Raw genomic sequence first — 57,671 nt, 5'->3', positions numbered from 1 at the left:
TGCCGGTTGACCGTGGCGGCACCGTGGAGGGCGCACTCGAGAGCACGAAGCGAGCGAGTGCGGTGCTGGGCAAGGGAATTCACATCACGACGTTTGTCGAGGGTACACGATCGCGCGACGGGCGGATGCTGCCGTTCAAGAAAGGTCCGTTTTATCTGGCGATGGAGACAGGTGCGCCCTGCGTTCCCATCTCCATTTCAGGCACGGAGTCGATGATGCGGAAAGGGAGCATGCGCATTGAGCCGGGGCTGGTGCGGGTCATCTTTCACCCGCCGATTTACCCCGCAAGCGTGGCCGACCGGGATGCTCTGATGCTCGCCGTGCGGGAGTCGATCGCTTCCGGGCTGCCGGAACGTATGCGCGGATGAGCAACGTTGGACGTAGGATTTTCTAGATAGAGTGCCGGATTTTTAACGTACAACGCCGGAGCATCAACATAAATCGTCGGACGGCCAACGATAAAGCTCAGTTGATCCGTTTTTCCTACTTCAGGATTGCGTTATAGCCGTCCCCGAGAAGCTTCTGGCGCATGGCAATGGCGTCGGCGCGATTTGAGAATGGGCCGACCTGGACTCGGATGAGCGAATCCCCCGGGACGCGGCGCGAGGTGACGGAGTAGCCGCGCTTCTGCAACGCGCTGACCAGCACAGCGGCGTCCGCCGGGTTCGAGATCGCGGCAATCTGGACCATGATTGCGGCCGCAGGCGCAGCGGCCTGCGTCGCCGCGGGCGCTTGCTGCGGAGCCGCGGCAGCCAGAGCGGGAGCAGGTTGTGCTGTGGCAGGCGGCGAAGATTGCAACTTGACTGGCTGCAAAGCGGGCTTCACACTCATTTCCGAAGTTGATGGTCCGGGCTGGCCGTCCGATGGAGTGACGGCGGGTGCTGTGCTTTCCGATGCGTCGGGGGGAGCCGCGTCGACCGGAGCCGGCGTTGGATCAACCGCAGGCTGCGATGCCGCGGAGGGCTTGGGCTGATTCTCGGATGGCTGCAAGGAGCCGGATGCGCTACTCGGCGCTGCGTCGGATGGAAGCTGGCTGGCCTCTGAGGGGGTGCGGCGGCCCAGCGAGTAGCCGAGGCCAAAGAAGAGTCCGCAAACCAGAACAAGGCCAAAAAAGATGGCAAGCAGCGTCGTCGAACTGATCGTAAGCTCCCTATCCTGTTGAGGATCGGGCTCAGCGATCTCTTCCTCCTCTTCAAATACGGTTCTCATCGTTGTTTCCTGAATATTTCCTGAAATTCGATATCGTTCGCGTTATGGTTCATCCGGAAGCTACTTGCTTTCCAACGGCGCCGGGGGTGTTATCGCGGGCCGTAACCCATCCCGCAGCCCGTCTCGCAATAATGACAGGATATCGATTGGGAGGGGGAAGACGATAGTGGTGTTCTTCTCGACGCCGATCTCGGTCAGCGTCTGCAGATAGCGGAGCTGCATGGTGAGGGGTTCTGTGGCCAGCAGGTGAGCTGCTTCGACAAGCTTCTGGGCGGCGTTGAATTCTCCCTCGGCGTGGATGATTTTGGAGCGCGCTTCGCGGGCGGCCTCGGCCTGCTTGGCCATGGCACGCAGCATCTGTTCCGGAAGGTCGACCTGCTTGACTTCGACGGAAAGCACCTTTACGCCGAAGGGTTCGGTGCGCTGGTCGATGATGCCCTGGATGCGCAGGTTGAGCTTGTCGCGATGGCTTAGAAGCTCGTCCAGCTCCACTTCGCCGAGTACCGAGCGCAGGGTGGTTTGCGCGAATTGCGAGGTCTGGTAGGCGTAGTTGGCTACCTGGACAACGGCGAGGGTTGGATTCAGCACGCGCAGGGTGACGACGGCATTGACCTTGATGGTGACGTTGTCGCGGGTGATCACGTCCTGCGGCGGGACTTCCATTACCTCCTGGCGCAGCGAAATCCGGACCATCTGGTCAAGCGGGCGAAAGACCAGAAACAGACCCGGACCTTTGGGCTCAGGCAGCGCGCGGCCAAGGCGGAAGATGACGGCGCGCTCGTATTCGCGGAGGATCTTGATGGAATTCAAGAGGTAGAGAACCAGAATGATGGCAACGATCAGGAACGGAAAACCGACAAAGCCCATAGACCCGCAACCCCCGCACAGGTCGGATTGTACTCCCTGCTAGGCTCAGGAAACGGGCAAAGACGGGGTTTGTATCTCGGGCTGAACCTGAAGAATATCGTCCTCGAAGCCGGTGACGCGGACGGTTTCCTTTTCCGGGATGGGAGCGGTTGCGATGGCCTGCCAGATTTCGCCTTGTACGAGGATTCGGCCGATGGGCAGCGTGTTCCGGGTCCAGATCGGTTCCATGGTGGCGCCGAGTGAGCCGACCAGCGCGGCGGGACCGGTGAGCGCCTTATTGTGGCGGGCCTTCACGGCGAGGCGCAGCAGCACGACGGTGATGATGCCGAAAGCGATGCAGAGTGAGATGGCGATGACCGGCTGAATGGCCATCTCGGGGATGGGCGCGTCCACTAAGGTCAGTGTGCCGAAGGCGAGGCAGACTATTCCGGCAATGGCTAGTATGCCGTGGCTTGCGAATTTCACCTCCAGCAGCAGAAGCACCGCGGCGGAAAGCAGCATCAGGATTGCCGTATGACGGATGGGCAGCAGGTCGAGCGCGAAGATGGCGAGCAGAACCATGACCGTTCCCAGCGCGCCGGGGACTATGGTGCCGGGAACGTTGAATTCGAGGTAGATGAGCAGTGCTCCGCCAACGAGCAGCAGCAGCGCGATGTTGGGGTTGGCGAGGTAGCCGAGCAGTTGCTCGCGAATGGTGGGTTCGATTGGGAGGATGCGGGCATTTTTGAGGTGCAGGGTCTGGGTGGTTGCTTCGCCGTTGTTGATCCGGGTGATAGTGCGGCCATCGAGCGCGGTGAGTAACTGGGTTTCGTTTGGCGCGACGAGGTCGATCAGCTTCTGGCCCGTCTGATTCAAGGCTTCATCGGCGGAGAAGGATTTGGAGGTGCGGATTGCGGTCTCCGCCACCTCGGCGTTGCGACCGCGCCGGGTGACGTAGGAGCGCAGAAAGGCCGCCGCGTCGTTCTCCATCTTCATCTTCATTGTGTCGTCGGGCGTGCCGGACGAGAGGACGGGATGGGCAGCTCCGGTGTTGGTGCCGGGCGCCATTGCGGCTATATCCGCCGCTTCCAGCAGGAAGAAGCCGGCAGAAGCGGCACGCGCTCCGGCTGGAGCGACGTAAATGATGACAGGAACCTTTGCGTTGAGGATGGCACCGACCATCTGGCGCGTGGAGTCGAGCAGTCCTCCGGGCGTGTCGAGTTCGACGAGCAGGGCAGCGGCATGGTTTTGATCCGCAGTGTCAATTGCCCGTTCGAGGCGGCCTGCGCTGATGGGTTGGATGGTGTCGCGGATTTCGATCTTGTAGACGATGGGCTGAGTGGCGGCTGGGTTAGCCCAGGCCGAAAGAGAAACGCAGGCGAAGCACAGGAAGAACAGGGCGATGAATTGCCGGAATATCAAGTTCGCGGGCTTTCGCATTTCGTGCTCCTGTGCCGCCGCCTGATTTGCTTCGACTTTAGTCAGTATGGCTGATTTTATTATCTCCCCGGACTCCGATAGCAAGTGACCGTGCCGCCAGCCCTCAAAATCCCGCCCTTGCTAATATGGTGCGACGCCTATTTCTGCCTTAGGATCTACATGCTCTTCCTGCGATTCCTTGCGCTCATCTCGCCTTTGCTGTCTCTAGCCGCCATCGCACAAACTGCACCTGATTTCGAACTCAACGTGCCCCCGGGCCACATCCGCATCCCAGTCCTCGTCACAGACAAGCAGGGCAGACCTGTATCCGGCCTCCATGCAGATGACTTCAAAATCTTCGATAACGGAAAGCCCGCTCCCATCGCCGCATTCCTTGCCCTCTCCACTGCATCGTCCGCCGCAGCCCACTTCACCGTCTTCTACCTCGACGACCGGCACCTCACCTTGGAGCAGATGAACAGCGCCAAGCAAAATGTCGATGCCGCTCTTCCCGCCGCGCTCGACTCCAACGGGTACGTCGCGATCGTCACAGGAACCGGCTCTGTGAACAGCGGATTCTCCCGCGATCCCGGTCTGCTCCGCCAAACCCTCGCCTCCATCCACGCAACACCCTTTGCCGCTCAGGGAACTAGCGCCCACAACTTCGACCTCATCGGCATCTATGCCTCACTGGCCGATTACGCCTCCCGGATGTCCAAACTTCCCGGTCGCCGGCTGCTCGTTCTCCTCTCGCCCGGCTTCTCCGTCGACTTCCCCGAAATTCGCTCTGCCGCTGCCGTCTCCATAGACCGCATCGTTCAATCCGGTGTTGTCCTCAATGCCTTCAACACCCAGGACTCCACCTCCGTCACTCGCAGCGAGGACGATATAGTACTCGAAGAACTCAGCTCTGCCACTGGCGGCTCATTTTTCCCCGGCCCCTCCCTACCTCCCGCCCTCACCCAGTACCCCGAACTTCTCTATCTTCTCGACATCCCGCTCTCCGCCATCCGCGCCGATGGCTCTTCCCATCAGCTCAAGGTCGTCATCTCCCAGCCAGGTAACCATGCCCGTGCACGCAAGAAATTTGTTGCGCCCAGCTCCGCCAAATAGATTATCTGCAAGGACCATGGTCGCCGGGTGTCTCACGTCTGACCTAAGATTGGAATGTCGAAAGTGGATCGGACGCTGAGGTCCGACGGTGGGTTTTCTCGGATTTCATGTCTCCAAAAGGCGAGACATGTGGCACCCAATCATTTTTGGATATTTAAACACGTGCCACCCGCCCTAATACGGCGAGAGACAGAAGATCCAATATCAATCTGCCTTTGCCTGATTCCACATCTCACGCAGCAAGAGCCATTTGCCATCCCGGCCCTTTCGCAAAACTAGAAGCATCTTGCCACGGCCATCGAAGGGCGGTTTCCCTCCCGGCATGAGGACAATCTGATGTTCGTTGCACCATTCCGATGCGAGGTCGCCGGAGGCTTCGATGGCGAAGCACTCCAGCTCAAACTTCTGCATCTTCGCGCCTTTGATGTCTGAGGTGACCTTGTCCAGGAAGGCGGAAATCGCTGACTTTCCCACGATGGGATCAGTGGAAGGCAGCAGGCTGATACCATCGTCGGCCCACAACGCTACAGTGGCTGCATTGTCCATTTGTCTGGTCGCGTCCTCAAACCGGCGGTTGAACGCTTCGATCTCAGCGCGGGGACTGGGGGTCGCTGTTTGCGCAATCACCGGCAAGGCCACGGCCAAAAGCAGCGCGGGAAATACTGGAAACCTTCGCATAGTCCTCCTTTTGTTCAACGGGCAACAACGCGAATCGGAGCCATCTGTATGCGATTGTTATTTGTTCTGATCGGAAAATCGAACTTTTCCTCCGGATGTTGTTGTGCGCGCAGGTGTCACCTGCCCTGGCGTGACCAGGGCCTGAACGTCGGACACGAGCAGTTGGACCGTCGCTGAAAAGGTGGCGTCGCGATTCTTCTTGAAGAAGGCTGGATTCACCTGCTCAACGAATCCCCACAGGGCCACGTGGGTCTGAGTATCCGAAACGCCCACTCTGATCTGCGGCATGTTCAGGCCGGGGGACTCGACAAACCGGATCGCAAACACCAGATCGGCATCCTTCGGGTCCAACACCAATTCGTACCGGCCCCAAGCCTTCATGCCCGCAAAAAACTCGTTATAAGCTCGTTCCGGACCTCCACTATAGCCTGACGGAAAGGCAGACACGTCCCCGAGTTCGTAGGAGATAAACGCTCGCTTGCCGTTCAGCAGCGGGGTGGGTACTGGAGCTGCGAGAGAGTTGACGCCCTTTGCCGCAGAACTTCTCTGGGCGCCAAGCGGCATCGCGAAGCAGGCACAGAGAGCGCCCATTGCGACAATATTCCTGGGTAATCGAAGCATGATGTCTCCAAATTCTGAATTTGGTCCGCATTTCTGAATGGTGCCTTATCGAGAGCCTTTTCAGTGATTCTTTGTTCCCGGCAGTGGGTTGTGCATCCAAATATTTACGATATTCCGGTGATTTCACCGTGTTCATCTACGTCGATTCCGAGTGCGCGGGAGATTTTGGGCAGTCCTGGCATCAGTATCATTGCGCCCGAGAGGACGACGAGAAATCCTGCGCCTGCGGAAAGTGAAATGTCCGTTACGTGGAGCGTCCATCCTGTCGGCGCGCCCAGGCGCTTGGGATCGTCGCTAAGTGAGTACTGTGTCTTTGCGATGCAGATGGGCAGTTCGCCAAAACCCCAGCGGGTGAAGCGGGCGAGGCTTTCTTTGGCACGCTCGCTCAGCTTAATTGCGTCTGCGCCGTAGACTTTCTGCGCCACCTTGGTGATCTTTTCTATCACCGGGTCGCTCAATTCGTAGGCGGTCGTCAGTTCGATATGCGGATTTGCGTCGATCACTTCGACGACCTTCTGCGCCAGCGCCGCCGCTCCTTCTCCGCCTTTTGCGTACGCCTCAGAGAGTACGAAATTTGCTTTGCGTGTTTCGCAGAACGTGCGCAGCGTGTCAAGCTCAGCCTCGGTATCGTCTGGGAATCGATTGATCGCGACCACCACGGGCAGTCCAAAGCCGCGCACGATGGCAATGTGTTTTTCGAGGTTTGCGGACCCTTGCTTCAGGTCGCCTTCGCCTTGCTGCTTGACGCTTTGAACTGTCGTGACCAGCACTGCGATGGAAGGCTTGATGCCGGACAAGGGGCTGACAAGGTCCATGTACTTTTCTAAACCGAGGTCCGATGCGAAGCCAGTCTCGTTGACCACGTAGTCCGCCATCTGCATCCCCATTTTCTGTGAGAGGACGGAGCTGGTGCCGTGCGCGATGTTTGCGAACGGCCCGCAATGCACCATCGCAGGCGTGCCTTCGGTGGTCTGCGCCAGGTTGGGGAGCAATGCTTCGTGCAGCAGCGCCATCATCGGTCCGGTTGCGTTCAGGTCTGCTGCGCGCACTGGATTACCCTTGCGGTCCTGCCCGATCACGATCCGCGCCAAGCGGGCGCGCAGATCTTCGCGGCTGGTGGCCAGCGCCAGGATGGCCATGATCTCCGAAGCCGCCGTGATGAGGAAGCCGCTGTGACGGTTGCTGCCATCGCGATGCTTCTTATCCGTATCCGTTTTCTTTGGACCCGTCACGTTGACGGTGACGTGACGCAGCGCGCGATCGTTCATGTCCAGCGTGCGCGGCCATGTGATGCCGTCCGGGTCAAGGTCAAGTTCATTGCCATGGAACATGTGCGAATCTACGAGCGCCGCCAGAAGGTTGTGCGCGGAGGTGATGGCATGAAAGTCTCCGTGGAAGTGAAGATTGATCTTCTCGGCAGGCTCCACTTGCGAGCGCCCGCCACCGGCCGCACCGCCCTTCATGCCAAACACCGGTCCCAATGACGGTTCACGCGAAGCAAGGACAGCGCGCTTACCGATCTTCTCCAGACCCTGCACCAGCCCAATCGAGGTAACGGTCTTGCCTTCGCCGGAGACCGTTGGAGTTGTTGCTGTCACCAGAACCAGCTTTCCGCCGCGACGGAATCCAGCGTCTTCCAGCAGGTCGAGACTGAGCTTCGCGGTGACCGGGCTGCGCTTCTCGTAGAGGTCTTCTGTCAGGTTCAGCTTGGCCGCAACCGCTTCAATGGGCAACAAGGATTTCTTCACGCAATGTCCTCAGATGCGTTTCAACGAACGCACCACTACTTCAAGGATATCTGCTGCTTCGGGAGCGCATCCTTCCATTGCCCGGCATGATTCGGTTGTGGAACCGGGTGAATTAAGTTTTTGCAGGCGGTTTAACCGCCGGGATGGAAGACTTTCTGGTGGCTGACGGTGTCGCCGTCTTCGCGTTTCAGACTGAGGAAGACGATGGTCGAAACGATGGTCAGGCCTCCGAGCGCGATGAGAGCCTTATGAATGCCGTGGATCATTTCGGTTGGTCCCGATTGGCTGTTGCTGGGAACGAAAAACGCTGTCGCCAATCCCGCTGCGGCTACGCCGAAGCTGATCGACATCTGTTGCATGGTGCTTGCGATGGAACTGGCGGCGCTTGCCTGCTGGTCTGTGGTGTCGGCATAGACCAGCGTGTTCATGCTTGTGTACTGCAAGGATGTAAACGCTCCGTAGAAAAATGCCTGGAGCACGATGATCCAGACCGGCGTATGAGGGCCAATGGTCGCGAACAGCAGAAGGAGCAGGCCGAGGATGATGGTGTTCGAAGTGAGCACCCAGCGGTAGCCGATGGCTGACAGAATGCGCGGCAAAACCGCCTTCATCGCCAGGGAAGCCAGGGCCTGAGGCATGATGAGAAGTCCAGCCTGCACTGGAGTGAAGCCGAGGCCCACCTGATAGAGCAGCGGCAGGAGGAATGGCACGCCTCCGATGCCTAGCCGGGAAAAGAAGCTGCCGCAGACCGCTGCGCGGAAGGTGCGAATCTTGAACAGGCTCAGTTGCAGCAGGGGGGAGGTAAGCGATTTTGCATGCAGCCAATAGCCCGCGAGCAGGGCAAGCGAAAGCGCCAGCATACCGGAGATTTCGACCGAGCCGAGGGTGTGTTCTCCAAAGACTTCAAGCACGTAGGAAAGCAGGGCGACGCCAGCGCCGAAGAGGATCAGCCCGACTGTATCGAGCGGGTGTGTCTCCTCGCGGTAGTCAGGTAGATGCAGATAGACCATGACCAGCCCGATCAAGCCAATCGGGATGTTGAGGAAGAAGATCATGCGCCAGTGCAGATAGCCGACGATCAGGCCGCCGGCGATGGGTCCGAGCATGGGAGCGACCAGCGACGGGATGGAGACGAAGCTCATGGCGCGGAGGAGATCCGCTTTGGCGAAGGTCCGGACCAGGGTGAGCCGGCCTACGGGCACCATCATTGAGCCGCCTAAGCCTTGCAGGATGCGGCAGGCAACGAGTACTTGGATGTTGCTCGATAAGCCGCATAAGAGCGACCCGAGCGTGAAAATTCCGATGGCGGTGGCGAAGACGCGCCGCGTACCGAATCGGTCCGCTACCCAGCCGCTGATGGGGATGAACACGGCGAGGCTCAACGTATAACTGGCGAGAACCGCTTTCATGCTGAGAGGACCGACATGAAGCGCCTCGGAGATTGCGGGCACGGCGGTATTCAGAATTGTGGTGTCGAGCGACTCCATGAAAAACGCAACCGCGACCAGCCACGGAAGCAACCTTTTGCTGGCGACGGAGTGGCCAGGCGAAGCTGCGAGGCTATCTGAGGGACCGGATAAAGTCATAGATTCAATCTCATAGTTCCATAAAACCACGCCAGCCCATGTCTACCGGATCACATTCGAACTTTCTTGAACTGAATCCCGGTGTTACCACCACGGTGCAATCTGGCTCAGCAGGAGAGGCGGACACATTTCTTGACGCGGAGGCAGTTATCGGGTGTACTCGATGGAGACTGGCCGCGGAAGGCCAATCCTTGAGCTATGGCGTTTGCAGTTGGGCAGAGAATCGGCGATTACGAAGTCGTGGGCCAGCTCGGCGCCGGCGGCCTTGGGGTGGTGTATGAAGTGCAGCACCTGATTTCGCGCCGGCGTGAGGCGATGAAGATTCTGCTGCCGGATCAATCGGGTGCAGCGGAGATGGTGGAGCGGTTTCGTCGCGAAGTGCAGACGCTGGCGGGGCTGAACCACGGGAATATCGCCGCGCTTCACACAGCTTTCTATCATGAAGACCAACTCGCCATGGTGATGGAGCTGGTGCATGGCGAGACTCTCCGGGATCGCATTCTGAGAGGGGCGATTACGCTGCCCCAGGTATTGGATATTGCCGGCCAGGTCTTGCAGGCGCTCGACTATGCTCATCGCCTGGGGGTAGTGCATCGGGACATCAAGCCCTCGAATATCATGATCACCGAAAGCGGCCTGGTGAAGCTGCTCGACTTCGGAATTGCCCGCACGGAACAATCCAGCGATCTGACCAAGTCCGGGTTCATGGTCGGTTCTCTGAATTACATGTCTCCGGAGCAGGTGAGCGGGCAGAAGGCGACTGCTAGCTCGGACATTTATTCCGTCGGGGTGACGGTTTACGAGCTATTGACGGGAAGGCTTCCCATTGCCGGGGCCACCAGTTACGAGACGATGTTGGGCATTATGCAGCAGGTTCCTGTGCCTCCGCACGAGATTGCGCCTGCGGTTCCGAGGACTGTTTCAGCGGCAGTGATGCGAGCGCTGGAGAAAGATCCGATGAGGCGCTTCGCAACAGCGGCGGAATTTCTCGCTGCGCTGCAAGGGGCTTCCGCAGGCCATCCTACCGCTCGGGAGCGGGCAACGGGTCTCGCTCCGGCGATAGCTCCGCCTCCGCCAGTTACGCCAACCCTCTTGCACCCCTCCACCGGGATGGTTCGGCCGACGCTGCAATCGGGGAGCGGAATGCAGAGCCTGCCGCTGGAAGAGGTGACCCGCAAACTTGCGGTCTACATTGGGCCGGTTGCCAAATTCGTGGTCAAAAAGCTGGCCGCGCAATCGGACGATATCGATTCGATTTATCGCGAGGCGGCCAAGCAGATCACTTCAGAGACGGACAGGGCCGCATTTCTGCGGTCAAAAGCTCACTAAAACAAAGGCTCATTAAAACAAAGACTTATTCATACGAAGATTCAATCAGTCTCTGCGTTCATCCATTCAGCATCTCGAAGGCTTTGATGAGACTGGTGTGCATCCGGTTAAAGGATGCGGTCACCTCCGCGATTTCGTCCTTGCCGTTTACGGCCAGGAGCGGCTGATCGATTTCGCCTTTGCTGATGAGGTCGGCGCTTTTTGAGACGCGGCGAAGTGGGCGGATCACGATGAAGTACATGGCGAGATCGATGAGGACGATCGTTAGCAGAAAGATGGCCCCCAGACTGATGAGCAGATTGTGGAATCCCCTGTCAGCGAGGGCTATCGGAACCGACATGGGGACGGAAACGATCTGCGCGCCGACGATGTCGTTCGGTTTCCAGCCAAAGCCATGATCCGGACCATAGTGACGGATCATGGCTTTGGGCGCGATCGACGGCTGCGTGTGGCACTGCAGGCATCCCTGAGCGGCAACAATCGGGGCGGCTACATAGAGGACCTGGCCAGTGGGAGTGCTGCGTTCGCCGACATGTTGTGTCTGATTCGGATTGTTGCGGAAGTAATTGATGAGGTCGACTTCCCACTCGGTGGCGCGGTCATCGAGATTGGTGGGATTGAGCGCAGCTTCCCGAAGCACGTAGTCTGGATAGGAGGAGCGCAGGTATTTGAAGGTGACGTTGGCCGCGGAGAAGGGAATGGTCTGGGCCAGAAAGTCGCTGCTGTGTTGCGGCGTTTTCTCCAATATGGGACTTACGTGCTGGTCGGTGTAGTCCTTTGTGGCGCTAGCGCTGGCGGCCATGAGTTCGGCCTGTTGAAGCACCTGTTGCCTCGCATTGTCCATGAGGAAGTTGTAGGCAAAGTAGGCAATCAGGGAGATGCCCAGTCCGAAGATGAAGATGAGCACCAGGTTGAATTTCGCAAGTAGCTTCACGGAAGTCTCCTCGACCGGCACAGGGATTGAGATTGGATAGCGGGATGGAGAAAGTCGAAATATGGGCTGATAGCCGATACTTTCACCGGAGGCTTCAGCGAAAGCGGCTAAGCGCTCAGCAAGAACAATCGCAGCCTCGCGAAAGGCTGTCAAGTGTGCAGCTGTACCGTGGCCGATCAAGATACGGCACTAAAGTGCAACCAATTTCGAAATCGACAGTGATCCCTGTGCGGGCGTGAAGAGTTCTAGGGTTTTACCGCAGCAGCGGGCTTTCCATCGCTTGCGGAGTGGCTGTCGATGCGGGTCTCGATGACTTTGCGCAGGTCTCTGGCGGCGCGGCTGGTGTTGTCGAGCTGCACTGCTTCTTCGGCCTCTTTTTGGGCTTCGGGGAGGTGATTTGCAGCAAGATCGAGCCTTGCCAGGACGAGGTAGGCGTCGAGATTGGGCTGGCGGTCGAGCGCGGCCTGGGCTTCTTTTCGGGCGGCGTCGATGTCGCCGGCGCGTTCGCGGACTTCGGCGAGGCCTGCGTGGGCCTGGGCGCTGTGATCATCGGCGGCGAGGGCTGCTTGATAGCCGCTCTCGGCCTCGAGGAGCAAACCTCGATCGAGCTTTGCCCGCGCGGAGGCGCTGAGTTTGGCGGCGCGTTGGGGACCGGGAAGCGCGGCGAGGCGGGCGGCTTCGACCTGATCGAGCATCAGCGACGCCTGGCGGAAAGCAGCCCCGTTGTAGGTGCGCTTGATGCGCTCAAGTGGCTCGGGCTGGCTGGCCATCACGCCGTCGGACTGAGATGTGGATTGGGGCTGTGGTTTGTCTGTCTTCCAGGCCTCTTCGAGAGCTTTGGCTTCGCTGTCGTTGGGGCGCAGCTTGAGGCTCTGGGCGAGTTCGGTGAGGGCTTCGGACTTGTCGCCGTGCCGGTGGAGGCTGACGGCGAGATTGAAGTGGTAGTCGGAATCGGTTGGGTCGGCGGCCTCGGCCTGGCGGAAGAGTGCGATCGCCGCGGTAGCGTCATGCACGCGGCGGCTGTTGGCGACGGCCTCGTTGTTTACCACCTCTGGAAGCGGCAGTACCCGGGCGACGGCGGCAAAAGCTTCTTCAGCGCGCGGATAGTTGCCGGAAAAAATGAGTGAAAGGCCGCGGTAGAAGGCTGCTTCGAGCGTGGTTGGGTCAGGCGAGCCCGAAGGGCGGGTGACTTTGCTGAAGGAAACAGCGGCCTGTTCGTATTGCTGATTGGCGAACTGGAGTTTTCCGGTTGCGATCCAGGCGGCGGTGAAGTCGGGGCTGAGATCGGTGGCCTTTTTCAGATGGCGCAGACGCTCGTCGGTGTCTCGCTCCGTCAGACCGCGGATGTACTGCTCGAAGGCGTCCAGGCGCACTTTGGAACCGGCTGCGCGGAAGGTTTCTTCCGCAACGCCGAAACTGGGGTCAAGCTTGCGGGTTAGTTGCCAGGCCAGAGAATTGAGCAGTGGAATGAGCTGCGAGAGCTCTCCGGTTTCGGTGATCGGGTCGGAGAGGCGCAGCTTGCTTACATCGACGATGCGCGCCTGCAGCGTGAGAGTGCCGCCCGTGACGCGATAGTTTCCGATGAGGATGTAGTTGGCGTCGAGGGTTTCTGCGATGCGCAGAGCAGTCGCCCGGCTGGGCTCGAAGGTTTCCGGCAGGCCGAGGTGGTCCAGGGCGTAGAGGCGGTCTTCGCGGGTCAGCGGGAGGAAACCGGCTGAGCTGAAGCGGCTGTTCAGGATCTCAGGGGCTGCTTCGCGGATCCAGTCCAGGGTCGCGGGGTCGGGATTTGTCTGCGTCTTCACCTGACCTGGAGTCTGCGCGGCTGGAATGGCAGGGGAGGGCTGATTGGTGGCTTGATCGGAGGCCTGGTCGGCGAGATTGTCGAATGGCAGCACCAGCAGGATGCGCCCCCCGCCAATTGAAGCGGTTGGGTCCGCGCCGCCGTCTGCCGTCGTCTGGCCATGAGCCTGCAGGGCGGAGACGGCCGCCAGAAGTACAACTGCGGCGGCAAGCCCGGCTGCTGGAATACGGGATCGAAGAAAATTAAGCACAACACCGTGATTATAGGCGTTGGGTATCGGCTTTGCCGGTCCATGGCGCCGACAAAGCCTGCCTCATCCGTCGACGAGGAACAGACTTCGGCACCCTGAACACGAACTAGTTTCCGGTTGGGATGATGCCCGCATTCTCGACCATCAGGATGACCGTCCGATGCGGAGCGCGTGTTCGGTGCAGGGTCCCCTTTGGCACGACAAAGCCCAGACGGGGTCCGAGTTCGACGGTCCGGTCTTCAAGGTCGATGAACAACGTGCCCTCGACGACGTAGAAGAATTCGTCGTCCGCATCGTGCTTGTGCCAGTGATATTCGCCCTCGATGATGCCGACGCGGACTACGGATTCGTTGACTTTGCAGAGGGTCTGGTTGAACCACTTGTATTCGCAGGCGTCGGCGAGCGCCTTTTCGTCGATGATTTCAAGCGGCTGATAGAGGATGTTCAGGCGGGTTTCGTAGGGATAGTCGGTGACTGAATCGGCCATGGGAGCCTCCGCTCTGGTTATCTCCTGCAATTTCTTACCTTACAACGGGTGCAGACTGCTGCAATGTGCTGGGAAAGGACTCATTTCTGTCCGACCGGGCCTCGACGGCGCGATGAAATCGAAGAACGGCGGCCCACTGGAGGTTATCGACGTCCTGCCACACGATGTCGCCGTCGAGCTGGCGGGCGATGGCCGCCGCGGACAGGTCGTGGTGCAGGCCAAAGTACTCTTCTTCTACAGCCGGGCTGTTGAGGTGAAAGGGCAGAATCGTAGGTTCTTCTTTCGTGGAAAAAACCAGCGCCGAGGAAAAGCCACCGGGGTCCTGGGCTGCGCGGTCGATCTGGGCGGCGGTGAAGTCTTCGATACGGTCCACATCGAAGGGAGTTTTCACATATCCCAGCTCTGGGCGGGTCAGTTCGTCGCTTACCGGCCAGGCCGTGAGCACGGTCGAGCCGGGGTAGCGCGCGGCGAGTTGGCGAATCGCCTGCTGGTGGAGGCGGATGACCCGGGCATAGGTGAGATTGTCCTCGGGCGCGAAGCCGTAGGGAGGATTGATGAAAAGAGCCACAACGAAGGCAGCCGCCGAGAAGACCGTCAGCAACTGCCAGTAACGAACCCGGCGATGAAAGGTTGACACGGCGATCAACAGCACGAGGGGATACATCGGCAGCAGATAGCGCGTAAGCAGCGCCCCACCGAGGACGGAAAAGGCCAGCGCGTTCGCCAGCAGGACGGCGTAAATGCGCGCCTGCGCCGGGAAGCTGATGCGGGCCGGGGTTTCGCCGGCTTGATTCTTAACTGGATCGAGGACCATCGCGGCTGCGGTGCAGAGGACGGGCACGAACATGTTCATGTGGCCGAAGAGGTGCAGCAGGCGGTGGCCGAAAGCAGCCAGGATACGCAGCGGTTCGAGCGTCGAAGTGGCGTTGTAGCGGAGGAATTCCGGGTTGCCGAAGAGGAAGCCGGTCTTCGCGCGGTGGTAGGCGTACCAGGCAGCCAGCGGGATAACACAAAACAAATGCGCAGCGGCCAACTGGTAGCTGCGGCGGCGGATTGGTTTGGATTTGCGGAAGCCAGCGGTGAGTTCAAAGGCGGCCAGCGTCAGCGGCGTGATGATCGCTGTTTCTTTGGCGAGGGCTGCGATTGAGAACCAGACTGCGGCAAACCAGAATTTTCGGATGCCGGGCTTTCGGTTTTCGTCGGGAAGTGCGTAAACCAGACCCCAGAGCGTGGCTGCGGCGGCGAAGATGTCGGCATGGGCCAGGGTGCTTTGCGCGAACCAGATGGGGTAGAGGGTAGTGAGGAGTAGCGTCCAGAAAGCTACGAGCGGGCTGGGATTGAGGCGCATGGCCAGCTTCCAGACAGCAAGCAGTCCAACTGAGGCAACGATAAGGACGGCTTCGCGGGTCACAGCCGGGTGAAATCCGCCGAGATGCCACCAGAGAGCCAGGTAAACCGACGGCAACGGCGGGTGGGCGTTGGTGATTGTCGTGATCGGAATCAGGGAGCCGGTGCGGAAGAAGTCCCAGGCGGCGGGGATGTAATAGCCTGCTTCGTCCCAGTAATACGGCAGCCGGAGCAGGCTCCAGTGCGTCAGGTAAAGCGCCGCGAAGATGACCGGGAAGATCATCCAAAGCGGAAGGGGCGCGTCGGGGCGTGGAATGAGTTCAGATCCGCTGAGTTTCCGCATCAGGGTGCGCCAGCGACCTGCACGGGGCGTAGACGGGGTGGTTGGATCATCCTGAGCTGCCTCATCCCAATCCTGGTGCAAAATCGGCACCAAGGATTGGGGGCGAAAAGGCAAGTACATAGGTGGGTCATCCGCTGTTGTGGTGCCCCACCCTTGCCGCAAAATGCGCGTCAAGGATGGGGCACCCACTTTTGTGGATAGGGCGTCTCTTGTGGATGGGGCGCCCGGAGTCTTGCTTTCGCCAGATTGGAAAGTGCTCAGTTTCATCTCACTCGGTTGGGCGCGCGGCTGGCAGACGGTTCATCTTGCGGGATCAGGCTTCGACGGTGAACAGCCGGGAATAGCTGGGAAACAGCTAATTGACGGTGCCCTGGGGGAAGTTCGGAATCTGCGGTTCAAGATTCAGTTCGCCAAAGGCCTGTTCATACTGGGCCAGATTTTGACCGAGCACATTCCACAGGGCCTTGGCCTGCTGTGGACTCAAGTAAATTCCCTGGTGATTCTGGATGCTGAGCTGATCGGGGCTCTCGGAGTTGGCCTGGCCGAAAATGAGATGAAAATCCCAGACGCTGACGCGGATCTGAACGCTGTTGGCGTAGGTGTCGCGGTATCCGGCGGCCTGGACCATGTTGACGCGTGGTTGCTGCGGGTTCTGGCTCATAGTCTCACCAGATTACTCTGGTGGACGGTGAAAAGGCGACTTGCAGCGTGGCTGCGGCATCCAATTCTTTGTATCTCAGAGAGCAGGGCGAGCCGGGAAGTTGCATTGGATGCTCGCTTTGCCGTGCCAATCGTCAGGGTGAAATCAAAGCATGGAAATCCATCAGCTTCGCTATTTCTGCGCAGTGGTTCGAACCGGTAGCTTTACCAAGGCGGCAGATCAGGAGGGGGTCACACAACCTTCGCTCTCACAACAGATTCAGCGGCTTGAGCAGTCCGTCGGTTCACCTCTGTTTGTCCGTCTGGGCAGATCGGTGAAGCTCACGCGTGCCGGAGAGGTTTTTCATCCTCATGCGTTGGAGATCCTGAGTTCTTCGAAGAAGGCGGCGGCACAAGTGCGTCAACTGGAGCAAGGCATTCGCGGTCCCCTGCGCGTGGGAGCGATTCCTACGGTATTGCCTTATTTGCTTGCGCCGCATCTTTCCGGCTTCCTTCGGCAATTTCCAGAGGTCGAACTGATTCTGACCGAGGAGACAACGACGCGTCTGGCGGAAATGCTCCAGGCCGGCGATCTTGATGCGATCATCTGCAGCCTTCCCCTGCGCTATCCAAACGTCGTGTGCAGCGAGCTGATGCGCGATCCACTGGTGCTCGTTACCCCAAAGGGGCACTCGCTGACAAGCCGAACAATTGCCTCCACCTTTGATCTTTCCGGTGAACGGCTGCTGTTCCTGAAGGAGGGTCACTGCTTTCGTGAAGATATGCTCACCGCCTGCACGCGCAACCGCGCTGAGATGGCGCCATCCTTTGAAGCCGACCACTTCGGCACGATCTTCCCACTGGTGGCTTCGGGCGCCGGCATTACGATTGCTCCGATGATGGCAGCGGCTCATGCCGTGAATTGCTCCGTCGTGCCATTGGCCAAAGCGCAGTTTCGACGCGTGGGCTATGCACGGCTCGAAAGCAGCGTTCGATTCAAGCCGCTGCAAGCCTTCACGAAGTGGCTGCGAACGGTGGCGGATACCATGTCCGATACCATGTCCGCTCAGGTGTCTCCATAGGCGCTTGCCTATGGCTCTCATAGCTCCGCATCTCTGTATCCAAACGACTGTGCGCGTTAGGGTTAGAGAGCGCGCCAACATTGTGCTTCCAAGGCACAGGCGCAAATGTGGAGACAATAATGAAAGCACCGATTGCAATCGCACTTCTTCTATCCGGAAGCCTGCTCTGGGCGCAGCAGCAAAAGACTATGACTACCAATTCAGGAGCACCTGTCGGCGACAATCAGGATTCACTTACGGTTGGCAATGACGGACCCGTTCTTCTGCAGGATCTGCACTTGATCGACAAGCTCCAGGCCTTCGATCGCGAGCGTATCCCGGAGCGCGTCGTGCACGCACGCGGAGTCGGGGCACACGGCTTCTTCGTTTCCTACGGAGACCAGTCGAAGTACACCAAGGCGGACTTTCTGAATGCCGCGGGCAAGCAGACCCCGGTCTTCGTTCGCTTTTCCACCGTGATGCCCTTCCGGGGCTCGGCGGAGACGGGAACGCGCGATCCCCGTGGCTTCGCAGTGAAGTTCTATACCCAGCAGGGCAACTACGACATCGTCGGAATCAACCAGCCGGTCTTCTTTATTCGCGACGCCATCAAGTTCCCCGACTTCGTGCACGCGATGAAGCCCTCGCCGGTGACCAACCGCCAGGATCCGACACGTCAGTGGGACTTCCTTTCGCTGGACAGGGAATCGACCAACATGATGACCTACATGTACCTCGACAGCGGCACTCCGCTGAACTACCGCCAGATGGATGGCTTTGGCGTGCATGCGTTCCGCTGGGTCAATGCGCAGGGCAAGGTCGTGTTCGTCAAGTACAAGTGGACCTCGATGCAGGGCTACCTGAACACCAACCCGCGTACCCTTGCTGCCGCGTTTCTGAAGGACACCCAGGAAGGCACCGACGATCTCTATCGCGAGGTCGGCAAGGGCAACTTCCCCTCCTGGGAGCTGAGCGTGCAGATCGCGACACAGGAGCAGTTGGATAAGCTGGACTTCGATCCGTTTGACGACACCAAGATTTGGCCCGAGTCGATCTTCCCCCAGACCAAGATCGGCAAGATGACCCTCAACAAGATGCCCGATAACTTCTTCCAGGAAACCGAAGAGTCAGCCTTCGCGCCCGGCAATTTGGTTTCCGGTATCGAGCCCTCGCCGGATCGCATGCTGCAGGGACGTCTGTTCTCGTACCTCGACACGCAGCGCTACCGCATCGGACCCGACTTTCAGCAGCTGCCAATCAACCGCCCCATCTCGCCGGTCAACAACTACAGCCAGGATGGCCACATGGACAACCGCGAGACGCACGGTGAGTACAACTACCAGCCGAATCGCGCAGAGAACACGATTGCCGAGAATCCGGCCTTCGATTATTCCCCGATTCAGCCGGACGGCCCAAGCCAGCAGAAGCCCATCCGGATCAAGGATGAGTATCGTCAGGCAGGCGAGTTGTACCGCTCCGTGAGCAAGCAGGATCAGGACGACCTGATTGAGAACCTGGTGCACGACCTCTCGCAGATTACCAATCCGGACACAGTCCTTGCGGCGGTGGCCAACTTCTACAAGGCAGACAAGAACTACGGAACCCGCCTTGCAGATGGCCTGCACATCAGCGTAGATCAGGTTGCAACTCGCGCTGCCGCACTCTAATTACAAACACGCAATAGACAGATTGCAGTCCGAGCGTAGATTTCAATGCTCGGGCTGCGTCTGCGCAGCAAAAGAGAGAACTCTATGAAAACTGGATGGATCGCTATCTTGTTCGCGTGTGTCGCCCTTACCGGGATGGCAAACGCACAGTCCGCGAACTTGTTCATTGCGGCGCGGACGAATGATCTGAGCGGTGCGAAGGCTCTGCTTGCAAACAAGGCCGACATCAACCAGCAGGATGAGAAGGGCTACACGCCGCTGATCATTGCGACGTACAACGGAAGCTACGAGGTGGCACAGTTCCTCCTCGACCATGGCGCGGCCACAGAGAAGAAGGACGCCTCGGGCCGGACAGCCTTGATGGGAGCTGCCTTCAAGGGAGACGACAGGGATGTAAAGCTGCTCCTCGATCACGGCGCGGACATCCATGCCAGGGACGCAAAGGGGCTGACCTGCATGGCATACGCGGTCATGTTCGCGAAGTTCTCTGTGGTCAAAGTTCTTCGCGACTGGGATGCATCGCATTCGACGACAGCTTCAGCAATGGGAAATTGAGCCGTTACATAAACAGCGACTCTGGAAGTAGAGAGATCATGAAGGATACATTGTTTTTTGTTTTATTCGCGGTGATGTTGTGCGTGCCCAGAGTGCAGGCGCAGTCGTCGGATCTGTTCAATGCTGCTCGCGCTGACGACACGAAGACAGTGCAGAGCCTCATCGCAGGCAACGTCGACATCAATCAACGGAATGAGGATGGTTTTACTGCCCTGGTGCTGGCTTCCTATAACGGAAGTCCCGATGTCGCGGAGTTGTTGTTGCAGCACCACGCTTCCACGGAAATCAAGGACCCGGTCGGCCGCACGGCACTCATGGCCGCATCGTTTCAGGGCGACGAAAAATGCGTGAAGCTGCTGATTGACGCCAAGGCTGACATTAATGCCGCGGACGACAACGGCGCGACCAGCCTGATGTACGCAGTCGAGTTCGGCCGAAAGAACGCAGTCAAACTGCTGCTGGCGGCCAAGGCCGATCCAACGATGAAGGACAAGCGCGGCTTCGATGCAATTTATCTGGCGCAACAGTTAGACGATCCAGAGATGCTGGCTCTGCTCAAGCACTGAATTAAAAGGCAACAGATCTCACGGGGCCAAGGCTGATTGCTTTGGCCCCGTGCATTATTCTGCCTTTACAATCGTTGCGGAGAATGTCTATGCCGCAACTGATTCGCACCGGCGTTTCGCTTGAAGAGGATCTGCTGCACGAGTTTGACCACTTGATCGCCAAACGCGGTTACGAGAATCGCTCCGAGGCGATTCGCGATCTGATCCGTGAGGCGCTTCTTTCAGAGATTGTGGTTTCGAACAAGCCAGTGGTCGGTACGCTGACGCTGGTTTACGACCACCACGTACAGAATTTGTCGCAGAAGTTGACCGAGGTGCAGCATACCGCAGGCGCGATGATTCTGGCGGCGACGCACGTCCATCTTGACCACAACTACTGCCTGGAAGTGATCATCATGAAGGGCAAGAGCAAAAAACTTCAGGCCGTGGCTGATGGAATGCTGGCACTGCGCGGAGTGGAGTTAGGAAAACTGGTCCTGACGAACTCGGGCACTGATATTAAGGCCGGACACCACGAGCATCCCTAGAGCAATCTCCGATTAGAGCGATTTCCGAATCGCTGTAAAGCGTAACACACTTCCAAAATACGTGCTACGATCGAGGAGATATCGGTCCGGCTGCTGCGGAATTCGCAATCTGCGGACTCGAAGATTCAAGGAATCCGATGCCATCCTTCCTGCGGGCTCTCCTCAACGACGAAGACCACAATACTCGTGGCAGAGTCATCGGAATTTATAGCGTCCTGCTGGTATTCAATCTAGTGGTCTGGGCGTGGGCGCTGATTGCATTTGATCGATTTCCGGTACTGCTCGGAACGGCATTTTTGGCGTACAGTTTTGGTCTGCGCCACGCCGTTGATGCGGATCATATCGCTGCTATCGACAACGTCACCCGGAAATTGATGCAAGAAGGCAAGAAGCCTGTAGCTGTCGGGCTGATGTTCTCTCTCGGGCACTCCACCATCGTCATTGCAGGTTCCATCGCAATTGCGGGGACGGCGCTCGCATTGCAGCATCGCTTCGACGCTGTCAGGGCGATTGGCGGTGTGATCGGCACGCTGGCGTCGACCTTCTTTCTTTTTGGAATTGCGATCGTCAATCTGATGGTTCTTCAATCGGTCTATCGCACCTTCACGCGGGTGCGGCGTGGCGAGCCTTATGTTGAAGAGGATCTCGATCTGCTGCTTGGCAACCGCGGTTTTCTGTCAAGGCTCTTCCGGCCAATGTTCGCCATGATCCGGAGCAGTTGGCACATGTATCCGCTCGGCGTGCTGTTTGGCCTCGGATTCGATACCGCGACCGAGATTGGACTGCTGGGCATCTCCGCCGCCGAAGCTTCGAAAGGGCTTTCCTTGTGGTCGATTCTTGTCTTCCCGGCGCTGTTTGCGGCAGGCATGTCATTAATCGACACTACCGACAATATTCTGATGCTCGGCGCCTACGGATGGGCCTTCGTGAAGCCAATCCGCAAGCTGTACTATAACATCACTATTACTTCGGTTTCGGTCGTGGTCGCCATTGCTGTGGGTGGAATCGAAGCGCTCGGCCTGCTTGCGGATCAGTTCCATCCGACGGGTGTGTTCTGGGATCTGGTGAACAAGCTAAATGACAACTTCGGCCTGCTGGGCTACTTCATCATTGCCCTGTTCGCCGTGAGTTGGATTGTTTCTATCGCCGTTTATAAATGGCGACGCTTTGACATTCTCGAACCGGAACGCGTTGAATCCTAAGTATCCCAGAGATGCTTTGATCGCACGGTGGCGCGGGCGTGACGCTCAATTTCATGTCTCCAATCCAATCCAATCGGTAGCGGCGCAGGGGGATTACTCTTAAGGTTCGCTTCATGTGGCGGGGTTGATAATGATTTCATGCGTGTTCTGCTGATTGAAGATGAACTCCGTCTCGCGGAAAACGTAGCCCGCGCCCTGCGGGAAGGTCCCGGTTTCGCCGTCGACTGCGCCGAGGATGGTGTGACCGGTGTGGAACTGGCCGGTAACCGCTGCTATGACCTGATCATCCTTGATCTGATGCTGCCCAGGCTTGACGGAGTCGGCGTTCTGAAGAGGCTACGCGCCAGCAAGGACGAGACACCGGTGTTGATACTGACAGCGCGAGGCGAGGTCGGGTCTACGATCAGCTTATTGAATGCAGGAGCGGACGATTATCTGAGCAAGCCGTTTGACCTGGGCGAGTTGCTTGCGCGTGTCAAGGCTCTCATTCGCAGGGGCAAAGGGGTGGCGCATCCCACCCTTCAGGTCGGCGACATCGTCGTGAACACACTGGAGCAGACCGTGCGCAGAGCGGGCGAGGAGATCGCGCTTTCTCCCATGGAATACAGGGTGCTGGAGTATCTGATGCATCGTCCCCGGGTCATTGTCTCCAAGCAGGAGTTGCTGGAGCATCTCTACGACTACAACTGGGAGCACCACTCGAATGTGATTGAGGTGCATGTTTCGAACCTGCGCAGGAAACTGAGCAGCGGGGAGCAGCTATCCAGTATCGAGACGCTGCGTGGGCGCGGTTATCGGCTCCTGATTTATAAGGTAGAAGAAGAGTGAAACCTTACTCCATTTCGAGGCGGCTCATTGCCACAGTGCTGTTGATTGAGCTGATCTCAGCACTCTGCGTTACCGGACTCGCGTTGCTTTATGAGCGGCATGCTCATTTTCGTTCGTTCGATATCCTGCTGCGCGGTCGCGCCGACTCCATGCTGGGAGCGGTCCAGGACGCAGAGGACGCAAGTGACAATGTGATGCTGGACGGAACCGAGGTTACAGTCCCTGCAGACGATGTGTATGAGGTCGTCGATGCGAGAGGCCAGGTTCTGGGGCGTTCCGCGAATTGGCGTGGCGGCTTGGCCATCGGTCCGAATGGCGGAATGGATTGGAATCCGAGGGATCGCGATGAGGGAGCCTTCTTTTCGACCGTTGTGAATGGAAAGATTTATCGCGTAATTCGTATGCGTGGGCTGCGCATTGTCGATCCCGGAGACAAGGGAGGAGGGATTCGCCGCTACGTCACTATTTATTATGGCTCGTCGGTGAAACGTGTGTGGAACGCGGTGTTCCGAGCGGCGGGCTTTTACGCGATCAGCAGCCTGATTGTCCTGGCATGCACCGGCATTCTCATGTCGTGGCTGTTGAATCGCGGCCTTGCGCCGTTGCGGGAACTTGCTTCGGGAGCCTCGAAGGTCTCGGTAACGTCCTGGAGTTTCCACCCTTCGCAGCGAGCGAGGATGACCAGGGAGCTCAGCCCTCTCGTCTCGGCACTTGAGTCGCTGATCGCCGGACTGCAGCAGTCGTTCGAGCAGCAAAGGCGCTTTGTGGGCGACGCCGCGCATGAGTTGAAGACCAGTGTTGCCGTCGTGAAGTCTTCGTTGCAGTTGCTTGAGATGAAGCCGCGGAGCACGGAAGAATACCAGGCGGGTCTGGCGCAATGCCTGACCGATTGCGGGCGGATGGAGGGAGTGGTTGCTCAGATGCTCAGCCTCGCTCGTTTGGAGGAGGACAAGGAGAAAGGATTTGCCGATTGCAGAACGGACGTCTTTCACAACTTGAGCGAAGCTGCCGTCCAGTTGGAGAGTATGGCGCAGGCCAGTGGAGTTCCGATTCGAATTCATGGCGACAGAACCCTGTCGGCCAACATCGACCCACAGCAATTCAAGCTGTTGTGCACCAATCTTCTCATCAACGCATTGCAGCATAGCCCGGTCGACTCCGTCGTCGCGGTGGACATCGAACGCCGATGCGCTTTCGCCGAGTTACGTTTCTGCGACGACGGCGAAGGCATAGCTCCGGAGGATCTGCCTCATATCTTCGAGCGATTTTCCCGCAGCGATCCGTCGCGCAGCAGGAAGACTGGTGGGACTGGGCTGGGGCTCGCAATTTGTAAGGCAATCGTCGAGAGCTTCGGGGGTACGATTGAGATCAGCAGCCAATTGAACGTAGGGACCATTGTTGTCGTCCGTATTCCCCTGTCCGAAGACGAGCCGCCCCGCTCGATCGTTTTGTAAAGTTAAGAGAACAAGAATTCTGTGCACTCTTCAGACTTATTTAAGGTAGTCGTGGAATATTACACTGAGACGGGAATCCACTCGTCCCGTTGCACTGGAGACAGGTATGACATCAAAGCTCGTTACTCGCAGCCTCGGCGCTCTTGGGTTGTTTTCGGCATTGACGATCGCAGCCGCTCTGCCTGCCATGGCTCAGAAATCCTACACCGTTCAGGACAAGTGGAAGGTCGGCGGCGAAGGCGGTTGGGACTATCTCACCGCTGACTCTGCGGCGCATCGGCTTTACATTACCCATGGCGGCCGCGTCGAGGTGCTCGATTCCACTTCGGGCAAGTCGATTGGCGCGATCACCGGGCTCAAGGGAACCCATGGGGTCGCGCTCGACGATTCCGGCAAGTATGGCTACATCAGTGACGGCGGCGCCAACGAAGTTGTGGTCTTCGATCGTGCCTCATTGCAGAAAGTTGCGTCGATTCCCGCTGGCACCAATCCGGATGGCATTGCATTTGAGCCTGTGACCAAGACGGTTTGGGCCTTCAACGGACGCAGCAAGGATGTTACCGTGATCGACACGGCGACGCAAAAGGTGATCGCAACCGTGCCGCTGCCAGGCAGGCCGGAGTTTCCGGTCGCCGACGGCAAAGGTGAAATCTTCGACAATATTGAAGACAAGAACTCGATTGTCCGCCTCGACGCGAAAGCTCCGAAGGTCACCGCGACGTGGTCGATTGCTCCCTGCGAATCGCCTTCCGGTCTGGCGATTGACCGCGCAGGGCGCCGGCTGTTTGCTGTCTGCGATGAAAAGAAGATGGCCGTCGTCGATGCAAATACCGGTAAGGTCATCGCGACGCCGGCTATCGGCGATGGCCCGGATGCCGCAGGTTACGATCCCAAAACCAAGCTTGCCTATTCCTCCAATGGTGATGGCACTCTGACAGTGGTCGACGCCAGTAACAGCAGCTATAAGGTTGTACAAAATCTTGCGACCCAGGCTGGAGCGCGCACGATGGCTCTTGACGCTGCGACCGGCAAGGTCTACGTTGTGACCGCGCAGTTTGGCCCTCGTCCTGCTGCAACTGCGTCCAATCCGCGGCCGCGGCCGTCCATCGTTGCAGACACTTTCACCGTCATTGTGGCAGGTCGTGAATAACGTGCATTGGAATTACTCCGGCGAGGTCGCACACCACGGCCCAGCCGGACTTTTAAATATGCGATACGTACACTCGATTATTCTCTCCGGATGCTTCGCGATGCTGGCTGCCGTTCCTTGCGTGTCGCAGCAGACGCAGGTCTCGGCGCCGCAAGCTTCCACGCAGACGCATGTCGAATCCGGCTCGATTACCCTGGAGGACGCGATTGCACGCGCCAAATCCAACGAGCCTACCTTCGCCGCAGCCGTGGCGGCTGACAAGGTCGCGATGCTGAATCAGTCTCTGTCACGGTCGGCGTTGTTACCGAACGTGGTCTATCACAACCAATACCTGTACACGCAGGCGGCGCATGGTCCGAGTCAATCGGCGAACGCCAGTACTGCGGCGACGACCAGCGTTCCGCGATTTATCGGCAACAACAGCGTCCACGAATACACCAGCCAGGGCGTGGTTACAGAGACAATTGGCGTGCAGCAGGTGACAGCCGTTGCCCAGGCTTCGGCTGCAGCTTCGGTCGCGTCGGCGGAACTGGAAATCGCCAAGCGCGGCCTCGTGGTTACGGTGGTTGGTCTGTACTACGGAGCGCTGGCTGCGGATCACAAGATGGCTGTTGCGCAGCGTGCGCTCGATGAGGCAAACAGCTTTACCGAGCTTACGCAATACCGCGAGGCAGCACGCGAGGCCGCGCATGCCGACGTGGTCAAAGCGCAGTTGCAACAGCAACAGCGCGCGCGAGAGTTAGCCGACGCGAAGCTGCAAAGCGATAAGGCTCGGCTGGATCTCGCGGTGCTGCTTTTTCCCGATCCGCATACCCCTTACAAGCTCGTGGATTTTGCCAGCCCCGCTCCGTTGGCTACTCGCGAAGAGCTAGAAGCAGTCGCTGCGCAGAACAATGCCGAACTCAAGAGTGCGCTGGCCTCAATGCACGCGGCGAGCCTTGATGTCACTGCGGCTCGCGCTGCTTACCTGCCAGATCTGGGGCTCAGTTTCAACTACGGCATCGACGCGCCGGAGTTTGCCGTGCACGGTCCCGATGGCACGCGCAATCTGGGTTACTCCGCTACTGCGACTGTTGATATTCCTGTATGGGACTGGTTCGCCATGCACGACCGCATCAAGCAGAAGACATCAATGCGCGAATCGGCCAAGGTAACGCTTACCGCCACGCAACGCCGCCTGATCGCCCAGTTGGACGAGTTCTACGCCGAAGCTTCCGTGAGTCGCGATCAGCTTCAGTCGCTCGATCAAAGTGCGGCCACAGCACGCGAAAGCCTGCGTCTTGTCCGACTGCGCTATTCCGCTGGAGAATGCACCGTGCTCGAAGTGGTCGATGCACAAAACTCGCTTGTCGCCGCCGAAAGTGCGCGCGAAGACGGCATTCTCCGCTATCAAACGGCCTTGGCCAATCTACAGATACTCACGGGAACGATGTGATCATGCCAGCCAGAATACTTTCTGCCCAATTCCATCGCGTGCTTATCGGCGGACTGTGCGCCAGCGCGACGCTCATTTCGATTGGCTGCCATAAGGCGGAGACGGCGCCAACTCCGGAAGTGACGGTGCAGGCCGCAGAGCCGCATCTGGGAAACATCTCCGAGCTGATTACTGCCGACGCCACGCTGAACCCGTTGGCGCAGGCCGCAATCTCACCCAAGGTCACCGCGCCAGTTAGCAAGTTCTACGTGCAGCGCGGCGCGCGGGTCAAAGCAGGCGAACTGCTCGCGACCCTCGAAAACAGCGATCTCTCCGCAGCGGCGCTCGACAACGAAGGCGCTTACACTGCGGCCAAAGCCGGGTACGATACGGCCACGCAGGCCACCGTTCCCGAGGACTATTCCAAGGCGCAACTCGATCTGACACAGGCCAAGGCCAATCTCGAACTCAACCAGAGCATCGTCACCGCTCGCACCCAGCTCTTTGCGCAAGGCGCGATTCCGGGGCGCGATCTCGATACGGCAAAGGCTGCATTGGTTCAGGCGCAGGCCGCATACGATATCGCTAAGCAGCATTTTGAGGCGGTGCAGAAAACGAGCAACAAGGCTTCGCTTGAGTCCGCGAAGGGGCAGCTTGATTCCGCCAAAGGCAAATACCTCGGCGCTCAGGCCCAACTCAGCTATACCGAGATTCACAGCCCCATCGACGGCGTGGTCACGGATCGTCCGCTCTTTGCGGGTGAAACCGCGCCTGCCGGAACGCCGCTCATCACAGTCATGGATACTTCGGCGCTCATCGCCAAGCTCCACATCGCGCAGATGCAGGCTCAGCAACTCTCCGTTGGATCTCCAGCAACCATCAGTGTTCCCGGAATCGATGATCCTGTTGACGCGAAGGTCTCGCTGATCAGTCCAGCTCTCGACCCGGGCAGCACGACTATTGAAGTCTGGCTGCGCGTGGGGAATCCTAAGAACGTCCTCAAAGCCGGTACGCCGGTACACGCTTCGATCACGGGACGAACCGCCAGCAATGCACTCCTCTTACCGCCTGAGGCGTTGCAGACCGCTTCCGACGGCAGCAAATTCGTGATGGCAATCGCCGCCGACGGAACCGCGCACAAGCATCCCGTCACGATCGGAATTCAGACCGCAAAGGATGTGCAGATTCTCTCCGGTATCACGGCAAAGGACACCGTTATCACCACGGGCGCTTACGGTCTCGATGATGGAACCAAGGTGAAAATCGGCGCGGCCGACGCAGGCGGTGACGACAAGCCGGAAGCCGGAAGCCATGGAGACGACAAGTGAATCTGCCGCCTGTTGCCCCGGAAAAACCCTTCTGGCTCGCACGACTCTCAACGCCGATCTTCTTCTTCCTGATCGCGCTCACACTGGCTGGCGTCTACGCGGCCACGCAGGTGCCCATCTCGGTCTTTCCCGACACCAATTTTCCGCGCGTCGTTATCGGTGTCGACAACGGTGTGATGCCTGTCGAGCAGATGCAGGTCACGATTACCAAACCGATCGAAGACGCGGTCAACTCCGTGCCCGGCCTTCGAACAGTGCGCAGCACGACCAGCCGAGGTTCGGCTGAAATCAGCCTCTTCTTTGACTGGAATGTGGACATGTTCCACACCTTGCAGCTTGCCGATGCGGCGCTCTCCAAGGTGCAGCAGACGCTGCCTGCCACGGCGCGCATCACCACCAACCGGCTGACTTTTGCCACTTTCCCCATCCTCGGATACGCGTTGACGGCGGACGACCGGGGCCCCGCGACTGTTTCGCAGACCCGTCTTTGGGAGATCGCGACCTACGATCTGAAGCCGCCGCTCAATCGAGTCGAAGGTGTCAGTACTGTCGTGGTACAGGGCGGCAAGGTGCCGGAGTTTCACATCATCCCCGACCTCGCGCGTTTGCAGGCCTCCGGTGTCACGCTCCTCGATCTGGTTAACGGAGTCCAGTCCGCAAACATCATTGATTCACCCGGTTTGTACGAAGCCAACCACGAGTTGATTCTCGGCCTCATCGGGGCGCAGGCACACTCTGCCGAAGAACTGGCCAACCTCGTTATTAAGACCACGCCAGCAGGCGCGCCGATCCGTGTTGCGGATGTCGCAACGGTCGAGCCATCAACCATGCCTGTCTACACCAGCGTTACCTCCAACGGTAAACAGGCGGTGCTTATCAACATCGCTCGGCAGATTTCATCCAATACCGTGCAGGTTGCCGATGCCGTTGCCGCCGAGGTCGTGAGTCTTCGGCATCAGTTGCCGCCCGGAGTCCATCTCGAACCCTTCTACGATCAGTCGCAACTCGTCCGCGAATCCATCGCGAGCGTTCGCGACGCCATCTTCATTGGGCTGATCCTCGCCTGCGTCATCCTCTTTCTCTTCCTGCATGACTGGCGCTCCTCATTGGTCGCAGGACTGGTCATTCCAGTCACAGTGGCAGTCACGATTCTCTTTCTGTGGCTGATCGGGCAGTCGTTCAATCTTATGACTCTTGGCGGCCTGGCCGCAGCCATCGGTCTGGTCATCGACGACGCCATCGTGGTCGTCGAGAACATCGTCGTTCATCGCGACAGCGGCCAGTCGCGCGTAGCTGCCGTGCGCAGCGCGCTCACCGAGATCACCACCCCACTGATTGGTTCCACGATTACGCCGGTCGTGGTCTTCCTTCCCCTCATCGCTGTCACCGGCGTCACCGGCAGCTTCTTCCGGGCCCTCGCTGTCACTATGACCGCCGCGCTGCTGACATCACTGCTTCTCGCACTGACCTGGACCCCGGCATTGTCGCTGGTTCTGCTGCGCGGCAAGGTAAAGGATGCAGACACGGAGGCAACGCACGAAGGAATAGCTCCAGTGGAGCACAAACACTCCGGCAAATTCATGGCGCGGGTTTTGGCGATTCATGCCCGTGTTCTCGACTGGGCTCTCGCTCGCCCGGTCATCCTCGGAGTCGCCTGCCTAGTTCTCATCATCGGAGGCTATTTCGGCTATACCGCGCTCGGCTCCGACCTGTTGCCAGAGATGGACGAAGGCGGCTTCATCCTCGACTACATCATGCCCTCGGGCAGCTCCCTCACCGAGACCAATCGTGTCCTGGCGCACGTCGAAAAGATTCTCCAGGATACGCCTGAGGTCGAAATCACCTCGCGCCGCACCGGCCTGCAAATGGGCCTTGCCGCTGTGACAGAAGCCAATTACGGCGACTTCACCGTCAGGCTCAAAAGCAAACGGTCCCGTGCCATTGATGATGTCATGGCGGATGTTCGTGACGAGATCAAAAAGACTGAGCCGGAGCTTGATGTCGAGTTCACGCAGGTCCTTCAGGACATGATCGGCGATCTTTCCAACGCGCCTGAGCCAATTCAAATCAAGCTCTTCTGCAATGACCAGTCGCTGCTCAACCAGCTTGGCCCCAAGGTGCAGGACGCAATTGGCAAGATCCCGGGCGTAGTCGATACGCAGAATGGCATCGATAATACCGTCAGCGGTCCAGCGACCAGCTTTCAAATCAGTCCTGTGCTCGCAGCTCGATTTGGCTTCACGCCGCAGGAGGTTGCGGAAGACTCGACCGCGATCCTGGACGGCCTACCAACCACGGAGCCGATGATCGTAAACGGACGGCCATACACGGTTCGCATTCGCCTGCCTGAGGAAAACCGCTCGTCGCTCGCAGCGATTGAGAACACCGTCTTCAACTCAAGCAGTGGACATACCGCATCGCTGGGCTCGATCGCACAGATCACCCAACTCCCACCGCAGAATGAAATTCGCCGTGAGAATCTACAGCAACAAATACTCGTGACGGGCCGTCTCGAAGGCTCAGATCTCGGCACTGCGATGGCCAGGGTTCGATCAACTGTCGAAGGACTGCATCTGCCCTCCAATGTGCGCGTGGAGTACGGCGGCACCTACGAAGAGCAGCAAAAGTCCTTCCACGACCTGTTGCGCGTGCTGATCCTCGCACTGGTGCTGGTTTTCGGCGTTCTCCTTGTAGAGTTCCGCAACTTCTCCGCGCCGGTCGCTATCCTCACCAGCTCCGTGCTCTCTATCTCAGGAGTGGTGCTGGCCCTGCTCATTACGCAGACCAGCTTCAACGTCGCCAGCTTTATGGGGCTTATCATGGTCATCGGCATCGTCGCCAAGAACGGCATTCTTCTGCTCGACGCAGACGAAAAGCTTCGCAGGGATGGTGTAGAGCCCCGTCAGGCCATGTTGCAGGCAGCGCAACGCCGTCTGCGCCCTATCGTAATGACCGCGGTCGCCGCGATATGCGGTATGCTCCCGCTCGCCTTTGCCCTCGGCTCGGGTTCGCAGATGCTGCAGCCGCTGGCGATTGCCGTAACAGGAGGCATCCTTGTCTCAGTCGTCTTGTCGCTGATCGTGACGCCGGTCCTCTACTACCTCCTCACGCGTAAACACACACAGTCCCAGGAAGTCTGGTAGAAGGACGCTTCATTCGCGGAGACGCGGAAACCTGACCCGGGGTCATGGGCCTGTCTGGAATAAATATGCAACGAGTTGGTGCGGAAGAGGGGACTTGAACCCCTATGGGTTACCCCGCCAGATCCTAAGTCTGGTGCGTCTGCCAATTTCGCCACTTCCGCAAGCCTTTATTGTCAACAGGTTAAGCGACTTTTCGTTCCTTGCCGTTTTGCTCGGTGTCCGACTTAGTGGCCATTCCGTTGGACGGTGCTACTAGCCGGTCTATTGCCGCTTGATTATGTTCCGGCGCCAGGTGGGCATATTGCATCGTCATCTGAATTGTACTGTGACGCATGAGTGGAGCGACAGTCCGAATGTCCGACATCGGCTCTCAATGCCATGTGTAGTTCACCAGCCCGGCATCCGCTGCGGCATTCTCAATGCTCATTCTCAGTTTATAGCTTAGGGCGCGGCCAGACCTTCTCGATGGGTGGAACTCCAACCGTGCCGTTTCTTTATCATGGGCGGATGCGGATGATGGGGCACACTCTAATTATCGTCGGAATGATGGGCCTTGGTTCTTTGGTTTCAGCAGGAGCACAGATACAACCGCCACGCGTGAGAATCGCCAGCGGCATGCTGGAGGGGATGCGAGATCCGGCTCTTCCGGGAGGGGGCGTTTTTCTGGGCATTCCTTTTGCAGCCCAACCAGTGGGCTCATTGCGCTGGAAGGCGCCGCAACCGCCTGTGCCCTGGCATGGTATCCGCACTGCGTCTCAATACGGCTCCGCGTGCCCGCAATTGCCCAGCCCGTGGCTGCCTGAAATGCTCGGTGTGCAGAAGATGCCGATTGACGAAGCTTGCCTCTATCTGAATGTGTGGACACCTGAATTGCATCAGAACGCGAAGCTTCCAGTCTTTGTCTGGGTCCACGGAGGCGGAAATGTTGAAGGGGACGGAGAGTGGCCGCCACTGGGACAGACCCTTGCAGAGCAAGGAGTGGTTGTCGTCAGTTTCAATTATCGATTGGGCGTGTTTGGCTTTCTGGCCGACCGATTGCTTGCTGCTGAGTCAGACCATCATGTATCCGGGAACTACGGGCACCTGGATCAGGTGGCAGCCTTGCGCTGGGTGCGTCAGAATATCGCGCGCTTTGGAGGCGATCCGGATCAGGTAACGATCGGCGGCCAGTCTTCCGGCGCGCTTGATGTATGTAATCTGATGGCTTCGCCGCTCTCCGCGGGGTTGTTCGAGCGCGCGATTCTTCAAAGCGGCGTTTGCGTCGATTCCGTCTATCCCAACGCCCAGGAGGCGGAGATCAACGGCGAGCGATTGGCGAAAGATCTGGGAGTTCCACCCGGACCAGGAGCTTTGCAAGCTTTGCGCGCGATACCCGCGGCACGCATTCTTCAGGTCGCGATGGATGCTCCGGATATTGATCTTGAACCAGTGGTTGACGGATGGGTGCTTCCGCAGCAGCCCGCCATCCTTTTTGCAGAGGGAAGGGAGGCCGGCATTCCGGTGTTGGTGGGCAGCAACGAGGACGAAGTCTCGATTTTCGCAAGTCCGATTGTCGGAGGCAAGTCCTGGCGGCCAAGTACGATTGCTGCTTATCGCCAATGGCTGCACAACCGTTTTGGCTCCGATGCCGATGAGGTCTTTGCCCAGTATCCGGCTCGCTCAGACGGCGAGACTCGTCAGGTCTTCGAAATCATGGATTCTGATTTTGACTTTGGCTTTGGAGCGTGGCTGCTCTCCAACGATACTGCCAGAATTGGACAGAACGCTTTTCTGTACCATTTCACTTATGTGGGCACCGATGAATTTACCGGGCTCGGAGCCTTTCATAGCGAAGAGAGTATGTTTCTGAGCAGAAAATACTGGACGAGTTGGAAGTCCAGATCGTATGACACGATGTTATCGAATGCCATTGTCGGATACTGGGCGCAGTTCATAAAGACTGGAAATCCCAACGGTCCAGGCTTGCCGGCGTGGCCTGCCTGGCATCCGGACGGCCTTTGCCAGGAACTTGGTCAGAGGATAGAACCGGAGCATGTTCCGCGAACGCAAAATTTCGCAGTGTTTCAGCAGCATCTGACGTCAAGATTGCAAAAACTTCCGCGCTGATTTTCAAGGCTCCGAATGCTGACAGTGCGCTGGCTGCGATGAGTTGAGCGCAGCCAGTGTGAATTCGCATGCGAGACGTCTTGTATCGACGCTTATAAATCTTCCGACGCGGCCGGTATATCGACTTCAATTCCCCCGCGCTCAGCGGATAAATATCCGGTGTAAAGCGCAGCAACGGTGTCCCGTGCCAGCTCTATCGTGGACAGGGGCTTACGTCTATCCTGAATGCTTTCCATAAAGTCCTGGAACTCATGCACGTATCCGTGATGCCAGTTCTCATCTGCGGAGGGATTGCTCCAACCCTGTTTCGTTCCAATCTTCTCCGAAACATAAACATCCCGAAATAAGTCCTCTTTCGGATTGAAGGTTTCGAGCGCGTTGACCGGGCTCAGATTGCAACGCGTGCGGTGATTATTGCTGACGACCTCCAGCCAGTTATGGACACCGCCGAGAACCAGCTCCGTGGAAAATATATCCGCCACTGTGCCGTCCGAGAACTTGATGTGAATCTGTACAAAGTCTTCGACATCCTCGTAAGAGGTCCGCAGGAAGCCCTCATCTCGAAAGTCCTTTAGCCGTGTGATCTCGTGTGTTCTGGCGCTTGCTGTCACCGGCCGAATCGGAACTCCATTTCTGGCTTCTCCTTCGACACGCTTCAGATAGAGCGCAGCGCTCAACGGGTGGCATCCCTTCCCAACCAGCGATCCACCTCCCGACGATTTCCAGGACCCATAGTACGGCGAGTGCGATCCGCTATGGGATTCCTCACCGATGATCCACAAAATCTGGCCACCGCTCTTGACGAGGATTTCCCGTTCCTTCTGAATAGCCGGGGCGTATATCCAGTTCTCGGCATAGCACACGGTTTTTCCGCTTGCCTTTGCTGCTGTGAGAATTCGATTGCAACTGGCAACGGCTTCCCGAAGCATCTCTTCTTTAGGAAATGTATTACCGCAAAAGCCGCTTATATCGGCGCCATAATAACCGGTGAAGGGCTTCTCTACGATCACATGCTTTCCCCGCTCCAGCGCCTGAACTGCGAGTGGTTCATGCGAAGAAGGCGGACTGCAAATGTCCACGACATCGACTGCATCGCAAAGTTGCTCGAAGGTGTCGAATGCGCGAACGCCTTTGTCCTGTGCGAATTTTTCCCGCGATGCCGCAGATCTTGAAGTGACTCCGACAAGCTGGATGGGAACCTTATACACCCGGCTGAGACCTTCCCAATGAAACCTCGCTGCAAATTGTGCTCCAACAATCCCAACCCGTATTGGTTCTGCCATCCATAGACTCCATTCCAAGTATTTGCCAGCGTTTTGAGTCTAAAATAGTCGTCGTAAACAGGAAAGCCTGCGGCATCGGGTACAGTAGAGGGTATCGATATGGCGGGAAAAATAGCCTTGCATACAGAGATCGAAATGAAGTCGACTTCATGCTCCAATCGGAGACTTAAGACAATTCTGTCGCGTTTGAGGCGGCTCCTTGTCATGGTCGATAATGTATTGTCCGTCAGGACCAACGGCAAGACGAGAGTTGAGTTAACAGTATGAGCCTCTACTGCGCCATTGGCGGTGTTGAAACCGATTTATCTTCGCATCAATTGAATGATCTGCTCACGCAGAGCCTTACGCAACTGGGAGCGCGAAAGTCTGTCCTTGTCGTGCCCCCGGATCAAAGCCGCGCGCACTCCCACGCGGGCGAACTGACAAGCTATGCCTGGAAATACTATGGCGACCGGCTTAAGGCAGTTCTTCCCGCGCTCGGCACGCATACGGCCATGCGACCGGCACAGATCGCAGATATGTTTCCAGAGGTGCCGGAAGATCTCTTTCGCGTTCACAATTGGCGAACCGATGTCGAGACGCTCGGCGAGGTGCCGGCGGAGTTCATCCATCAGCAATCGGAGGGGAAGCTGAACTTTCCGTGGCCGGCGCAGGTCAACCGGCTTATCTCGCGAGGGGATTTCGACCTCATCCTCTCCATCGGCCAAGTCGTACCGCATGAGGTCACCGGCATGGCGAATTACAACAAGAACCTGCTTGTTGGCGCAGGCGGCCGCGAGAGCATCAACCGAAGCCACTATCTGGGCGCGGTTTATGGCATGGAGCGAATCATGGGCCGGTCCGCAAATCCGGTCCGCAACGTCCTCAATCGTGCATCCGACGAGTTCCTGAGCCATTTGCCGATCATTTACGTCCTGACCGTCATTGGACGCAGGGCGGAAGGTGGATTTGCAGTGCGCGGCCTGTTCATCGGCGATGACATCGAGTGTTATCAGCGAGCTGCCGAGCTAAGTCTTCAAGTGAACTTCGAATCACTGGATGCGCCTATCCAAAAGGCTGTTGTATATCTCAATCCACGTGAGTTTCATAGCACCTGGATTGGAAATAAAGCTGTATACCGTACACGTATGGCTCTGGCAGACAACGCTGAATTAATCATCCTCGCGCCGGGAGTGAAAGAGTTTGGCGAAGACAAGGGGATTGACGGATTGATTCGCAAGTACGGCTATCGCGGGACCGAGGCGACGCTCGAAGCGGTGGCCGCCAATGCCGATCTCGCCAGCGACCTGAGCGCAGCCGCGCACCTCATTCACGGCTGTTCCGAAGGACGGTTCAGAATTACCTGGTGCCCAGGGCAACTGAGTAAAGAAGAGATCGAGAGTGTTGGTTTTGGATATGGCGATCTCAATACAATGCTCAAGCGTTACGACCCGCAGAAGCTCCATCAAGGCTATAACCAGGTCGACGGCGAAGATATCTTTTTCATTGCAGATCCAGGCTTGGGCCTGTGGGCGTATCGTGGCAGGCTTTGAGCGGAACGGAAATTTGCGTCATCCCCGCTAAATGATCCAATCAATTCAGGACCATCCTGCGCGGCAAGACGCGCAACTGAGAGTGAGCATGTATTCGCAATCTGAGCCTTTAATCCCGGAGTCCCTGATTTTTGACTTTGATGGTGTCCTGGCGGATACCGAGCCGCTGCATTGGATGGCCTGGCGGGAACTGCTTCTCCCACACGAAATCGAACTCAGTTGGGAAGAATACTGCCGGATCGGACGCGGCGTAACCGACGGGCATATGCTGACGAGGCTTCCGCAGGTAGTATCCAACCCAACACTGCATTCAACACTGCGGGATCAACTGCGACACCGCAGAGATATGATCCCGAGCTTGTGTGCACAGGGGTCTCTTATTGGTGAGCCTACGGTCAAGCTGCTGGAATCCCTCTCGCCCTTTCGGTTGGGACTAGTTACGAGTTCGAGTCGATCCGCTGTGGAACCCGTGCTGCATGCTGCAGGCGTGGTGAAACACTTTCAGGCCACGGTGTATGGCGATGAAGTAAGCCAACACAAACCCCATCCTGAGCCGTACCTTCGCATTCGGGAGAAGCTTGGAGTATCAGCCGGGCTTGTTTTTGAAGACTCCGATGCCGGAATGGAAAGCGCGACGGCCGCAGGATTCAAGGTGATTCGTGTGCTTGCCCCAGCGAATCTGCCAGAAACCGTTCAAAAAGCTCTGGGTAGGAGCTGATGGGGGAGATTCACAAGATGACGCTTCAGAACATGCAACACCACGCTGGCTCGCGAAGCGGATTCTCTCGTCGCGAATTGCTGAAATCCGGAACGGCTTTGGCTGCAGGCTACGCAGCACTCGGACCAATCCATGCACTTTCCCAAGGTAAAAGCAATCGAAAGCGGCTCGCCTACGCCGGAACGTATAACAGCCCGGTCGATGGCGGAGCGGGCAATGGCAAGGGTATTTACCTCTTCGAAATGGATTCGATCAGCGGTGAATTGACCCTGGTCAAACTGGCCGCGGAAGCGCGTAATCCTTCCTGGCTTGCTCTTGATCCGTCAGGACGGCGCATGTATTCGGTCAATGAAATTGCGGATTACGAAGGCCGAGGCGGATCAGTAAGTGCCTATGCAGTCGACTCCGCAACCGGTGATCTTCGACTCCTGAACCGCGTAAGTTCGGAGGGAGCGGGGCCTGCTCATCTGAGTGTCGATGCGTCCGGAAAGTACGTTTTTGTCGCGAATTACAATGGCGGAAGCGTGGTCGTTGTGCCAATATTGGCATCCGGAGAACTTGGGCCAGCGGTCTATGTCGAACAAGACAAAGGCTTCGTAGGAAGCACACGAGCATTGAACGCGCCTCCGGGCAGCTTTGCGATCAGCGGTCACGATAAACCCCATGCCCACATGATCCAATCCGACCCTGGCAACCGCTTTGTGTTGCATACCGATCTCGGACAGGACCGCATCTACGTCCATAGCCTCGATCCTGCCACCGGTAGATTGAATGCAGTTGGAAATCCGCCGTTCATTTCACTTCCAAGTGGAGATGGTCCTCGCCATTTTGTATTTCATCGGAACGGCAAATGGCTCTACTCTCTTCAGGAAGAAGCTTCCAATGTGGTGTTTTTCGATTTTGATCCCGCGACGGGATCTCTTGTGCCCCAACAGACGATTTCGACTCTGCCGGCACATTTTAGTGGAACTAGTTTTACCTCAGAGATCCTGCTTTCGCCTGACGGACGCTTTTTATATGCAGCGAATCGGCTTCACGATACGATTGCTGTTTTCTCGTTGAATCCGAACGGCAGGCTGACTTATGTGGGGGAGGCTTCGACGGAGGGCGATTATCCACGGCATCTGAGTATTGATCCGAGCGGGACGTTTCTCTATGCGTGTAACCAGCGCAGCGATGACATCACTTGCTTTCGTATCGACCGCAAGACGGGTATGCCGATCTTTACCGGACAGTACACAGCCATTGGTAGCCCGACCTGCATAGTATTTGCAGGCTAGCAAGACTTGTTGCTCCCATTCGGTGCAAATTTTTTGTAAGTGGTGCGCTGGTGTAATTCCTGACCGGGTGAGGTGGCTGAAGACGATCGCGCAGCCGTGATTTGGCTGCATTACCGCTGCGCGCCATGTCTTGTCCTGTTTCGCCAGCTTCACTTCTTTTCAACCCCATCCGTGGCCGCAAAATTTCTCTCGTTCTGCCTGAACTATGATCACATCGTCTCTAGCTGCTGGCGGAGCGCGGGCAGGAGACCGCGCATCTACGATTAATGGAGCTGGATGGAAGCAGCTCGATTGACGAAAATATTCTCAGTGGATAATGAGGAAAATTTCCTTATTTCTCGTAAAATTTCTTGACATTGCCGCCTCAATGACTGAATATTTTTCCAACATTAGGTTTTGTTGAAGCCGTGATTGGATCGGGCAGGAAATCATCTCGCTACGAATAGGAATTCATACGGATGTTAATCGAGGAGCTTTTACCACCGAAGGTTCCCTATTTCTCCGGTCATCGCTTCATGTCGTCGGGCGTGCCTGAGGCGCTGGTGTGCGGAATACAAACAACGGCTCTTAGAGTTCCTGCTGTCAGTCTGTGCCTGCCAATCTCCAGCTAATCAGGCGGCTAACTATAGGGCGCTATCGCTATAAGCGCTATGAAGGCAAGTGGTGCGATTATTGCAATTTCTCAAGTAGCAGCATATGTGGCGGTTTCTCGCGGAGCCGAATTCTATCGGGTAGATGGGGAGAAAATGGTTAATAGACGTGAATTTCTAAACACAGCAGCGGTAGGGGCGGCGGGCTTGGCTATAAGCGCGACCGCGAAAAGTTATGGTCAGATCATCGGCTCCAACGATCGTCTCAACTTTGCAATTATCGGCCTTCGTTGGCGCGGCTATGCTCATCTTGCAGGGCTCAAGGCAAACAAGGATGCCGCGCGTGTCTCGTATGTATGCGATGTGGACAGCAATAACCTGTCAAAGTTTGCGGGCATTGCAGAACAGCAATTGGGCTATGCGCCTGCCACTGAAAAGGATTTTCGGCATCTCTTTCAGCAGAAGGATTTGGACGCCGTTACCATTGCGACTCCAGACCACTGGCACGCTCCGTTGGCGATTGCCGCGCTGCAAGCAGGCAAGCACGTGTATGTTGAGAAGCCATGCGCTCACAACCCTGCCGAGGGAGCATTGCTGGTGCAGGCGCAACAGAAATATCAAAAACACGTGCAGCAGGGCACGCAGCAGCGATCGTGCACGCATACCATCGAGGCCATCGACAAGATACACAACGGCCTGATCGGCAGGCCTTACTTTGTCAAAGCCTGGTATACGAACACGAGAAAAGGAATCGGCTTCGGGAAAGATGCACCCGTACCGCCGCAGCTCGATTGGGATCTGTGGCAGGGACCTGCGCCGCGACGGCAATATAAAGATAATATTCATCCTTATAACTGGCACTGGTTCAAGCACTGGGGCACAGGCGAGGCTGGTAACAACGGCACGCATAATATCGATCTCTCCCGTTGGGCGCTCGGAGTCGACTTTCCGCAGAGCGTTGTGGCGACAGGCGGAAGATATCAGATGAAAGACGATCAGCAGTTTTATGACAGTCTGGCCGTCAACTTCGATTACGGCGACAAGATGATCACCTGGGAGAGCCGATCCTGCAACGGAATGAAGTATCTCGATCGCGATGCGGGGCTGGTCGTGATGGGCACCACCGGCTCGGTGCTGATCTATGGCGATGGCGGCGATGGTTATGAAGTCTTTGATCTCAAGGGCAACCGGACCGGCGTGTTCAAGCTTGATGATTCTATTCCCTTCTATAACAAGCTCGAAGGGGACATCGCAACGGATGCCCACTTTGCGAACCTTATCGCGGCGATTCGCACAGGAGAGAAACTGCACGCGCCTATCTCGGAAGGCAATAAAGCGGTGACCATGATGCTACTGTCCAACATTTCGTGGGAGCTGAACCGTGTCTTGCAGCTAGATCAGCAAGACGGGAAGATTCTTCATGATCCGCAAGCCATGAAGATGTGGGGGCGCGAATACGAGAAGGGCTGGGCACCTCATCTCTAAAATAGGCGGGGCGATAATCGGTCTTAGCATTGTCGCCAGTAAACTGTATTAAGTCTTACGAACGATGGTCGTTCCCGGTGGCAGGAGCATAACTCCGCGGGAGCGGCCATCGTTCGACTATAGTCCTCACCTTACTTGCTGAGCGAGCCAGTCGAATACGCTCTCCTGAGTGCGGTGGGCAAAGCGGTTGATGTCGACTGGCGTTTCGAATTTCAGAGATTCGGGATGACCAAGCAGAGCATATATCTTCTGCGATGCCTCGATCTCGCGCTGCACATCTGCAAGGCGGGCATAACGGTCGAGTGTGGGTGCGACCACTAACGCCGGTTTGGGCGCAACCGATGCCAGGACTTCATCGAAGTCAAAGGGAAGACGGTCCGGGTGATCCACGAAGAAGCCGAGGCGTGGCAGCAATCCATGAAGATGCGAGTACTGCCGGATACCCTCCGTGCCTTTGTCTGGCGTGTCGAGCCGCAATGGATCGACACCGCAGATCGCTGCCATGCCTCGCACGCGTTCGTCGAAGGCCGTGGTCAATAAGCCAACTTTGGCGCCCAGTGCGTAGCCAAGCAGGAAGATTCGCGGGGAGTCGATTTCTTCCAGACTGGAGAGCGCTTCGACCGCCGCGCGTGTGTCTTCGATCATGTTGCCCAGCATCGACCAGCGCGGATAGCGGTCATAGAATCGCCTGGCCTCATGGATGCGTGCTCCGAAGCCAACCTGATCGAAGGCGAATACGGCGAAACCTCTTTTCACCAGCAACTGGAACGACGGCCTGGAGTCTTGATCGTAGATTGATCCTCCTGAAGCCCAAGGCCTCCAGGCCGACCATCCGTTCTGATAGCTGTAGGGATGCAGCCAGATGACCACGGGCCACTTACCGGACTGTGGTTTTTGATCCGAGTTCATGGGGTAGAAGAGCTCGCCCATCAAGCCATCTCCGAAGGGAAGACCAGCTACACCCATCCCTTCCGGCTTGAATCGCGGCTCCGAACTCTGATCGTCAATGGGCCTGTTGTAGAGTGTTGCCAGCCAACCCTCGGAAGTGCCGTTGCGCGCCAGGCTGCGCTCGGGTAGATTCCGCTGCGCTTCAAAGGTTACTCGTGGTGGTGCTTCGCCCAGCAGGCGTGAAATCTTCTGGATGATGGATTTTCTTTTTTCTTGCCACTGCGCAACCGAGCTGATCGGACGACCGTCTGCCTGACTTAGAAAATCGCCGACCGTTCTTTTCGGGTAAGAGAGAGGATCGATCTTTTCCTGCGAGATCTGCTGCCAGCCTTCGAAGGTGTAGCCCAAGATCCAGGTGTCGAATTCCGGGCGGCGTTTTTGATTGAAGATCGAATCCAGGAAATCGAGGTATTGTTCGAGGTCCGAGACTGCGGTTGGATGTTCCCCATCCCGGAGATTGAGACATAGCTTATCTTCGTGTCCAAGGAGGCTGTAGACGCGTCGTATAGAGCGATATGCCTGTTCGTAGCCGAAGGGATTGCCCTCCGATTCGGCGTAGCCGGAATACATCAGGAGTCCGCGCGGCGCGACCAACGCCGCTAACATGTTTTGGTCGACGGGGAGCTTATCTTCGCGGCCAGCGAAGAATCGCAGCCGAGGGTGAAACCAGTGGGGGAAGACCCCTGTGATTCTCTCGAGGCTTTCGTTGGCGAAGATATCTGTGGTGTATCGCCAGGGATCGGACTCGCCGGTATTGCCGCTTGAGAGGATCAGCGCTGAGATCCGTTCGTCAAATGCAGCTGCCAGCAACGATTGTTTTCCATGCCGCGAGTGTCCGGCCAAGGCTATCTTGTTCGTATCGACTTCGGACAAGGTGAGGAGGTAGTCTACGGCGCGTGAAGCCGACCACGCCCAGCGTGCGATACAGGAAAAGTCGTACTCCGGATAAATCTCAATGTACCGGTCGGAATCGTCGCTGTCTCCACCGCCATAAGCCGGATCATTGGCGGCGTAGTAGCAGCCGATATAGCCCCGCCGCACGGCGGTGTAGAGCCAGGGAAACTTTCTGCTGTGGTTGGTCAGGAATACAGGGAACGGGCCTTTGCCGTCTGGAATGATCAACTGCAGACGTAGCGTGGCGTGATGATCGGGGCCGAATTCGAGCCGGATGTCGCGTACGGTGGTTGTACCTTCGCGCCGAGTTGCGGTAACGACTGCGCGGAGGTTGTCGGGCGACGGTGGCATCTTGCCGAAGACCCACTGTTCCATTTGCGCGCGGATCCATTGCTTCTGGCGATTCCACAGAACTTCATTGGTCACTGCGATCTGCCGGCCGTTCTCTGTAAAGATGAGCGGATCGGGGAGATAGGGGATGGACGGCATGGATGCAAAGTCCGGAGGAAGCTCACCGGTACGCCGCACCCAGTCCTCCCAGGTTTTGTCATAGGCGTTGATGCGCCCGGTCTGGGGCGTGCTGGTGGGGGGAAATATCTTGAGGAATGTCGCGAGATCCGCGCGCCGCCTCGATTCTGCATCGAGCGCTCCAGCCGCAGATTGCGCAGAGGCGATGTGTTCGATCCCTAACATCGATGTTGCAGCTGAGAGTGCGGCGGCCTGCGTGAGGAAATCTCTTCTAGTAAATTCGACATTCTTTTGTGTCATGAGAAAGCCATCTCCATCTGTTCGACTTATAGAATGTTCAATTACATCTTCCGTGTTGCGGACTTCATCTGGGCGTGCGGGGAAGCGACTGTACCGACTTTGCATGCGACGCAGAGCTCGCTTGTAACTCCGTTGCCCTCTTCGATTGTGAAGATGCGGTCGACAGAGGAAATGTTTAGCTTCTCGACGCCGCCGCTAGGCCAGTGAATCTCGACCGCATCGACCGTGGTTGCGTTGCCGAGACCGAAATGCACGCGCTGATCGTTGGAGGACAGGTAACTACCGCCGCTAAGGACATCTTCGCGTTGGCGCATGCCATTTGCGTTCAGATAAACGGTGGCGCCTATAGCATCCCGAGGACTCCTGGGGCCGCCGATGAGTTTCATCTCTATCCAGTGATGGCTGTCGTCGCTCACGTTGCCGAGCAGAACGGGATGATGGTCGATCACATTGATGACGACGTCGATCTTGCCGTTGTTGAAGAGATCGCCGAAGGCTGCTCCGCGCCCGGGCATGGTTTCTGCCAGCCCAGTGCCTTCGACAGCCGGGATAAGCAGGAACTTCTTACCTTTCAGGTTGTGATAAAGCAACGGCCGTTGTGCAAAGCTGGTGCCCCAGTCAGAGTGATCGACCTGCGGATATATATGGCCGTTCACCATCATGATGTCTTTCCATCCATCGTTGTCATAATCAAGGAAGCCTACGCCCCAGCCGAGGAATGGGATGCTATCCTGTGCGACGCCGACGTCATAGCTGACGTCGCTGAAGGTGGCATTGCCATCGTTGTGATAGAGAACTTTGTAGTCGTCGGAAAAATCAGTCACGACAAGGTCGAGAAGGCCGTCGTTCTCGTAATCACCGACGCCGAGTCCCATACCGGCGATCTCACGGCCATCGCCATTCAGAGCAAAGCCGGAGACATAGCTATTGTCCTTGAAGGTGCCGTCGCCTCTATTGAGATAGAGATAATTGGGTGTCGAGTCGTCCGCTACAGCCAGATCTAACTTGCCATCGCCGTTCAGATCAACGAAGACAGCGGTGAATCCGTAGTAGCCATTGGGATCGCTGACTCCCGCCTTGACGCTGACGTCGGTGAAAGTACCGTCGCCGTTGTTGTGGAATAGGTGATCGTGCTCCCCGGGAAGACCGCGGGGTCCGCACTCAACGGTGACACCGCGAAATTGGCAACTGGCAGAAGCGACGCCTGCCGAACCCTGTGTTGGCTGATTGTTCATATCGTAGTGAACGTAGCCCGCAACAAAAAGGTCGAGGCGCCCATCTCCGTCGTAGTCGCCGAAGGTGGCTCCAGTGGACCAATTTCCCAACTCAACGCCTGCGTGTGCAGCGACATCAGTAAACGTGCCGTCGTGGTTGTTGCGATAGAGACGGTTCTTGCCATAGTTGCTGACGAAGATGTCAGGCCATCCGTCGTTGTTGTAATCGCCGATGGCAACGCCAAAACCCCAGCGGTCGTTGGTTACTCCAGCCTTCTCCGCGACGTCGCTGAAGGTGCCGTCGTGGTTGTTGTGGAAGAGAGCGGCGTGCGGAGGCGTGGTCTTGCCACTTAGAGCATCATATGTAGAGCCGTTGACCAGATAGATATCGAGCCATCCGTCGTTATCGTAGTCAATCAGGCCGACCCCGGAGCCGTTCATCTCAATAATGAACTTCTTCTCGGCGGTGCCTACACGATGACTCCAGACATCAAGACCAGCTTGATGCGTGCGGTCGACAAACACGACCGGACCTTCTTTTACGAAACCTCCCGCAGTGATAGGACGGTTCTGGGAATCGTGAACGGCCTCATACACTCCTCCGGTGCTCGCCCCACCCATCCCCATTGCCGACTGTTCGTGAGCCGGGGTGGCTTGAGCCGGCGAGGCGATAGGCAGAAGGAACCCTGCTAGAAAAAGAGCGATTATGCAATCCGACAACCGGCACACTCCAGTTAGAACATAGAGGAAAAGAAAGACGTTTCCATGGTGCAATTCTGGCTTGTTCAATGAGCTATGGGATCGTGAGCAGAGGCGCCAAATTCGTTTGAACGGGTTGCGTCATCGATTTCTATTGCTGCGCGGCATGCTGTGCATCTGCTGTTCGATCGCCTGACAGGTTCTGTTGCACTTGGTCGTTGAACGACTTGAGTAACTTTGCCGAAGTATCAAATTCCAGTTGTGCATTTACGGTGTCACCTAGATGCGTCAACACCTGTGCCCTTAGATAATGCACGCTGGCGCTCTGCGACGCCAGGGCTACGGCGTGATCCAACATCTCCAGCGCCTCCCGGAAACGGGAGGATCGCCGGTATAGCTTGGCCAGGCCGATGTAGGAATTCACGAGCGTCTTATCGAGCTCGATCGCTTGGCGGAAGCTATGTTCGGCTTTGTCAGTTTGATTCAGCCGTGCATACAAGACACCCAAATCTTCGTAGTCGTAGGCGAAGTCTGGATTGAGTAATGTATCTTTTTGCAATTCTGTCTCGGCCAGTTGATCGGCGTGCTGTTCAAGATAGGTACGCCCAAGAAAGTAGTGCACTAAGGGAAGATCTGGCTGCGCAGCCGCAGCAGCTTTGAACTCTTCAAGTGCTTTGATAGTGTTATCTTCCGCCAGCCATGCCTTGCCGACATACAAATGAAACTCTGGCTTATCTTGGCCAATGGCAAGCATCTGATTGAAAGACTGTTGTTGCAGGGCGGGGTTGTCTGACTTACTGGCCGCTATGCTGATCACATATAGATAGTTCAGGTTATGCGACTCAGTTGGCCACAGTGGCGCAAGAGTTTCAGAGGCTTCTTTATATCTGCTCGTAAAAAAGTAGCAAAGTCCGAGGAGGTACCTTGCCTGAAGCGAGTCCGGCGTCCGCTGCAGGATCGCGGAGAACGGCTCGATCGCTGACGCAAAGTCGTTTTTTCTATAGTAAGCAAGCCCAATGTTTAATTGGATCCCAGGTTCATTTGGAGAAAGCACGTCAGCCTTCTTCAGTTCGGCCAGGGCGCTATCCCATCGCTTCTCGCGCATGTAGGAGACGGCCAGATTGACATGGGCACCACTCGATTGTGGGTCCAGGGCGATGACCCTTTGGAAGTCCTCTTCTGCGAGCGCCAGTTTGCCGTCTTGGAGGGCTTCCTTGCCTTGATGAAAGAAGACCGCAGGGTTAGCTCCGGTCTGATCAGGAGTTTGTCCGGCGTCTGCCGCGAGTAGAGGTGTTCGTAAAGGTGTGGCGGCCGAAGCTTCGCTCTCTAGCATAGCGGCGAAGATGGGGAGCAGAATTCCCTGGACGAGAAAAAATGCCAGGAGAAAGCGAAACCTGCAGCGCAGTTTTAAAGCTCGGCTACCGTCCGTCCGACATGATCGGGAGATCAGCTGCGAGCTGTTATAGGTCTTATAACTCATTTTGTTAGTTAGCAAGGATAGCTCCTGGCGAACTCCAGGGGACGGCTGCACCGCTTTAAGGAAAAAATCTCAATGAAACGCTCAAGGTAAGCTGCGAATGAACCCCAGTTGTCCAGTGGGGGCAGCTCTCTATGTTGTCTTTTTGTCCCAAACGCCCGGCAAAAACCTGAGATGGACATCTGTGGGACACAATAATCCGGTACTGCTTTCGATTCAAGCGTTTTTTATCGAATCTCATCCGAGAGCGCTTGACGCGCGCAATCGATGACCGGAATCTGGTTTGGGATAGCAGCCAAGATTGTCCTATTGGTGCGGCGGAAATCAACCCTTTGAACAGATTTTGGGCGTGAAGTAAATCACGGTAAACACAAGCGTTCAGATGCATTGCGAGGGGAAAACGTCGAATGTTCGGGGAAGATTTGGTGGATGTTGGGGAAATTTTCTTTATTATTTAATTTTTTTCCTTGACTTCCATAATTGATTTGCTTCAATCTACGGTTCAACACGAAATCGCAACTTCTATTTCAAATAGCAGAAAAATAATGCTTCTCTGTGGAGGTCTTCTACCGAATGTTGAGCCAGGCACTCTTTTCTCTGAAGGTTCCTCGTCCTTTGGGCTGTGATTCCATGCGGCAGAGCATGTGTCGGACAGTTGCCTATCGAATGCAAGCAATCGCATTTTGTGTTCTTTTCTCGTGTTTGTTTCTATGGATTCCGAGCCGCCTGTCAGCCCAGCAATCCGGCGCGATTAACGGGAGTATTACGGATGGAAGTGGTGCGGCCATTCCTAATGCAGAGGTGACATTGACGGAAACCCTTCAGGGAACCGTCATCAAGGCCATCGCCAATACGACAGGGGACTATGATTTCCCTGCCTTACAGGCGGGTACCTACATGCTCCAGGTGACGGCCCCCGGATTTGAAACGTATGAGGCGAAGGATATTATTTTGCGCGTCTCACAAACTGAACGCGTGGACGTAAAAATGACGGTCGGTGCGGTGACCTCGGCAGTCGAGGTTGAAGCCAACGAGATGGGTACGGTACAGACAGAGTCGGCTGAGCTTTCCGGGACCATTACTGCGACGCAGATTACGCAGTTGGTGTTGAATGGCCGCGACTTCAGCCAGTTGGTCACCCTCACGCCCGGAGTAGTCAACCAGACCGGGAGGGATGAGGGCGCAGGCGGCCATGTTGGCAACGTACAGTTCAGTATGAATGGCGGTCGCGTGGAGTACAACAACTGGGAGCTGGACGGCGCTACCATCATGGATAACGGCAGCAACAATAATCTCAACGTCTATCCCGGTATTGACGCGATTGCGGAAACTGAAGTGCTGACTTCAAACTATGGAGCGCAGTACGGTCGGAACGCCTCTGGCACCGTGCTGGCACAGACTAAGTCCGGCACTGAGCAATACCACGGCGATGTCTTTGAATTCTTGCGCAATAATGCCTTCAATTCGCGAAACTACTTTGAGCAAACGGTTCCGGTTTACAAGAAGCACGATTATGGATTTACCCTGGGAGGACCTTTCGCCATCCCGAAGTTCTACAATCCTGCGCTGAGAAAGACGTTCTTTTTCTATTCGCAGGAGTTTCGGAACGAACTTGTGCCGAGCAATGTTTATAACCAGCAGGTACCTTCAAACGCAGAGCGCACGGGAGATTTTTCAGACCTTTGCCCTGTCGCCGGAAGCCCGCTCGATACAGCCGACTACCCCAGTTGTCCGGTAGACTCGACAACCGGAACGTATTACCCCAACAACCGGGTGCCTATCGACCCAAATGCCGCAGTCATGATGAATGCCCTGATTCCAGAGGCGAACGTAGGATCTGGGACCTCATCTTTCTATCAGTCGTCACCGGCACAGCTGACCACGAGTGCTACCGAGGTCTTCCGCGTCGATCAGGTGATCAACGAAAAGCTGCGGGCATTCTATCGCTTTATCTATGAATCGTGGAACACAACTGAAACCTCGCCGACCTGGCAAAACAACTCATTTCCCACGGTGCAGAACTCCTACCAGGTGCCAGGCGTAGATATGGTGGCGAATCTTACCTATACTGTCTCGCCATCACTGGTCAACGAGTTCGTGGCTGATTATACAACCGATAAGAATAATATGAAGAACATCACCACCGATATCAGCCGGCAAGGTTTCACGGGCAACGGATTTTTCAATAATGGATATGACGGCAATACTCTGCCGAGTCTGTTTGTCACCGACCCTGCCTATGGTGGTGGATTCGTTGTGAATACGGGATTCTTTCCGTGGAAGAATTCAAATCCGACTTATAGCTACAGCGATATGCTGACCAAGACTTTGAAGAACCACACGCTGATCTTCGGGGTAAGCTTGATCGCTGCTCAGAAGAACGAGGCGCAGAACCCGGGAAACACTCAGGGCTCCTTTACCTTTATTGCCAGTCCAGAGTTGAGATCGCATAACGGCTTCGCCGATTTTCTAACCGGACAGGTGGCCAAGTTTTCACAGTTTTCCTCTACGCCGGTGTACTACAACCGCTACAAGATTGTAGAACCGTATCTTCAGGACAACTGGCGCGTGAACCAGAAACTCACGTTGAATGTTGGCCTTCGTCTGAGTCTCTACGGAGCTTATGAAGACATCAGCAAGCAGTCCGGAAATTTTGAATCGGCAGCGTGGAGCGCGGCGAATGCGCCGACGATCGATGTCTCCGGAAACATCACAGGTCAACCGGGCGCGCTCATCCCGGGCACTGGCAATATCTTCAACGGGATCGTCAGTTGCGGTCTCAATGGAGTGTCCGACGGTTGTATGTCGGGACATCTTTTCAATCCGGCGCCGCGTGTTGGCTTTGCCTATGACGTCTTCGGGTCTGGTAAGCTGTCAGTTCGCGGAGGCTACGGCATCTTCTTTGAGCATACGAACGGTAACGAGAGTAATTCGGAAAGCCTGGAGGGCACGGCGCCGGTAGTGACCAATCCTCAGGAGTTCGACTTTACGGGCTTTAACAACGTAGGCGGCGGAGGACTGGAGTTCCCGCTTGCTACGATCGCCATTCCCACCAAGGCTGTCTGGCCCTATGTTCAGCAATACAATCTGACTGTACAGGGAGAGCTGCCTCGCCATGTCACGATGCAGGCCTCTTATGTTGGCAGCTTAGGTATGCACCTGCCGATCCGAACGGACCTAAACCAGCTACAGCCGCTCTCGGCTTCCGAGAATCCCTATGGGCCCGGCCAGGCGATTTCCGCCAACGATTGCAATAGCCTCTCGGAGAATGTGAACGGAAACTACACCGGAACTGTCAATGGCCAGGCGGTAACCGGAAATGTATTGAATCATCTGGTCATTGCTTGCGGAAATTCTGCGGCGCCCTATCGCCCCTACATGGGGCTGAACGGGATAACTTATATCCATAACGCGGGTCAGTCTAACTACAATGCTCTTCAGGTCGGCATCTCGCGTTACTTTGGAAAGCTCAATGGAAGCGTTGCTTATACCTACGGCCACTCGATCGACGATGGCTCGGATGGAGGGTCGACGGAAGTTGTCAATAGCAACAATCCCCGCGCCACCATGGCGAGTTCCACCTTTGATGAGAAGCATGTGCTGGAAGCAAGCGCCGTCTACGACCTTCCGAAACTGAAGGAGCAAAAACTATTGCGCCCGGTGTTTGGTGGATGGCAGGTATCCGACCTGACAACCTTCCAGACCGGCGCGCCATTCAGCGTTGTTAACACGAATTACGTAGATAACGCAGGCACTGGAAATTCCGTAAGTACTGTAACGTCGTATCCGGATGTCATAGGGAATATTCATGGTCCTGCAGCGATCCGGCATCCGATCGGGCAGCCAGGTCCGCGGCTATACAACAGCGATGCGTTTGTCGATCCACAGGGTCTGACATATGGCAATGCTGGTCGTGACATACTCAGAATACCTACTCGCACGGAGTACGACATGGGCCTGTTCAAGAACTTTGCAGTGCGCGACACCATGCACTTCGAATTTCGAGCGGAGGCCTTTAACATCTTTAACCATACTCAATGGAGCGCGATCAACGCCAATTCCTGTTATGGCGCGGAGAACTGTTCGAACAACGCCTTCCTGACAGCAACGAGCGCACATAACCCACGCATCTTGCAATTTGCCGGGAAGTTTGTGTTCTAGTAGCAGAATTCTGGAGGACAAGGGGCAACCGGAAGTTTTCCGGTTGTCCCTTCGACGAGAGCGCCCAAAAAAAACAAATGGTGGTGCCGACATGGACAAGACTAGAAGAGAGTTCCTAAAGACGGGAGCAAAAACGCTCGCGTTGGTTACAGCAGCCGAACGTCTTGAGGCGTGGCGCACGCCGCGGACCGTACTGGGAGCCAGCGACCGGGTCAGGCTGGGAATTATTGGATTACGCGGACGCGGTCAGGAGCATATTCAGAGATTTGGAACGCTTCCGAATGTTGAGATTGCGGCGCTCTGCGATATCGACGACAGTGTGCTGCGCGAGCATCTTCAAGTGGTGCAGAAGATGGGCTTTCGACCGAAGACGTATACCGATGTTCGCAAGCTGCTCGAAGACAAGTCGATTGATGCTGTTTCGATTGCGACGCCTAACCACTGGCATACTCTTATGTCGATCTGGGCGTGCCAGGCGGGCAAGGACGTCTATGTAGAGAAGCCATGCTCGCATAACTTATGGGAAGGCAGGCAATTGGTGCGCGCGGCAGCGAAATATGGCCGAATGGTGCAGCATGGAACGCAGAGCCGCTCGATTCCGTCGGTCATGCAGGCCGTGAAGCAGATGCAAGACGGGCTGTTAGGCGATGTCTATATGGCTCGCGGCCTTTGCTACAAATGGCGAGATACGATCGGTCGCACGCCGGTATCGGAAGTTCCTGCCGGCGTCGATTACGATCTCTGGACTGGACCGGCTCCTTACCAGCCTTTTACCAAGAATCATTTTCATTACAACTGGCATTGGTTTTGGAACTATGGCAACGGAGATATTGGAAATCAGGGTGTTCATGAGGTAGATATCGCCCGCTGGGGATTGGGTCTGGGCTTTCCCAATAAGATCTCCGCCATAGGTGGACACTTCGTGTTTGAGGATGACCAGCAGACCCCGAATACACTGAGCTGCGCTTTCCAGTATGATCTGCCTGACGGAAAGCGCAAGATGATCGAATTCGAGGTTCGCCATTGGATGACCAACCACGAAGCTGAAATCGGAGCCCGAGCGAATGCCGATGCGAGGCCCAAAACGGCCCAGGCAGCCGCCGTTCCAAACTGTCCACATGGCGGTTGCGGCGCGCAGGATCTGTATCCGAGTTATGGCGGCAGCGGACATGAGAACACTGTCGGAGATATCTTCTATGGATCGAAGGGTTACCTGGCTGTCGACAGCGTGCTAGGCGGTTACCGGACCTGGATGGGAAGAGAGCAGAAGGCCGGCCCGTCCATGCCTCACAGGCCGGAAGATCAGGATCACTTTGGAAATTTCATTGCCTGCGTGATCAGCCGGAAACAAGAGGAGCTTCGAGCACCGATAACCGAAGGTCACATTTCTGCCGGATTGGTGCATTTGGCCAACGCCTCGTACCGGCTCGGGCGAACTCTGACCTTCGATCCCGAGACGCAATTGGTCAAGGATGACGATGAGGCCAACTACCTGCTGCGCGACGGAGACCGTGGATATCGAGCGCCGTTTGTCGTGCCGGAAGAGGTCTAGACTTTCGCGTCTCTCACATAAGTCAAAGACTTATGACACTCAACCGATCGGCAGTCGAACCTGTCCGACGTTCCGAAGAGGGTGTCTTTTACAAGTGTAAAGGAATGGATGGTTTCACTAGGATGGATGAAAAACAGAAAGAGCTTCTGAAGACGGGAGCTGAAGTGCTTGTGGTGGCTGCGGCAGCCGAGCGGCTACAGGAGTGGAGAACATCGCGGAGTGTTCTAGGCGCCAGCGACAGAGTAAGGGTGGCAATTGTCGGACTACGAGGTTCCGGAGCGGAGCACATTCGTAGATTTGGTGCACTACCGAATGTTGAAATTGCAGCGCTCTGCGATATCGATGACGGCGTGATGCGGGAGCATCTGCAAACGGTGCAGAAGATGGGCTTTCAGCCGAAGACTTATGTCGATATCCGCAAGCTTCTCGAAGATAAATCGATTGATGCCGTTTCGATCAATACGCCCAACCACTGGCATGCGCTGATGGCCATCTGGGCGTGCCAGGCGGGCAAGGACGTGTATGTGGAGAAGCCCTGCTCGCATAATTTATGGGAAGGCGGGCAACTGGTGCGCGCGGCCGTGAAATACAACCGCATCGTACAGCATGGGACGCAGTATCGCTCCAATGCCACAGTCATGCAAGCCATCAAAGAGATTCAGAGCGGGCTTTTGGGCGATGTCTATATGTCTCGCGGTCTTTGTTTGAAGTGGCGCGACACGATCGGCCACACGCCTGCATCGCCGATCCCCTCTGGCGTTGATTACGATCTGTGGACCGGCCCGGCTCCTTACCTGCCCTTCACTAAGAATCGTTTTCATTACAATTGGCATTGGTTTTGGAATTATGGAAACGGCGATGTGGGCAATGAAGGTGTCCATGAACTGGATATCGCTAGATGGGGACTGGGTGTTGGCTTTCCTAATAAGATTTCAGCGATGGGCGGCCACTTCATGTTTGACGATGACCAGCAGACTCCTAACACGCTGCATTGTTCGTTTCAATATGACTTGCCTGGCGGAAAACACAAGATGCTGGAGTTCGAGGTTCGACATTGGATATCGAACCACGAAGCCGGAGTTGGAACCCGCTTTGACGCTTCCATACGATTGGATGAAACCGTTCAAGGAGGCGTGGGTCCGTTAGAGGGAGACTACAACACAATTGGAAATATTTTTTACGGTTCGAAGGGATACCTTGCGCTGGATGACTTTGCCGGCGGCTACCGCACTTCGATGGGTAAAGAGCAGCAACCGGGCCCATCCGCGCCGCAAGGACCCGAAGATCACTTTGCAAATTTTATTGCTTGCGTGATCAGTCGAAAGAAGGAGGATCTGCGCGCACCCATTGAGGAAGGTCACATCTCTTCCAGTTTGGCGCATTTGGCGAACGTATCTTATCGGCTTGGGAGAACACTGACTTTCGATCCCGAGACGCAACTGGTGAAGAATGACGACGAGGCCAACCATCTGCTGCGCGATGGAGATCGCGGATATCGTACGCCGTTCGTGGTGCCGGAAGAGGTCTAGTTTCCGGGATCAGTTGTAAACGACTTGTATGGGGGACTCAACAAGCCGTAGTTTCTGCGGAAAGAATGTTCCTTGTAGCTTCAGAAAAATTTCTGTATTCTTATGCGTTGGAGTTTAGGGGCCAGTCCCGACAGCATCTCTGCGTGTCTGTCGCTATGGTCATGAAATTGAGCCTGATTTTCTTTGCTCAGGTTGTTGGAGAAAGCGAATTGAGATCGACCTCTACCAAACGTACCAAGGACACTAGCCCAAGCCCTAAAAAGCCTAAGTCTGGCTTGAAAGAAATCGCGTCTCTCGCAAACGTAAGCATCACCTCCGTTTCTCGAGTTCTCAATGGAAATAATCGGGTCGATCCGGCCATTCGCAAGTTGGTCCTGGAGGCGGCTGCGAAGCTCGAAATTGATCTCTCCGAGCGGCACAAGCCCAAGGCGCTGGCATTTCTGGTTTGCAACCGTACGATGTTGCATGACTTTCATTTGCGTATTTTGACGGGAGCGGAAGCGTGCTGCGCAACCCACGGCTGGGACATGGTGTTCTTGTCCTTCAATTACTCGCCGAACGTTTCCTCGAAAGACCTGACCATGCCTAAAGTGGTGCAGCGCCGAGACGTGGTCCGAGGGCTTATCCTGGCGGGAACCAACTCGAATAACCTGATCGAGCTGTTAAATAGCAAAGACATCCCGTTCGTGCTTCTTGGCAATAATCTTATCGGCCAACCTCAAAGTTTGCAGAATGACGTGATCTTTTCCGATGACATTCAAGGCGGGTACGACATAACGAAATATTTGATTGGCGCGGGCCATCGTCACATCTGGTTCGTGGGAAATACTCGTCTGCCGTGGTTTGCACGCTGCTTTTCTGGTTATCGCCGGGCAATGGAAGAGGCTGGCCTGGAGCGACATCAAAGCAGTATCGACTCTGAGAACGACACGCAAATTGGATATCTTGGCACGAAGTCTTTACTCTCCAGCGGAGAACCTATCACGGCTATCTTTGCTGGAAATGATTCCACTGCGGCCGGAGTGTATAAAGCTCTTCGGGAGAGCGGCCTGAGAATTCCTGAAGATATCAGTGTTGCAGGCTGTAATGACACGGTCGGGTCATTGTTGTATCCGGGGTTGACGACCATCCGGGAATTTCCGGAGGAACTGGGAAAACACATGGTGGAACTGATTCTCAATCGAATCGCCAATCCTGGCCAGGACCCTCAGCGCGTAACCATTCCGACCGAATTTATCAAGAGGGATTCGTGCGCCCCGATTCAGGCCGTGGCCGAAGAAGTATTAAGTGCTGGGCACCGAAGCCGAACGTAGAATCGCAATTCTGCAGCGGTATTGCGAAGCCTTTTGCGGCACGGGCATTCGCGACAGCGCATTTCTTCTTCGAAGTAGAGTGTGCTGCCGGACGCCGGGATCTACGCGCGACCACCTGCCTCTGCTATTGGTTCAATTTCTCTTAAAAAGGCAAGAGGCATCTCTTTGAACCATAGACTCCCGTCCTGAACGCTTATACATCTCGATGCTGGAAGTGCTCATCTTTCATGCGAAAATATTCTTAATATTATGAGGAAATTTTCTATTGACAATGCATTGGCGGATGGCTACTCTGGTCTAACTATCAGGCGTCACTGGCGAATGTCGTAAGTGGTGTGCTCTAGAGATCTTCATAACTCAAGGTGCGGGAGACAGGATGCGTTCTTTTGTAGATCGTCGTCAGTTTGTGAAAACCGTTGGCCTGGGCGCTTTGGCGGCTGCAGGTATGGGAATAGCCGAGGCGCGAACAGCTGCCGCAGCGCAATCAGATGCTGGCGCAGACAAGTCCAATGTAGCCAGGTTAATTCCGGGATGCTGCGCCTATTCCTACGATAAGGATCTCAGGCATGGCAAGATGACCTTGGAAGATTTCATCCTTAGGGCAGTGGAACTCCAAATACCGGCCGTGGATATGACGGTGTACTATCTCAAGTCCACGGACCCTGATTATCTTCACGGTCTTCGCCACCTCGCTTATAAGCATTGCATCGCTTTTTCGGGAGCGTCATGCGGAGCCAGCATGGTCCAGGCCTCCGCGGCGAAGCGCGCCGATACTCTGAACGAAATCAAGAAGTGGGTCGATGTTACAGACGAGCTTGGAGCTTCCCATCTCAGGATCTTCGCCGGTAAGCTGCCAAACGGCGCGAACATGAAGGACGCCATCGATTGGGTGGTTGAAGCGATGAAGGCAGCATCTGACTATTCCGGCAAAAAGGGCGTCACGCTTGGACTTGAAGACCACGAAGGGGTGACGCAGACCTCTGATGTATGTTTGGAGATTATGCACCGCCTCGATACCCCTTATGCCGGTATCAACCTCGATATTACAAATTTTATTGCTACGCCAACACAAGATGCTTATGCGCAGATTGCGGCATGCATTCCTTACGCTACCGGCAATATCCACATACGCGATCACTTCTACGATCACACTCCTGTGGATATGGATCGCGTGTGGAAGATGCTCGCGCAAGCGGGTCACCAGGGTTATGTTTCGGCCGAGTATGAAGCCAGTTTTTCCGACAGTCTACCCGCCTCTACGGGTGTGCCGAAACTGATGGATGAAATCAAGACTCTCTGTAAGAAGTATTCAAGCGTCTAAGCAATTCATATGATTGCGTTCGAGGGCCGTTCTTTCGCTGGACAGGTCTTGATTGGATGCAAGATGTATGCATCTGATGGAGAGATATCACCTTCCAACCGGCAGATGTCTGGCGCGAAAGTGCTGAACATCTGCCGGCGGAAAGATGTGGTGTCGCAACCAGCTTCCGCAGTAGCTATAGGAGTCACCGCAATCTATCATTAGGGAGCCTCTGCTCAGTCGTTCAGGAGAATGGCCTTTGTTTACAAATGTGTCCACGTCGAGTCCGCAGTTAGTAAAGAAAGATCGTAAACAGAGCAAGACGCGCTGGTGGATTGTCTGGACTTTGTTTTTTTCGACCGTTACAAATTACCTTAGCCGCCAGACTTTTTCCGTGTTATCGCCGATGATCGCGAGCGAGTATCACCTTACTCATACGGATATCGGGAAAATCCTTGGTGCGTTTCAAATCTCGTATGCGGTTACATGGCTCCTCGGCGGCATTTTCCTCGACAAGATAGGAACACGGCTTGGCCTCGCGCTGGCCGCTGGCCTGTGGTCTCTGGTGAATATCTTTACGGGCTTTGCGCATTCTGTTTTCAGTTTCAGTATTTTTCGCTTTGCCCTCGGGATAGGTGAGGGGCTCAACTGGCCGGGGGCTAGCAAGACCGTAGCCGAATGGTTTCCGAGCGCGGAGCGCAGCACAGCGGTTGCTATTTTCGACAGCGGTTCCAGCGTCGGAGGGGCGTTGGCAGCCCTGATTATTCCCTGGATTGCCATTATGTTTGGGTGGCGATGGTCATTTGTCTTTTCCGGTGTCCTCGGGCTTGTGTGGCTGATCGTATGGCTGCGCATCTATCAGCCGCTTGATCGTCATACGCGGGTGACAGAGGAGGAAGTTTCCCTTATCCGCGCCGGTCAGGATACACCTATCAAGTCTGAACACCAGGGCCTTGCAAGGTGGATTTCCCTGGCAAAGAATCCGAATTGTTGGGGTGTCGTTTTGGGTCGCGCACTTACCGATCCAATCTGGTGGTTTTATGTCTTTTGGCTTCCGCAGTATTTAAGCGATGCTCGCGGTTTCAGTCTGCAGCGAATCGCGTTATTTGCGTGGATACCGTTTGTTGCGGCCGATCTTGGAAACTTTACTGGGGGGCTAATCTCGGGTTACTGCATTCGCCGTGGCATGTCTGTAGTAAGCGCCAGGAAATGGGTATGCGCGATTAGTTGCTTGCCGGTTCTCGCTGGCATCCCTGCCGCTCATGTTCATAATGTGTATTCAGCATTAGCGCTGATTTGCTTTGCCTTGTGGGGTTACGCGAGCTGGTCCACGATGGGCCTGACCTTACCATCGGATCTTTTCCCGCAGGATCTTGTCGCTACCGTGACAGGCTTTAGCGGTTTTGCGGCAGGTCTCGTCGGTGCGGGGTTCACTTTCGCCGTTGGAATCCTGGTGGACAAGGTATCGTATGGCCCCGCATTCCTGGTTGCAGGCCTGCTGCCTGTCTTGGCAACGGTCTGTATCTTTCTCTTGATTCGCCCATATAAAGAAACGGTCCAATGAGGGTTGTAGGTCG

At 56.4% G+C, this 57,671-nt stretch carries 43 protein-coding genes and 1 tRNA gene (2 of these 44 only partly in view); 27 read left to right on the top strand and 17 right to left on the bottom strand.

The window, feature by feature from the left end; translation table 11 throughout:
- Positions 1-368 carry the 3' portion of a lysophospholipid acyltransferase family protein gene (locus OHL23_RS26060; protein WP_263354977.1) on the top strand. Its footprint begins 343 nt before the window's first position, so the window shows 368 of its 711 coding nt (coding positions 344-711); the start codon falls outside the window, past its left edge; the stop codon is at positions 366-368.
- A gap of 115 nt (positions 369-483) precedes the next feature.
- On the opposite strand, the gene OHL23_RS26055 is transcribed toward OHL23_RS26060, so the two are convergent.
- The 3 genes from OHL23_RS26055 to OHL23_RS26045 are packed head-to-tail and all read right to left on the bottom strand — an operon-like array spanning position 484 to position 3,495.
- Entirely contained in the window at positions 484-1,209 is a 726-nt protein-coding gene (locus OHL23_RS26055) for an SPOR domain-containing protein (protein ID WP_263354976.1), read from the bottom strand.
- A gap of 60 nt (positions 1,210-1,269) precedes the next feature.
- On the bottom strand, positions 1,270-2,076 hold the full coding sequence (locus OHL23_RS26050; protein ID WP_263354975.1) for a slipin family protein: 807 nt from the start codon (positions 2,074-2,076) through the stop codon (positions 1,270-1,272).
- Positions 2,077-2,121: 45 nt separating this feature from the next.
- Complete coding sequence (locus tag OHL23_RS26045; protein WP_263354974.1) at positions 2,122-3,495, bottom strand: NfeD family protein; 1,374 nt, start codon at positions 3,493-3,495, stop codon at positions 2,122-2,124.
- A 159-nt stretch (positions 3,496-3,654) separates the two neighbouring features.
- On the opposite strand from OHL23_RS26045, the gene OHL23_RS26040 reads away from it, so the two are divergent.
- A complete protein-coding gene (locus OHL23_RS26040) occupies positions 3,655-4,587 on the top strand; it encodes a VWA domain-containing protein (RefSeq protein ID WP_263354973.1) in 933 nt (310 codons plus the stop codon).
- Between the two features lie 204 nt (positions 4,588-4,791).
- Here OHL23_RS26040 and OHL23_RS26035 read toward each other — a convergent pair whose 3' ends face one another.
- From OHL23_RS26035 to OHL23_RS26020, 4 genes are all read right to left on the bottom strand, one after another.
- Complete coding sequence (locus tag OHL23_RS26035; RefSeq protein WP_263354972.1) at positions 4,792-5,265, bottom strand: YybH family protein; 474 nt, start codon at positions 5,263-5,265, stop codon at positions 4,792-4,794.
- Between the two features lie 57 nt (positions 5,266-5,322).
- Complete coding sequence (locus tag OHL23_RS26030; protein ID WP_263354971.1) at positions 5,323-5,886, bottom strand: hypothetical protein; 564 nt, start codon at positions 5,884-5,886, stop codon at positions 5,323-5,325.
- Between the two features lie 104 nt (positions 5,887-5,990).
- Entirely contained in the window at positions 5,991-7,634 is a 1,644-nt protein-coding gene (locus OHL23_RS26025) for a formate--tetrahydrofolate ligase (protein WP_263354970.1), read from the bottom strand.
- A gap of 131 nt (positions 7,635-7,765) precedes the next feature.
- Positions 7,766-9,220 carry a DHA2 family efflux MFS transporter permease subunit gene (locus OHL23_RS26020; RefSeq protein WP_263354969.1) on the bottom strand — a complete coding sequence of 485 codons (1,455 nt, stop codon included), beginning with the start codon at positions 9,218-9,220 and terminating at the stop codon, positions 7,766-7,768.
- 198 nt (positions 9,221-9,418) lie between these two features.
- Here OHL23_RS26020 and OHL23_RS26015 point away from each other — a divergent pair, with 198 nt between their 5' ends.
- Complete coding sequence (locus tag OHL23_RS26015) at positions 9,419-10,549, top strand: serine/threonine-protein kinase (RefSeq protein ID WP_263354968.1); 1,131 nt, start codon at positions 9,419-9,421, stop codon at positions 10,547-10,549.
- 58 nt (positions 10,550-10,607) lie between these two features.
- Here OHL23_RS26015 and OHL23_RS26010 read toward each other — a convergent pair whose 3' ends face one another.
- From OHL23_RS26010 to OHL23_RS25990, 5 genes are all read right to left on the bottom strand, one after another.
- Complete coding sequence (locus tag OHL23_RS26010; RefSeq protein WP_263354967.1) at positions 10,608-11,483, bottom strand: c-type heme family protein; 876 nt, start codon at positions 11,481-11,483, stop codon at positions 10,608-10,610.
- A gap of 245 nt (positions 11,484-11,728) precedes the next feature.
- Positions 11,729-13,534 carry a tetratricopeptide repeat protein gene (locus OHL23_RS26005; protein ID WP_263354966.1) on the bottom strand — a complete coding sequence of 602 codons (1,806 nt, stop codon included), beginning with the start codon at positions 13,532-13,534 and terminating at the stop codon, positions 11,729-11,731.
- Positions 13,535-13,640: 106 nt separating this feature from the next.
- Positions 13,641-14,021, bottom strand: a complete 381-nt coding sequence (locus OHL23_RS26000; RefSeq protein WP_263354965.1) for a cupin domain-containing protein — start codon at positions 14,019-14,021, stop codon at positions 13,641-13,643.
- A gap of 34 nt (positions 14,022-14,055) precedes the next feature.
- Positions 14,056-15,831, bottom strand: a complete 1,776-nt coding sequence (locus OHL23_RS25995; protein WP_263354964.1) for an ArnT family glycosyltransferase — start codon at positions 15,829-15,831, stop codon at positions 14,056-14,058.
- A gap of 235 nt (positions 15,832-16,066) precedes the next feature.
- Positions 16,067-16,372: a DUF3467 domain-containing protein gene (locus OHL23_RS25990; protein WP_263354963.1), complete on the bottom strand. Its 306-nt coding sequence runs from the start codon at positions 16,370-16,372 to the stop codon at positions 16,067-16,069.
- A 151-nt stretch (positions 16,373-16,523) separates the two neighbouring features.
- Here OHL23_RS25990 and OHL23_RS25985 point away from each other — a divergent pair, with 151 nt between their 5' ends.
- The 12 genes from OHL23_RS25985 to OHL23_RS25930 all read left to right on the top strand — a co-directional run bounded on the left by OHL23_RS25985 (position 16,524) and on the right by OHL23_RS25930 (position 31,245).
- On the top strand, positions 16,524-17,432 hold the full coding sequence (locus OHL23_RS25985) for a LysR family transcriptional regulator (RefSeq protein WP_263354962.1): 909 nt from the start codon (positions 16,524-16,526) through the stop codon (positions 17,430-17,432).
- 119 nt (positions 17,433-17,551) lie between these two features.
- Positions 17,552-19,078 carry a catalase gene (locus OHL23_RS25980; RefSeq protein ID WP_317891732.1) on the top strand — a complete coding sequence of 509 codons (1,527 nt, stop codon included), beginning with the start codon at positions 17,552-17,554 and terminating at the stop codon, positions 19,076-19,078.
- Between the two features lie 84 nt (positions 19,079-19,162).
- Positions 19,163-19,633 (top strand): ankyrin repeat domain-containing protein, encoded by a 471-nt coding sequence (locus OHL23_RS25975; protein ID WP_263354961.1) that lies wholly within the window; start codon positions 19,163-19,165, stop codon positions 19,631-19,633.
- 38 nt (positions 19,634-19,671) lie between these two features.
- A complete protein-coding gene (locus OHL23_RS25970; RefSeq protein ID WP_263354960.1) occupies positions 19,672-20,199 on the top strand; it encodes an ankyrin repeat domain-containing protein in 528 nt (175 codons plus the stop codon).
- A gap of 89 nt (positions 20,200-20,288) precedes the next feature.
- Positions 20,289-20,726, top strand: a complete 438-nt coding sequence (nikR, locus tag OHL23_RS25965; RefSeq protein WP_263354959.1) for a nickel-responsive transcriptional regulator NikR — start codon at positions 20,289-20,291, stop codon at positions 20,724-20,726.
- Positions 20,727-20,863: 137 nt separating this feature from the next.
- Positions 20,864-21,928, top strand: a complete 1,065-nt coding sequence (locus OHL23_RS25960; RefSeq protein WP_263354958.1) for a HoxN/HupN/NixA family nickel/cobalt transporter — start codon at positions 20,864-20,866, stop codon at positions 21,926-21,928.
- A gap of 138 nt (positions 21,929-22,066) precedes the next feature.
- A complete protein-coding gene (locus OHL23_RS25955) occupies positions 22,067-22,756 on the top strand; it encodes a response regulator transcription factor (protein ID WP_263354957.1) in 690 nt (229 codons plus the stop codon).
- Positions 22,753-24,210, top strand: a complete 1,458-nt coding sequence (locus tag OHL23_RS25950; RefSeq protein WP_263354956.1) for a sensor histidine kinase — start codon at positions 22,753-22,755, stop codon at positions 24,208-24,210. Before OHL23_RS25955 ends, OHL23_RS25950 begins: the two co-directional genes overlap by 4 nt.
- 106 nt (positions 24,211-24,316) lie before the next feature.
- On the top strand, positions 24,317-25,360 hold the full coding sequence (locus tag OHL23_RS25945) for a YncE family protein (protein ID WP_263354955.1): 1,044 nt from the start codon (positions 24,317-24,319) through the stop codon (positions 25,358-25,360).
- Positions 25,361-25,418: 58 nt separating this feature from the next.
- Positions 25,419-26,795 carry a TolC family protein gene (locus OHL23_RS25940; RefSeq protein WP_263354954.1) on the top strand — a complete coding sequence of 459 codons (1,377 nt, stop codon included), beginning with the start codon at positions 25,419-25,421 and terminating at the stop codon, positions 26,793-26,795.
- Between the two features lie 2 nt (positions 26,796-26,797).
- On the top strand, positions 26,798-28,102 hold the full coding sequence (locus tag OHL23_RS25935) for an efflux RND transporter periplasmic adaptor subunit (RefSeq protein ID WP_263354953.1): 1,305 nt from the start codon (positions 26,798-26,800) through the stop codon (positions 28,100-28,102).
- Complete coding sequence (locus OHL23_RS25930; RefSeq protein ID WP_263354952.1) at positions 28,099-31,245, top strand: efflux RND transporter permease subunit; 3,147 nt, start codon at positions 28,099-28,101, stop codon at positions 31,243-31,245. Before OHL23_RS25935 ends, OHL23_RS25930 begins: the two co-directional genes overlap by 4 nt.
- Positions 31,246-31,321: 76 nt before the next feature.
- Here the strand turns inward: OHL23_RS25930 and OHL23_RS25925 are convergent.
- Positions 31,322-31,406, bottom strand: a tRNA-Leu gene (locus OHL23_RS25925).
- Between the two features lie 322 nt (positions 31,407-31,728).
- On the opposite strand from OHL23_RS25925, the gene OHL23_RS25920 reads away from it, so the two are divergent.
- Positions 31,729-33,351 (top strand): carboxylesterase/lipase family protein, encoded by a 1,623-nt coding sequence (locus OHL23_RS25920; RefSeq protein ID WP_263354951.1) that lies wholly within the window; start codon positions 31,729-31,731, stop codon positions 33,349-33,351.
- 92 nt (positions 33,352-33,443) lie between these two features.
- Here OHL23_RS25920 and OHL23_RS25915 read toward each other — a convergent pair whose 3' ends face one another.
- The gene (locus OHL23_RS25915; RefSeq protein WP_263354950.1) at positions 33,444-34,634 is read right to left on the bottom strand and encodes a Gfo/Idh/MocA family protein; all 1,191 of its coding nucleotides are present in this window, start codon (positions 34,632-34,634) and stop codon (positions 33,444-33,446) included.
- Positions 34,635-34,897: 263 nt separating this feature from the next.
- Here OHL23_RS25915 and OHL23_RS25910 point away from each other — a divergent pair, with 263 nt between their 5' ends.
- From OHL23_RS25910 to OHL23_RS25895, 4 genes are all read left to right on the top strand, one after another.
- A complete protein-coding gene (locus OHL23_RS25910) occupies positions 34,898-36,166 on the top strand; it encodes a lactate racemase domain-containing protein (protein ID WP_263354949.1) in 1,269 nt (422 codons plus the stop codon).
- Positions 36,167-36,254: 88 nt separating this feature from the next.
- On the top strand, positions 36,255-36,884 hold the full coding sequence (locus tag OHL23_RS25905; protein ID WP_263354948.1) for an HAD family hydrolase: 630 nt from the start codon (positions 36,255-36,257) through the stop codon (positions 36,882-36,884).
- A 17-nt stretch (positions 36,885-36,901) separates the two neighbouring features.
- Positions 36,902-38,164 carry a lactonase family protein gene (locus OHL23_RS25900; protein WP_263354947.1) on the top strand — a complete coding sequence of 421 codons (1,263 nt, stop codon included), beginning with the start codon at positions 36,902-36,904 and terminating at the stop codon, positions 38,162-38,164.
- 746 nt (positions 38,165-38,910) lie between these two features.
- Positions 38,911-40,239, top strand: a complete 1,329-nt coding sequence (locus tag OHL23_RS25895; protein ID WP_263354946.1) for a Gfo/Idh/MocA family protein — start codon at positions 38,911-38,913, stop codon at positions 40,237-40,239.
- A 126-nt stretch (positions 40,240-40,365) separates the two neighbouring features.
- Here OHL23_RS25895 and OHL23_RS25890 read toward each other — a convergent pair whose 3' ends face one another.
- From OHL23_RS25890 to OHL23_RS25880, 3 genes are all read right to left on the bottom strand, one after another.
- On the bottom strand, positions 40,366-42,849 hold the full coding sequence (locus OHL23_RS25890; protein ID WP_263354945.1) for an alpha/beta hydrolase family protein: 2,484 nt from the start codon (positions 42,847-42,849) through the stop codon (positions 40,366-40,368).
- 41 nt (positions 42,850-42,890) lie between these two features.
- Positions 42,891-44,690 (bottom strand): CRTAC1 family protein, encoded by a 1,800-nt coding sequence (locus OHL23_RS25885; protein WP_263355061.1) that lies wholly within the window; start codon positions 44,688-44,690, stop codon positions 42,891-42,893.
- 223 nt (positions 44,691-44,913) lie between these two features.
- Positions 44,914-46,257, bottom strand: a complete 1,344-nt coding sequence (locus OHL23_RS25880; protein WP_263354944.1) for a tetratricopeptide repeat protein — start codon at positions 46,255-46,257, stop codon at positions 44,914-44,916.
- 555 nt (positions 46,258-46,812) lie between these two features.
- Here OHL23_RS25880 and OHL23_RS25875 point away from each other — a divergent pair.
- From OHL23_RS25875 to OHL23_RS25845, 7 genes are all read left to right on the top strand, one after another.
- Positions 46,813-50,400: a TonB-dependent receptor gene (locus OHL23_RS25875; protein WP_317891731.1), complete on the top strand. Its 3,588-nt coding sequence runs from the start codon at positions 46,813-46,815 to the stop codon at positions 50,398-50,400.
- A gap of 91 nt (positions 50,401-50,491) precedes the next feature.
- Positions 50,492-51,952, top strand: a complete 1,461-nt coding sequence (locus tag OHL23_RS25870) for a Gfo/Idh/MocA family protein (protein WP_263354943.1) — start codon at positions 50,492-50,494, stop codon at positions 51,950-51,952.
- Between the two features lie 122 nt (positions 51,953-52,074).
- On the top strand, positions 52,075-53,481 hold the full coding sequence (locus OHL23_RS25865; protein WP_263354942.1) for a Gfo/Idh/MocA family protein: 1,407 nt from the start codon (positions 52,075-52,077) through the stop codon (positions 53,479-53,481).
- Between the two features lie 161 nt (positions 53,482-53,642).
- Positions 53,643-54,794, top strand: a complete 1,152-nt coding sequence (locus OHL23_RS25860) for a LacI family DNA-binding transcriptional regulator (protein ID WP_263354941.1) — start codon at positions 53,643-53,645, stop codon at positions 54,792-54,794.
- 376 nt (positions 54,795-55,170) lie between these two features.
- Positions 55,171-56,115 carry a sugar phosphate isomerase/epimerase family protein gene (locus OHL23_RS25855; RefSeq protein ID WP_263354940.1) on the top strand — a complete coding sequence of 315 codons (945 nt, stop codon included), beginning with the start codon at positions 55,171-55,173 and terminating at the stop codon, positions 56,113-56,115.
- A gap of 238 nt (positions 56,116-56,353) precedes the next feature.
- Complete coding sequence (locus OHL23_RS25850) at positions 56,354-57,658, top strand: MFS transporter (RefSeq protein ID WP_263354939.1); 1,305 nt, start codon at positions 56,354-56,356, stop codon at positions 57,656-57,658.
- On the top strand, positions 57,655-57,671 hold the beginning of the coding sequence (locus OHL23_RS25845; protein ID WP_263354938.1) for a 6-phosphogluconolactonase. Its footprint extends 850 nt past the window's final position; 17 of the gene's 867 nt are visible here — the first part of the coding sequence; the start codon lies at positions 57,655-57,657; the stop codon falls past the right edge of the window. Before OHL23_RS25850 ends, OHL23_RS25845 begins: the two co-directional genes overlap by 4 nt.

Origin of the sequence: Acidicapsa acidisoli (assembly GCF_025685625.1) — a bacterium.
GTDB classification, from domain to species: Bacteria; Acidobacteriota; Terriglobia; order Terriglobales; family Acidobacteriaceae; genus Acidicapsa; species Acidicapsa acidisoli.
This window is presented reverse-complemented; position numbering and strand designations above follow the sequence as displayed.

Coding starts and splice junctions, on each gene's coding strand:
- OHL23_RS26055 (WP_263354976.1), bottom strand. CDS start 1,209: ATGAGAACCGTATTTGAAGAGGAGGAAGAGATCGCTGAGCCCGATCCT.
- OHL23_RS26050 (WP_263354975.1), bottom strand. CDS start 2,076: ATGGGCTTTGTCGGTTTTCCGTTCCTGATCGTTGCCATCATTCTGGTT.
- OHL23_RS26045 (WP_263354974.1), bottom strand. CDS start 3,495: ATGCGAAAGCCCGCGAACTTGATATTCCGGCAATTCATCGCCCTGTTC.
- OHL23_RS26040 (WP_263354973.1), top strand. CDS start 3,655: ATGCTCTTCCTGCGATTCCTTGCGCTCATCTCGCCTTTGCTGTCTCTA.
- OHL23_RS26035 (WP_263354972.1), bottom strand. CDS start 5,265: ATGCGAAGGTTTCCAGTATTTCCCGCGCTGCTTTTGGCCGTGGCCTTG.
- OHL23_RS26030 (WP_263354971.1), bottom strand. CDS start 5,886: ATGCTTCGATTACCCAGGAATATTGTCGCAATGGGCGCTCTCTGTGCC.
- OHL23_RS26020 (WP_263354969.1), bottom strand. CDS start 9,220: ATGACTTTATCCGGTCCCTCAGATAGCCTCGCAGCTTCGCCTGGCCAC.
- OHL23_RS26015 (WP_263354968.1), top strand. CDS start 9,419: ATGGCGTTTGCAGTTGGGCAGAGAATCGGCGATTACGAAGTCGTGGGC.
- OHL23_RS26000 (WP_263354965.1), bottom strand. CDS start 14,021: ATGGCCGATTCAGTCACCGACTATCCCTACGAAACCCGCCTGAACATC.
- OHL23_RS25995 (WP_263354964.1), bottom strand. CDS start 15,831: ATGTACTTGCCTTTTCGCCCCCAATCCTTGGTGCCGATTTTGCACCAG.
- OHL23_RS25990 (WP_263354963.1), bottom strand. CDS start 16,372: ATGAGCCAGAACCCGCAGCAACCACGCGTCAACATGGTCCAGGCCGCC.
- OHL23_RS25985 (WP_263354962.1), top strand. CDS start 16,524: ATGGAAATCCATCAGCTTCGCTATTTCTGCGCAGTGGTTCGAACCGGT.
- OHL23_RS25980 (WP_317891732.1), top strand. CDS start 17,552: ATGAAAGCACCGATTGCAATCGCACTTCTTCTATCCGGAAGCCTGCTC.
- OHL23_RS25975 (WP_263354961.1), top strand. CDS start 19,163: ATGAAAACTGGATGGATCGCTATCTTGTTCGCGTGTGTCGCCCTTACC.
- OHL23_RS25970 (WP_263354960.1), top strand. CDS start 19,672: ATGAAGGATACATTGTTTTTTGTTTTATTCGCGGTGATGTTGTGCGTG.
- nikR (WP_263354959.1), top strand. CDS start 20,289: ATGCCGCAACTGATTCGCACCGGCGTTTCGCTTGAAGAGGATCTGCTG.
- OHL23_RS25960 (WP_263354958.1), top strand. CDS start 20,864: ATGCCATCCTTCCTGCGGGCTCTCCTCAACGACGAAGACCACAATACT.
- OHL23_RS25955 (WP_263354957.1), top strand. CDS start 22,067: ATGCGTGTTCTGCTGATTGAAGATGAACTCCGTCTCGCGGAAAACGTA.
- OHL23_RS25945 (WP_263354955.1), top strand. CDS start 24,317: ATGACATCAAAGCTCGTTACTCGCAGCCTCGGCGCTCTTGGGTTGTTT.
- OHL23_RS25940 (WP_263354954.1), top strand. CDS start 25,419: ATGCGATACGTACACTCGATTATTCTCTCCGGATGCTTCGCGATGCTG.
- OHL23_RS25935 (WP_263354953.1), top strand. CDS start 26,798: ATGCCAGCCAGAATACTTTCTGCCCAATTCCATCGCGTGCTTATCGGC.
- OHL23_RS25915 (WP_263354950.1), bottom strand. CDS start 34,634: ATGGCAGAACCAATACGGGTTGGGATTGTTGGAGCACAATTTGCAGCG.
- OHL23_RS25910 (WP_263354949.1), top strand. CDS start 34,898: ATGAGCCTCTACTGCGCCATTGGCGGTGTTGAAACCGATTTATCTTCG.
- OHL23_RS25905 (WP_263354948.1), top strand. CDS start 36,255: ATGTATTCGCAATCTGAGCCTTTAATCCCGGAGTCCCTGATTTTTGAC.
- OHL23_RS25900 (WP_263354947.1), top strand. CDS start 36,902: ATGACGCTTCAGAACATGCAACACCACGCTGGCTCGCGAAGCGGATTC.
- OHL23_RS25895 (WP_263354946.1), top strand. CDS start 38,911: ATGGTTAATAGACGTGAATTTCTAAACACAGCAGCGGTAGGGGCGGCG.
- OHL23_RS25890 (WP_263354945.1), bottom strand. CDS start 42,849: ATGACACAAAAGAATGTCGAATTTACTAGAAGAGATTTCCTCACGCAG.
- OHL23_RS25885 (WP_263355061.1), bottom strand. CDS start 44,690: ATGGGGATGGGTGGGGCGAGCACCGGAGGAGTGTATGAGGCCGTTCAC.
- OHL23_RS25875 (WP_317891731.1), top strand. CDS start 46,813: ATGTTGAGCCAGGCACTCTTTTCTCTGAAGGTTCCTCGTCCTTTGGGC.
- OHL23_RS25870 (WP_263354943.1), top strand. CDS start 50,492: ATGGACAAGACTAGAAGAGAGTTCCTAAAGACGGGAGCAAAAACGCTC.
- OHL23_RS25865 (WP_263354942.1), top strand. CDS start 52,075: ATGGATGAAAAACAGAAAGAGCTTCTGAAGACGGGAGCTGAAGTGCTT.
- OHL23_RS25860 (WP_263354941.1), top strand. CDS start 53,643: ATGAAATTGAGCCTGATTTTCTTTGCTCAGGTTGTTGGAGAAAGCGAA.
- OHL23_RS25855 (WP_263354940.1), top strand. CDS start 55,171: ATGCGTTCTTTTGTAGATCGTCGTCAGTTTGTGAAAACCGTTGGCCTG.